This window comes from Pseudomonas sp. GW821-FHT01C01 (assembly GCF_059422645.1).
Window position 1 is genome coordinate 124925 of sequence record NZ_JBWKXF010000006.1, and the last position, 57264, is coordinate 182188.

Genomic DNA, 57264 nt, shown 5'->3' on the forward strand with positions numbered 1-57264 from the left:
AAGGACAACGACAAGGCGAAAGACAACGACAACGCGAAAGACAACGACAGGGCGAAGGATAACGACAAGGCGAAGGACAACGACAAGGCGAAGGACAACGACAAGGCGAAAGACAACGACAAGGCGAAAGACAACGACAAGGCGAAAGACAACGACGACGCGGATGACAATGACAACGATGCCGCACATGCAGCCAGGGACGCTGCCAGAAACGACGCAGATGCAGCCAGAGATGCTGCCCGGGCTGCTGCAGATGCAGCCAGGGACGCAGCCAAAGCTGACGCGAAAGCAGCCAGAGAGGCTGGCAAAGTTGAGGCGAAAGATGCCAGAGAGGCTGGCAAAGTCGAGGCGAAGGATGCCCGGGAGGATGTGGCGGACGCCCCGGATGTCGACGCAGTTGAGGTACACAACTAGGCCTGCATGCGCCGTAATGAACACGGCAGGGCTGGTCGTAAAAGACGTCCCGCAAGCTTGAGGGACATATCACCAATGAGTCGCAAGCCCTAATGCATCGCGGGGTTTGCGACTTTTTTTCGAAATCTGTCGCACAGTCCGAAACACTGACGAGGATGGCGGCAGTGGGGGCGGAGCTGGCCGGGTCAGCAATCAATCCCAGTCGTTCACAAAACCTGGAGCCCTCCCGTTTTTGTGGCGCAGGGTCGGGAAGTTGGACTCATCTTTCCACCAATCGCTTTTGGTGATTGCCGTCACTCCGGCGCCATCATCACCGCGAGCGTCATCTTTATGAACTCTTCATTCTTGTCAATGGCTTCCAGCGCGCCGCGCACGTTGTCGGCGACGTCGGCCGAGCCGCGCTCTGCTCGACCCAGTTAGAAAGCTCCAGGATGGCGGCTTCTAGGGCGAGCCGGTTTTCGTTGATTTTGAAGAGCAGGGAAGGGAGTAGATCTGAGTTTGGCATCGCGATTCCTCCGTGGAGATTTCAGCGTAGCAGTCGTCAAACGTGGGGGGAGAGAAGAAGGGCATGGTCGGCAGGACGCCGGGGAAGAGCCGAAAAGGTGTGGGGACTTTTTCGGGGATTCGCTATTTTTGGTTGAGCTCTGTAGGGCACCGTTTGCAGCGAGCGCCAGTAGAAGACTCAACAAATGTTGGGGAATGCGCCCATTTTCAAGCATGGGGTGCTAGGGGTCGAAAACTGCACAACGAAACGCTGATGGTATGCGGGATCAGCATATCTTCGGTATCAGCCGATTCGGAGCGAGAACATACTTTGACGCTGAAATGGGGGATTTTTCCGGTCCGCAATCTCTGAAACGTATGCGGAAACATTGGCTTGGATGGCAGCCAAAAAGGAGTGATTGCGACCCGGAAAATCTATTGAAAGGTGCGGCCTGATTGATTTTCACTTGGGACTTAAAATCCCCCCGCTCGTAAGGGCGTGCCGGTTCGATTCCGGCTTCGGGCACCATGAATATCAAGGGCTTGCGTGAGATACCTCATGCAAGCCCTTATTTTTTCTTGCCGCAATTCCTATTTTGTAGGCGTCACCTTCTTCCCTTTGCGGTTGCGGATGTATTGCTCGGTCATCACTACAGAGGTGTGACCAAGCTGGTTCATTGCCTCCCGGATGTTGCCGGTTGACTCAGAAACTGCCCCGTCCGCGGATCGAAGTGGCGCACAAAGTGAACGTGCCTGGAACCGAAGGGCTGATCGCTGACCCCGGGCCCTCTGATCACCTCGAAGCTGTTCATCCGGTGGATAGGTATGAAGTGCCGGTTATCGATTAGTACGAAATGCCGGTTATCGATTGGTACGAAATGCCGGTTATCGATTGGTACGAAATGCCGGTTATCGATTGGTACGAAATTCCGGTTATGGATTGGTACGAAATGCCGGTTATCCATTGGTACGAAATGTCGGTTGTTCATTGGCACGAAATGCCGGTTTTCCATATGAAACGGGCCCCTGTGGAATTGGTGGAATTGCCCGCATTGCTGTAGCTGCCCACTGACCAGAACGGCCGGGTGAGGATTTTGATCGAGGCCGCCACCGCTCATTGCCTCCAGGGAGAGGCTGCTTGCCAGTAGACCCGCAACCAAGAGCAGGAGCTGCTTGAAGATACGCATAGCGCCACCTCCGACGGTCCCCCTACACCAAATTATAGTGCGCCATGGACCCCGGCCTGGCCTTGGCGCTGAAGTAGACATCTAGTCAGACGGTGGAAGACCAGAAAGTAAGATCCGAAAAATCACCTTGTAATTCATCGTGTTACAGAACGTATGTCCTAATTTTTACCATATCTCGGCACGACCCCGAAAAGATGCCGAAAAAAATCTCAAACCACTGAGTATAAGGCTTGTGGCGGCGTGCCTCGGAAAGAATTGAGGCAGGAATATTCGTGTAAGCAATTGAATTATATGAGGATATCGAGTGGACTTAAAATCCCTCGCTCGTAAGGGCGTGCCGGTTCAATTCCGGCTTCGAGCACCATGAATATCAATGACTTGCGTGAGATACCTCATGCAAGCCCTTATTTTTTTGCACCGCAATCAAAAAATCTTTTTCGCAATTCGCTACCGTCAGTCTGAATCGCCAATGGGCAAAATTCCGTGCGTTTCTAACTGGTTTCGAAGGTCACTGAATTCGCGCCGCTTTCCGTTAGTGTCTCGAACGGCAAATTGCCGACTGCGCGCAAACGTCAAATTGAAGTGGCGACCCCGGATGAGGCCGCCATTTTTCGGCTGATTGATCAGTTGCCGGCCGGCATCGGCAGGTTGATGCCTTCTTTTTTCAGGACTTCACGCACGGATTGGAATTTCTGGTACTGCGACAGTTCGATCGGCCCGTCGTAGCCCATGCTTTGCAATTTGCGTGGTGGGTAATCGACGTAGGTCTTCATCAGTTTCATGATCGCGCCCGTGATCGGCACCATCGTCCATGTGCGCTCAGTAAAGTTGTTCATGAAGAGGTCATAGCGTTCTTGCGGGTCTTGCCACAAGTCAAAGACCTGCGGCACGGTGGCCACATATTTTTCTGCGCCTTTCCACCCCAGGTTAGAGTCCACGGCCAGACCACCGGTCTGCGCGCCATCATCGCCGCGCAGGTTGAACACGGCCTTATAGTTCCCGACACGGGCTGCACCCGGGGACAATTCGTTCTCGGTAAAATAGAACCACTCCTTGCGCGGCGAAGGGGCACTACCGGTGAGCACCGGCGTCATGTCGTAGCTGTCGAAGATGATCGGCTGACCTTCACGATCTTTCTCGGGCAGCTTCACGCCAGCCACAGAGGCGAACGTCGCCATCAAATCCAGACCACCGAGAATCTCGTGGTTTTTCGTGTCCGGCTTGATCTTGTCTGGCCAGACGGCAATGGCCGGTACCCGGTTACCGCCCTCACGCACCGTGCCCTTGGTTCCTCGGAACGGGGTGTAGCCGGCATCCGGATAAACGTCCTGCCAGGCGCCGTTGTCAGTGGTGTAAACCACCAGCGTATTCTTATCCAGGCCCAGCGCCTTGAGCTTGTCCATGATGCGGCCGATGTGGGTATCGAGTTCGACGATGGAGTCGGCGTATTTGGACTTGGACATGGACTTATGAACGAACTCCGGAGCCGGCATGTTCGGCTGGTGGACTTTCATGAAGTTGACGTTGATGAAAAACGGCTTGTCGGATTTGGCCGCCGTGTCGAGAAACTCAAGCGCAGCTTTTTCGACATAGTTATCAAAGAACGGAATGCCGACCACGCCGGGTTTGCCGTCCACGACAGGCGTGTCGACGTACTGGCCATTGACCTTGAATTCTTCGATCGGTTTTTCACCAGCCTTGCCGGACAACGCGCCCTTGGTCACCTTTTGAAACATCGCGCGGGTTTCCGGGTCCATGTCGGGGAACCATGTCGGGTCGGCATAGGTGTAGGCATTGAGGTGGTACAGGCCGACGTATTTCATCACGTCATAACCTTGTGCATTGGGCAGCGCATAGTCGGCTTCGCCCAAATGCCATTTGCCGGTGAAGTAGGTGTCGTAGCCACCGGTTTTGAGCACTGATGCCAGCGTCCACTCGGCTGCCGGCAAGCCACCGCCCTGGCCCTGGAAGGCCACGGTAGTCATGCCGCTACGATTGGGGATCCGCCCGGTTTGCATGGCCGCCCGGCCAGGTGTGCAGCTTGGCTGGGCATAAAAAGAGTAAAAAGTGACGCCTTCTGCCGCCAATTCATCGATTTTGGGCGTGGGCATGCCGCGCCCGATCCCACCTCCGTAGGGGCCCAGATCGCCGTAGCCCGTATCGTCGGAGACGATAAACAGGATATTGGTCTTTTCCGTTTGAGCCGCGTGGGCAAGTCCGCTCAATGACAAAAGCGCAGCAAACACGATAGATAGCCTGAAACGATCCGATAACTGTTCCATACCAGAATCCCTCGTTGTTTCATGATGTTGGCAACCGGGTGATGAGTGCACATCAACATTGACCCTTGGTGCATTAACCACCGAGTAAATAGCCTAGGTACTGCGTACAGAATCATTTCCCCCTTAGTTGCATGACCATGCACGGGTTAAGGCGCACGAAAGAGTCTAGTGCGGTTTTTCCAGTTGACGTGATAATTGCCCGGGCCGCACCACTGGGTCGACAGTCCGGAAAATGGCGCCGAAGGCAGGGGGTTTCGGGGAGCGTTTACGCTCTTGTTATCCAAATGAGTGGCGTGATGAAGCAGAACGTTTCAAGTGGCTGCTTTTGGCTGTGGCAACCTCTCGCTGAAGGGATGGGATTAGGAAAACAGCGGGACAATTTCTTGCAGCAACGTTGATTGAACTCTGGGCCAAAAAGTGGCCGGTGGTCGTTGCCTTTCGCTTGTCGCCGGCGTTTGGCTAAGCTTAATAAATCAGGGCGAACTGAAACCTGAGTAATAGCGATCATTAGCGGATCTGGATTGGCATCAAAACGCTACTCCCAAAGGAGACGACCATGTATGCGGTTATAAGAGTCTACCTGGGTGCTGGTGCAAAGCAGCTTTTCGAGCTTTTAGAGGAGCGCCAGGCCGACGTTGAAGCTGCCCTGCGGACAGTGCCTGGCCTCGTAAGCTACACACTGCTGAATACTGGTGATGGTGGTACGTCGGTGACTGTTTGCACGGACAAGGCCGGCAGCGATGCGAGCTTGAAAGTCGCGCGTGACTGGATTCAGAAAAATGCCTCGAATATCCACGCGAACCCGCCGATCGTAACGGAAGGTCCGGTCATTGTGCAGATCAAATAGCGCGCCCTTGTGATCGATCTCACGACACTGTCGTTGTCGAACATCTGGTTCCAACTCACGAACTTCGTGTCCAACTCCGTATAACGCAGCGATGTAGTGCAGCATCTGGGAGGATGTGATGCGGTGCGCTGAGATCATCCCGATTTCAGGACCCGTTTCGGGCTCGTCGGGTTAATTTGCTGATGCTGCTGCGATGCCGAAATCGCTGGAAGGGCACCAGGTCCAGATGCCACCCTTGGATCTTGAGATCGTCTGATCCACATTCTGGGGACTGCTATACTTTTTTCAGATTGCACGAAGTGTGCAACGTTCCCCTTGGTACAGATATCGACTGCGAATCTCAGTTAACGGCTGCCGGACAAAGGAGGTCTACAGCAAACACGGGATGGGAGGTGTGGCATGAATCGGCACTATTACATCAGTGACAATCTCAACGAGCTTGAAACCGTTGAAAATGAATTGGAAGCCAGTGGCATCAATTCCGAACAAATACATGTGCTCAGTGAAGAAGTTGCTGATGTTGAACAACATCATCTCCACGAGGTTAACTCGTTAATGAAACAAGATGCTGTTCACTCTGGGGAGATTGGTGCAGTGGTCGGTGTGCCGCTCGCGGCGGCGGTCCTTGTTGGCGCCTATTGGATGGGGTGGACCGAATCCGCCGCAGGCTGGGTGCCGTTTATCTTCCTTGCCATTGTTGTGTTTGGCTTCTGCATCTGGGAAGGCGGATTGTTTGGTATCCAGGTGCCGAATGCTCACTTCCGCAGCTTTAAACAGACAGTAGAAGAGGGCAAGCATATCTTCTTCGTGGATGTTGAACCGGATCAGGAATCGGTTTTGGACCGGGTAATGGAACATCATCCAATGCTGACGGTCGCTGGCACGGGTGCGGCAGCCCCTCACTGGACAATGGTCTGGCAGCACAAATGGCATCAGTTCAAGCGGGTGATATCGGGTTAGCTCCTGGAGACTCAAGGCCATCCGAAAGCGGCTTATTGACCAAAGAAAATGACCCGGCTGAGGAAAACATAGTCTGCCTCGGTGGCCATCAATCCGACGAGCACCAGTAAACACAAGGGTGGCACCAATATGGCGTAGACCATAGCCAACCGCTCCCAGGCCATATGCATGAAGATGGAGACGATTAAACCTGCCTTCAACAACATGAAAGTGATAATCAGGGACCATCTAAGGTAGCCATGGAAGTGGAAATAGTCGACAAGGTACGACAGCGTGCTGAGGACGAATAACAGCCCCCAGATTTTAAGGTACAAACTGATTGGATGTTGCTGACCCTGAGCATGTGCCATCACCCGTGCTCCTCTACCATAAATAGAAGAAAGCAAAAATAAACACCCACACCAAATCCACGAAGTGCCAGTAAAGACCGGCTATCTCGACGTTCTGGTAGTTTCCGGAGCGCTCATAATCTCCCCGCATTACTTTCATCGCCACAATGCTGAGGTAGATGGCGCCGATTGACACATGCAGTCCGTGAAAACCGGTAATCATGAAAAAGCTGGCACCAAATTGCGCCGCCCCCATGGGGTTCCCCCAGGGACGTACCCCTTCGGCTATGAGCTTGCTCCATTCAAATGCCTGCATGCTGACGAAGGTCACACCCAAGGCAGCGGTCGCCAGCATCAGGGCTGTGGTTTTCGCGCGATCACGGCGATAGGCGAAGTTGACGGCCATGGCCATGGTGCCGCTGCTGCTGATCAGCACAAAGGTCATGATGGCGATAAGAATAAGGGGGATTTCTCTGCCGCCGATCGTCAGGGCGAACACTTCGCTGGGGTTCGGCCAGGCGGTGGTGATGGTCATGCGTACCGACATGTAGCCGGTTAAAAAACAGGTGAATATAAACGTATCGCTGAGCAGGAATATCCACATCATCGCCTTGCCCCAGGGGACCTGCTTGAAAGCCTCCTTATCCGAGGCCCAGTCGCTGGCGATGCCCTGCCATCCCGGGGCAGGTGGCAAGCCTGGTGGATTGGATGAACTGGACTCGCTGGGGGCTTGTGGGTGCGATGCCATGGCTTTTCACCTCAGGCCGCAGAGTCTGGCGATGGATTCATAGGTTTGCGGCGTGCTGGTCAGCAGCGCGAACAGCACGAACCAAAGACCCAACAGGTAATGCCAATAGATGGCACAGAGTTCTACGCTGGCGCTGAGTTGCGGCAACGGCACATGGCGCAGGAGTTTGGCGACGGTTCTGCCCCAGGCAATCAACCCGCCCAGCAGGTGGAACCCGTGCACACCGGTCAACAGGTAGAAGAAACTGTTGGCCGGATTGCTGGCGACAAAGTAGCCCCAGGTGACAAACCGCTGCCAGACCCAGAGTTGCCCCGCCAGAAAGGCAATTGCGAATACGCCTCCCAATGCAAAACCAATGACCGTTGCGTCCAGTCGATCCTTTCGGGCAGCCATGCGTGACCACTGCAGTGCGATGCAACTGAACACCAGAAAAGCCGAATTCAGCCACAGGGGCCATGGATTGGCTAACGGCGCCAAGGGTTCTGTCAGGGGTAGCCAGTCGGCCATTTGTGAGCGGGCGATAAAGGCGAGCAGGAAGAGTAAGAATAACGAGCTCACCACAGCCAGAAACAGGCGCAGGCCTATTCTCGCAGTCTGGTTTCTATCAGCGGTGGCCTGAATGCCTTCAGGATCGCGATTCCAACTGCCGCCGGGGTCAGCGCCGTCGGCGTTTCTCAATAGCAGTCTGTTCATGTTTTAACGTCCGCTATCCTGGTTCCGGCACTGAGTTGCCGCATTTGCTCCAGTTCCTCGGCGGAGACCGTTTGCGGAACGAAATCCTGTTCTATCCCTGGCACGCTGTAGTCATAGGCCCAGCGATGCACCACCGGCAGCTTCGCTCCCCAGTTACCGTGTACCGGTGGGGTGTTCGGCGTTTGCCATTCCAGGCTGGCCGCGCCCCAGGGATTACTGCCTGCGGGTTTGCCTTTAAATGCACTCCAGGCCAGGTTGAACACAAACAGCAACTGAGAAACGCCGACGGTCAATGCGACCACCGTAATGAAGGCATTCAACTCTTGCGCCGACTGCGGGATGAACGCGTAGTTTTCATAGGCATAGTAGCGCCGTGGCATGCCCTGGAAACCCAGGTAGTGCATGGGGAAGAAGATGGCGTAGGTGCCCAGAAAGGTAATCCAGAAATGCAGCTTGCCCAGGATGTCGTTCGTCATGCGCCCGGTTACTTTTGGAAACCAGTGATAAATACCGCCGAATACCACCAGTACCGGTGCGACACCCATGACCATATGAAAATGGGCTACGACGAAATAGGTGTCCGACAGCGGAATATCCACGATCACATTGCCGAGAAACAGCCCGGTCAGACCACCGACCAGGAAGGTGACGATAAAGGCCAGGGCAAACAGCATAGGCACGGTCAGATGGATGTCACCCCGCCACAGGGTCAGCACCCAGTTGTAGACTTTCAGTGCGGTCGGCACCGCGATGATCAAGGTGCTGATGGCGAAAAAAAAGCCAAAATACGGGTTCATTCCGCTGACATACATATGGTGCGCCCAGACCACAAAACTGAGTACGCCAATCGCAATAATGGCCCACACCATCATTCGGTAACCGAAGATGTTTTTACGCGCATGGGTGCTGATCAAGTCGGAGACCAGACCAAACGCAGGAAGCGCAACGATGTAGACCTCCGGGTGGCCGAAGAACCAGAACAGGTGCTGGAACAATATCGGGCTGCCACCTTGGTGATCGAGCTGCTGCCCCAGCGAGATCATTGCCGGCATAAAGAAGCTGGTGCCCAAGAGCCTGTCAAACAGCATCATGACCGCGCTGACAAACAACGCAGGGAAGGCCAGCAAGGCCATGATCGAGGCCATGAAGATTCCCCATACCGAGAGCGGCATGCGAAACAATGTCATGCCGTGCGTACGCGCCTGCAACACCGTGGTGACGTAGTTCAACCCGCCCATGGTGGCGGCGACAATGAAAATCGCCAGTGAGACGAGCATCAGCACAATGCCCCACTCGACCCCCGGCGTGCCCCGGGCAATGGACTGTGGCGGGTAGAGCGTCCAGCCTGAACCCGTGGGGCCGCCAGGGACAAAGAAACTGGCAAGTAACACCACTACCGCCACCAGGTAGAACCAGTAGCTGAGCATGTTGACATAGGGGAAGACCATGTCGCGGGCGCCCACCATCAACGGGATCAGATAGTTGCCGAAGCCACCCAGAAACAAGGCCGTCAGCAAGTAAATGACCATGATCATGCCGTGCATGGTCATCGCCTGATAGTAAGTACTGGCATCCATGAACGCCAAACTGCCGGGGAAGCCTATCTGCATGCGCATCAAGTCGGACAACACCACCGCGATAAGCCCCACGAACAGAGCCGTCAAGGAATATTGAATGGCTATGACCTTGTGGTCCTGACTCCAGATATATTTGGTCAGGAAGCTTTTAGGCTCGTGCAGTGCTTCTGTTTCGGCTTGTTCCGCATAGGCCATCACGTCATCCTCGTTCCGAAGTTTCAGTGTGTTTCTGGCTGCTTTACGGCTACTTCCCTGGCTCCGCCTTGGTCGCATCAGCGTCAGTATTCGCTTTGGATTTGATAAAAGCGATCAGTGCATTCAAGTCCTTTTCATTTGGAGCAAGGGTCGGCATGACGGCTGCAAAGCCCTTGACGATTTTGGCATTGGGATTAAGAACCGACTCCTTTAAATAGTCCTCATCGACCTTTACGCTCGTATCGTCGGCAAGGGTTTCAGTCTTGCCATACAGGCCCTGCCAGCTGGGGCCGACGCCCTTGGTGCCATCGACACTGTGGCAGGCCAGACAGCCAAGCGACCCCGCCACCCGCTGTCCCTGCGCTACCAGATCTTCACCTGGGCCCGATGCTTCGCCAGTAGAAGCTTCATCGCCCTGCCGCGCAGCACCCAGTGATTTGATCAGCGCGACGAGCGCACCCAGTTCATCGTCAGTGAGAGTATAGGTCACCATGACCGGCGGGTAGCCCTGTACCAGGCGGGCCTTCGGATCGAGAATCGACTCTTTCAGGTAGGCCTCATCGACCAGCACACTGGTGCCATCGGCAAGCTGTTCATTACGGCCGTACAGCCCCTTCCATCCCGGGCCGAGACTGTTGCTGCCATCCTGGCTATGGCAGGCACCGCAACCGTATTTTTCGACCAGTTGGCGGCCTTTTTCCAACATGCGGTCCCGACTGGGTTTGGCCGCTGTCGTTAATGTCTGCGCAAAAGTCGGTTGGCCTTTTAGCCATTGATCGAAGACGTCCTGTTCTTCCACGATCATATGGCCGCGCATGTTGTAATGACCTACGCCACAATATTCAGCGCAAAGGGTTTCATAATTTCCGGTTTTAGTCGGCGTAAACCAAAAGTACGACACCATCCCTGGCACCATATCCATCTTGCTGCGAATTTGCGGTACATAGAAATCGTGCAGAACGTCTTTAGCGCGCAGTAAAACTTTCACCGGCCGATCGAGCGGCAGATGAACTTCATTATTGATAACAAGCACATCGTCCTGCCCTAAAGGATCCTTGGGATCAAGACCGAGGGGATTGGCGGAATCAACAAACTTGATATCCGACTTGCCCAGCTTTCCGTCTTGGCCGGGAAAACGAAAGGCCCACTGCCATTGCTGGGCGATCACTTCAAGTTCGTAAGCATTTTTCGGCACCCGGATGAAATCGTTGTAAACAACCAGACCTGGCGCCAACATCCCGGCAATACCGACCGAGGTAACGATAATTAACCATAATTCCAGCTTTTTGTTTTCTGGCTGGTAGGCTGCCCTGGCACCCTCTTTGTGACGGTACCGCATCACCGCTACCGCCATAAATACCGTGATGGCAATGAAAAATATTCCGCTAATGATCAGGGTGATGAACAGGGTGGTATCTATGGACCCCCAGTTGGAAGCGGCCGGTGCCGCATGCCAAGGCGCTAGTATGTGGAAGAGTACTGATGCAATAACGATTAGTATCAGGATAATTGCTATTGCCATTTGCTCTTCATCCTATTCCTGTTGTTCATTGGTTATGCAAAAGCATCGCCACTGACGTCCAAGCAGGGCAGACAACTACCACCCATCCCGGTGGCAAAGTCAGTAAGAAGTATAGAGCCATCGGGCTGTAACGTGAGGCAGGCAAGCGAGGTCCCGTTGCCAGCTATACTCAATTTCAGATTACGGACGGCAGAGATCGCCCAGAAGCGGCCCAAAAGACGAACCCTGCCTATGCTGAGTAGTCAGATAATTGATGGCATTGAGAAGGGACGATAGCTACAGAGTCCAGCAATCCAAATTGGAGGTTTCGTCATGAGTGCCCTGACGATCGAGGGCTGGTGCAAAACCGGCCGCGACCAAAAGTCCACCCCGATGGGGGAAATCCATTTTTACGTCGACGGCCCTCTGCATGTGCGTCTGGAGGAAGCTGAAGAACGCCTGCAGAAGACCCACGAGCGTGAAGCCATGGTCGATGTCGACATGAGCTCAATGGAATTGAGATTGCCGGAGGGATACGGCCCCTTGTCCGACTGCCAAATGCGCGTCTATTTGCATGACGAGCGCGGTCAGTTCCATCTGGTCGGCCACCGCGCGGCCGATGGTAGCTTGATCTATAGCAACGCGGTTTTGATTGATCAACTGCTTGAGTAGTGGCTGCGTGATTCTCGGCATCGCGATTCCTCCGTGGAGATTTCAGCGTTGCAGCCGGTGCAGCCAAAAAGGCGTGTTTGCGACCCGGAAAAACTATTGAAAGGTGCGGCCTGATTGATTGTTCCTTGAATTTTTGTACTTCACGGAATCCCGGGAAACACAGAAACAAAAACGCCGACTTGATTGATGATGCTTGCGCGAGCAAACCCATCTAACAAACCGGCGTTGTAATCCGCGAAGAACTTTTAATGGCGGACCGAAGATTACTCTTCGAGGCTGCCCATGGCCGTGGTGTTGAAGCCACCGTCCACGTACATGATTTCACCGCTGATGCCGGACGCCAGGTCCGAGCACAGGAAGGCGCCGGCGTTGCCGACTTCTTCGATGGTGACGTTGCGGCGCAGCGGAGTTTGCGCTTCGTTGGCGGCCAGCATCTTGCGGAAGTTCTTGATGCCGGAAGCGGCGAGGGTGCGGATCGGGCCTGCCGATACGCAGTTGACGCGAGTACCGTCCGGGCCCAGGGAGCCGGCCAGGTAACGTACGCCGGCTTCCAGGGACGCCTTGGCCATGCCCATTACGTTGTAGTTCGGCATGGTGCGCTCGGCGCCCAGGTACGACAGGGTCAGCAGGCTGCCGTTGCGGCCTTTCATCATTTCGCGGCCAGCCTTGGCCAGGGCCACGAAGCTGTAGGCGCTGATGTCGTGAGCGATGCGGAAACCTTCACGGGTGGTGGCTTCGGTGAAGTCGCCGTCCAGTTGGTCGCCAGGTGCGAAGCCTACGGAGTGCACGATGCAGTCCAGGCCGTCCCACTTCTTGCTCAGTTCTTCGAAGACCTTGGCGATTTCTTCATCGCTGACCACGTCGCACGGGAAGCACAGCTCAGGGCTAGAACCCCAGCCTTGTGCGAACTCTTCGACACGACCCTTGAGTTTGTCGTTCTGATAAGTGAAGGCAAGCTCAGCGCCCTCGCGATGCATGGCGGCAGCGATGCCGGATGCGATGGACAGCTTGCTGGCGACACCGACGATCAGTACGCGCTTACCGGCGAGAAAACCCATGTGTTGCTCCTCTTTCAGGTTATTGCGCAGTGGCCGGAGCCAAAAAGGCGGCTTCCAGCAACTGCTGTGTATACGGATGTTGGGGGGCGGCAAAAATGCTTTGCGCGTCTCCCTGTTCGACCACTTGGCCATGCTTGACCACCATCAACTGGTGGCTCAGCGCTTTCACCACAGCCAGGTCATGGCTGATAAACAGATACGTCAGGTTGTACTTGGTTTGCAGTGAACGCAAAAGCTCCACCACTTGGCGCTGCACGGTGCGGTCGAGGGCCGAAGTCGGCTCGTCCAGCAAAATCAGCGCTGGTTTTAACACCAATGCCCGGGCAATGGCGATTCTCTGCCGTTGCCCACCGGAAAATTCGTGGGGGTAGCGGTGCCGGGTTTCCGGATCCAGACCTACCTCCTTGAGTGCTGCAATGATCGCTTGTTCCTGTTCCGCCGCGGTGCCCATCTTGTGGATCCGCAGGCCTTCGCCAACGATCTGGCTGACACACATCCGTGGGCTCAGGCTGCCGAACGGGTCCTGAAACACCACTTGCATCTCCCGCCGCAGTGGCCTGACTTGTTGCTGCGTCAGGCAGTCTAGCTGCTGGCCTTCAAAACGGATGGCGCCTTTGCTGGCGATCAACCGCAAAATCGCCAGCCCCAGCGTCGATTTGCCGGAACCGCTTTCACCCACAATCCCCAATGTCTGACCCTGGGGCAGGCTGAAATTGATGCCGTCGACCGCCTTGACGTAATCCACCGTGCGCTTGAGCAGGCCTTTCTTGATCGGAAACCAGACTTTCAAGTCTTCGACCGCCAGCAATGGCGGGCCGATCACGTTGCTTGCAGGCTTGCCGTCGGGCTCCGCTGCCAGCAGTTCCCGAGTGTACGGATGCTGCGGCGCGCGGAACAACTCTTCGCACGATGCCTGTTCGACGATGCAACCTTGCTGCATGACACATACGCGGTGCGCAATTCTTCGCACAAGGTTCAAATCATGGCTGATCAACAGCAGCGCCATGCCCAGTCGGGCCTGAAGTTCCTTGAGCAATTCGAGGATTTTCAGCTGAACGGTCACGTCCAGGGCGGTAGTGGGCTCGTCGGCGATCAGCAGTTCCGGCTCGTTGGCCAGGGCCATGGCGATCATCACCCGTTGGCGCTGGCCACCGGACAATTCATGGGGCAGGGCCTTGAGTCGCTTGTGCGGTTCGGGGATACCGACCATCTCCAGCAACTCCAGCGTACGTTTGGTCGCGACCTTGCCGGTCAGGCCCTTGTGGATCCCCAGCACCTCATTGATTTGCTTCTCGATCGAATGCAGCGGATTGAGCGAGGTCATCGGCTCCTGGAAGATCATCGCAATCCGGTTGCCGCGAATGTGGCGGATGGTTTTTTCTTTCAGGTCCAGCAGGTTTTGCCCGGAGTACTCGATGGTGCCGGAAGGGTGCCGGGCGAGCGGGTAGGGCAGCAGGCGCAGGATCGAGTGCGCCGTTACCGATTTGCCGGAACCGCTCTCGCCGACCAAGGCCAGGGTTTCGCCGCGCTTGATGTCGAAGCTGATGCCTTCAACCGCCCGTTGGCAGCGATTACCGACGACAAAATCGACGGACAGGTCGCGCACTTCGATCAGATTGTTCTGATTCATCTCACTTCCTCGGGTCGAAGGCATCGCGAGCGGACTCGCCGATAAACACCAGCAAACTCAACATCAAGGCCAGCACCGCAAAGGCGCTGATGCCAAGCCAGGGCGCTTGCAGGTTGGATTTGCCCTGCGCCACCAGTTCACCCAGGGACGGGCTGCCTGCCGGCAAACCGAAGCCGAGGAAGTCCAGGGCGGTCAGGGTGCCGATGGCGCCGGTGAGGATGAACGGCATGAAGGTCATGGTCGAGACCATCGCGTTGGGCAGGATGTGGCGGAACATGATCGCGCCGTTTTGCATGCCCAGGGCGCGGGCTGCACGCACGTATTCCAGGTTGCGCCCGCGCAGGAACTCGGCGCGTACCACGTCCACCAGGGCCATCCATGAGAACAGCAGCATGATGCCCAGCAGCCACCAGAAGTTGGGCTGCACGAAACTGGCGAGGATGATCAGCAGGTACAGCACCGGTAATCCGGACCAGATCTCCAGAAACCGCTGGCCGGCCAAATCCACCCAGCCACCGTAGAAACCCTGCAACGCCCCGGCGATCACGCCGATGATTGAGCTCAGCACGGTCAGGGTCAGGGCGAACAACACTGAAATGCGGAAACCATAGATCACCCGGGCCAACACATCGCGGCCCTGGTCGTCGGTGCCCAGCAGGTTGTCCGCCGAGGGCGGTGCCGGTGCCGGGACTTTCAGGTCGTAGTTGATGCTCTGGTAGCTGTAGGGAATCGGCGCCCACAGCACCCAGGCGTCCTTGGCCTTGAGCAGTTCGCGGATGTACGGACTCTTGTAATTGGCTTCCAGCGGAAATTCGCCGCCGAAGGTGGTTTCCGGGTAGCGCTTGAGCGCCGGGAAGTACCAGGTGTTGTCGTAATGCACCGCCAGCGGCTTGTCGTTGGCAATCAACTCGGCGCCGAGGCTGACGCCGAACAGGATCAGGAACAGCCACAGCGACCACCAGCCACGCTTGTTGGTCTTGAACAGTTCGAAGCGCCGGCGATTGAGAGGGGACAGGTTCATCTCAATGCTCCCGGCTTTCGAAGTCGATGCGCGGATCGACAAAGGTGTAGGTCAGGTCGCCGATCAGTTTCACCACCAGCCCCAGCAAGGTGAAGATGAACAGCGTGCCGAACACCACCGGGTAATCGCGGTTGATCGCTGCTTCGAAACTCATCAGGCCGAGGCCGTCGAGGGAGAAAATCACCTCCACCAGCAACGAGCCGGTGAAGAAGATGCCGATGAGCGCTGAGGGGAAACCGGCGATCACCAGCAACATGGCGTTGCGGAACACATGACCGTACAGCACGCGGTGGTTGGTCAGGCCTTTGGCCTTGGCGGTGATCACGTACTGTTTGTTGATTTCGTCGAGGAAGCTGTTTTTGGTCAGCAGGGTCATGGTCGCGAAGTTGCCGATCACCAGTGCAGTCACCGGTAGCGCCAGGTGCCAGAAGTAATCGAGGATCTTGCCGCCCATGCTCAGTTCATCGAAATTGTTCGAGGTCAGGCCGCGCAAGGGGAACCAGTCGAGGTAACTGCCACCGGCGAACACCACGATCAACAGGATAGCGAACAGGAACGCCGGGATCGCGTAGCCGACGATGATCGCCGAACTGGTCCAGACGTCGAAGTGGCTGCCGTGCCGCTTGGCCTTGGCGATCCCCAGCGGGATCGACACCAGGTACATGATCAGCGTGCTCCACAGCCCAAGGGAGATCGAGACCGGCATCTTTTCCTTGATCAGGTCGATGACCTTGGCGTCGCGGAAGAAGCTGTCGCCGAAATCCAGGGACGCATAGTTCTTCACCATGATCCACAGGCGTTCCGGCGCCGACTTGTCGAAGCCGTACATGTGCTCGATTTCCTTGACCAGCGCCGGGTCCAGGCCCTGGGCGCCACGATAGGCCGAGCCTGCCACCGAGACTTCGGCACCGCCGCCAGCGATGCGGCTGGTGGCCCCTTCGAAGCCTTCGAGCTTGGCGATCATCTGTTCCACCGGCCCGCCCGGGGCGGCCTGGATGATCAGAAAGTTGATCAGCAAAATGCCGAACAAGGTCGGAATAATCAGCAGCAGTCGCCGAAAAATATACGCCAGCATCTGATTACTCCGTGCCCGCAGGACCGGCCTGCAGTGTGGTTTCGACTTCTATCGCCGGCTTGATGTCGGGCTTGATCCACCAGGTGGCCGTGCCGATGTCGTATTTAGGCGAGACCTTTGGATGGCCGATGTGGTTCCAGTACGCCACGCGCCAGGTCTTGATGTGCCAGTTGGGTATTACGTAATAGCCCCATTGCAGAACGCGGTCCAGTGCACGGGCGTGGGCCACCAGGCTGTTGCGCGAATCGGCGTTGATCAGTTGCTCGACCAGTTGATCGACCACCGGATCCTTCAGACCCATTGAATTGCGACTGCCGGGTTTGTCGGCAGCGGCCGACATCCAGAATTCACGTTGTTCGTTACCCGGCGAGTTGGACTGCGGGAAGCTGCCGACGATCATGTCGAAGTCCCGGGAACGCACGCGGTTGATGTATTGCGAGACGTCGACCCGGCGGATCACCAGATCGATGCCCAGGTCACTCAGGTTGCGCTTGAACGGCAGCAGCACGCGTTCGAATTCGGTCTGGGCCAACAGGAACTCGATGACGACCGGTTTGCCGGTGGCATCGACCATTTTGTCATCGACGATGCGCCAGCCGGCCTCCTGCAGCAACTGATAGGCTTCCCGTTGCTGGGCGCGGATCATGCCGCTGCCGTCGGTGGTCGGGTTCTGGAACGCTTCGCTGAACACCTGCGGCGGCAGCTTGCTGCGGAACGGCTCGAGGATTGCCACCTGATTGGCATCGGGCAGGCCGGTGGCGGCCATTTCCGAGTTCTCGAAGTAACTGCGGGTGCGCGCATAGGCACCGTTGAACAGTTGCTTGTTGGTCCATTCGAAGTCCAGCAACAGTGACAACGCCTGGCGCACGCGCACATCCTGGAACACCGGGCGACGCAAATTGAACACGAACCCTTGCATGCCGGTCGGATTGCCGTTGGGAATCTGTTCCTTGACCAGCCGACCTTCGGTAACCGCCGGAACATTGTAGGCGTTGGCCCAGTTCTTCGCGGTCATTTCCAGCCAGTAGTCGAACTGCCCGGCCTTGAGCGCTTCCAGGGCCACGGTGTTGTCGCGGTAGTAATCAGTAGTCATTACGTCGAAGTTATAGAAACCCCGATTGACCGGCAGGTCCTTGCCCCAGTAATCCTTGACCCGCTCGTAACGAACCGAGCGTCCGGCCTTCACTTCGCTGACCTTGTACGGGCCACTGCCCAGCGGGATTTCCAGGTTGCCCTTGTTGAAATCGCGGTCGGCCCACCAATGCTTGGGCAGCACCGGCAACTGGCCGAGAATCAGCGGCAGCTCGCGGTTGTTGGTGTGCTTGAACTTGAACAGTACGGTGAGCGGGTCTTCGGCGACCACTTCCGCCACGTCGTTGTAGTAGCCACGGTACATTGGCGCGCCGTCCTTGGTCAGCATCTGGAAGCTGAACACCACGTCCTCGGCGCGTACCGGATGGCCGTCATGGAAGCGTGCTTCCGGGCGCAGGTAGAAACGCACCCAAGCGTTGTCCGGGGCTTTTTCGATCAGCCGCGCGATCAAGCCGTATTCGGTGAACGGCTCATCGAGGCCTTGCTTGGCCAAGGTGTCGTAGATGTTGCCGATATCATCCGCTGGCACGCCTTTGCTGATGAACGGGTTAAGGCTGTCGAAGCCACCGAACCCGGCCTGGCGGAAGATCCCGCCCTTGGGCGCGTCCGGATTGACGTAGTCGAAGTGCTTGAAGTCGGCCGGGTATTTCGGCGGCTCGTTGTACAGGGTCACCGCATGTTGCGGGGCGGCACAGGCCAGCCCGGCAAACAGCAGACCGCTGGCCTGCAAGAGCAGGGCACGGATGGGTTTCATTGATCTTTCTCCGAAGATTTCAGCCACCACGCATTCAGGCCCAGGGTGTAGGGCGGCGTGGTGACGAAGGCGAGCCGGTTGCGGTACGCCAGACGGTGATAATTGAGGTACCAGTTGGGAATGATGTAGTGCTGCCATAGCAGCACGCGGTCGAGGGCCTTGCCGGCGGCGACTTGCTCATCGCGGGTCCGGGCGGCCAGCAACTGTTCGAGCAAATGGTCGACCACCGGGTTGGCAATGCCGGCGTAGTTCTTGCTGCCCTTGACCGCGGCCTGGCTGGAGTGAAAGTACTGCCATTGTTCCAGGCCCGGGCTGAGCGTCTGGTTGAGGGTCATCAGAATCACGTCGAAATCGAACTGGTCGAGGCGCTGCTTGTATTGTGCGCGATCGACCGTGCGCAGCCGCGCATCGATGCCGATGCTGGCAAGGTTCTCGACGTAAGGCTGGAGGATGCGCTCCAGGTTCGGGTTGACCAGCAGGAGTTCCAGTCGCAACGGCTGCCCGGCGGCGTTTTGCAGACGCTGGCCATTGAGTTTCCAGCCGGCTTCGGCGAGCAAGCCGAGGGCTTTGCGCAGGGTCTCACGGGGAATGCCGCGCCCATCGGTCTGCGGCAGGTTGAACGGCTCGGTAAAGAGCCTGGCCGGCAATTGCTCGCGGTAGGGCTTGAGCAACAGCCATTCATGCCCGACCGGCAAACCGGTGGCCGAGAATTCACTGTTGGGGTAATAGCTCATGGCGCGTTGGTAGGCGCCGCTGAACAGCGTGCGGTTGGTCCATTCGAAGTCGAACATCAGTCCCAGCGCTTCACGGACCTTGGCGTCCGAAAACGTCGGGCGACGGATGTTCATGAACAGGCCCTGACTCTGGGTCGGGATTTGATGGGGAATTTGCGCCTTGATCACGTCACCGCGACGTATGGCCGGGAAGTTGTAGCCGGTGTCCCAGTTCTTCGCCTGATGCTCGATATAGATGTCGAATTCACCGGCCTTGAAGGCCTCGAACGCCACGTCGCTGTCGCGGTAGAACTCCACTTCCATGCGATCGAAGTTGTACTTGCCGCGATTGACCGGCAGGTCCTTGCCCCAGTAATCCTTGACCCGCTCGAAGACGATCTGCCGTCCTGGCGTGACCGACGTGATGCGATACGGCCCGCTGCCCAGCGGCGGCTCGAAGGTGGTGGCCTTGAAGTCGCGACCTTTCCAGTAATGCTGCGCCAGCACCGGCATTTCGCCCAGGCGCAGGATCAGCAGCGGATTGCCGGCGCGCTTGAACACGAAACGGATGCGCTGCGGATTGAGGATGTCGACCCGCAGCACTTCCTGAAGGCTGGTGCGGTACAGCGGATGGCCTTCCTTGAGCAGCAGGCGGTAGGAGAACGCGACGTCGTAAGCGGTGATCGGCGTGCCGTCATGGAAGCGTGCTTCGGGACGCAGGTTGAACACCACCCAACTGCGGTCCTCGTTGTATTCCACCGACTGGGCGATCAGGCCATAACTGGACGCCGGCTCATCCCCGGACGGCGCGTACTGTCCGGTGCCGACCATCAGCGGCTCATTGAGCTCGTTGATGCCGTATTGCAGGAAGTTCGGTGTGGTGACCGGGCTGGTGCCCTTGAAAGTGTACGGGTTAAGCGTGTCGAAGGTGCCAAACGCCATGACCCGCAACGTACCGCCCTTGGGCGCTTGCGGGTTGACCCAGTCGAAGTGGGTAAATCGGGCCGGGTACTTGAGCGTGCCGAACTGCGCATAACCATGGCTTTCGCTGATCGTCGCGCTTGCGGTGGAGCTCAAGGCCAGGCTGATCAGGAGCAGGAGCAGGGGACGCTTCAAATAGGGGATCCGATCAAGGCGGCTTGGGCTTTGTGGATCGTACAGTAACAGCTTGTATGGACAGGAAAAAGACGGGGGGGGAATGCGCAATATCAACTGTTGCATTCCTGTAGGAGCTGGCTTGCCAGCGAAGGCGGCGTGACAGGCGAAATCGATGTTGACTGTGCCGACGTCTTCGCTGGCAAGCCAGCTCCTACAGGCAGGCATAAAAAAACCCCTGAAATCAGGGGCTCTTTTTTAGTGCGGGTTGGAAACCGTCAACATCTGGCCCGGCTTCAGCGCCTGACCGACACGTGGGTTCCAGCGCTTGAGGTGCTGCATTTCAACGTTGAAACGCTTGGCCACGATGTACAGCGAGTCGCCTTGCTGGACCTTGTACGTGGTCTGCTGCTTCTTGGTGTTCGCTGCAATCACGGTGTTGACGCGTCCGGAGCTGCGTTTGCTGTTGTCCTGCATGACCAGGGTCTGGCCGGGCTTGAGGTTTTTGCCGGTCAGTTTGTTCCAGCGTTGCAGGTCCTTCACGTCAACGTCGTTGGCCTTGGCGATGGAGCCGAGGTTGTCACCCCGTTTGACCCGGTAGGAACGCTTGACGCTGGCGACCTGGGTGTCGTCGGCACCTTCGAAGACCGGCTTGAGCGATTTCTTGCTGATCAACTCTTCAGGACGCATGGTCTGCAGGCTGCTGGTCAGCAGTTGCGCCTTGGAAGTCGGGACCAGTAGATGCTGCGGGCCGTCGATGGTGGTGCGCTGCTTGAAGGCCGGGTTGAGCTGGAACAGTTCGTCTTCGTCGATGTTGGCGACTTCAGCGACCTTGGACAGGTCCATGCGCTGGTTGATTTCGACGACCTGGAAGTACGGTTCGTTGGCGATCGGGTTGAGATTCACGCCGTAGGCTTCCGGTGCCATCACCACTTGCGAGAGAGCCAGCAGCTTTGGCACGTACGCTTGGGTTTCGGCGGGCAGCGGCAGGTTCCAGTAGTCGGTCGGCAGGCCGAGACGCTCGTTGCGCTCGATGGCCCGGCTGACGGTGCCTTCGCCGGCATTGTAGGCCGCCAGGGCCAGCAACCAGTCGCCGTTGAACATGTCGTGCAGGCGGGTCAGGTAATCCATTGCGGCGGTGGTCGATGCGGTGATGTCGCGACGGCCATCATAGAAGCGGGTTTGACGCAGGTTGAAGTAACGCCCGGTGGACGGGATGAATTGCCAAAGACCCACCGCGTCGGCCCGGGAATAGGCCATCGGGTTGTAGGCACTTTCAATCACTGGCAGCAGTGCCAGTTCCAGCGGCATGTTGCGTTCTTCAAGGCGTTCGACGATGTAGTGAATGTAGAGGCTGCCACGCTCGCCGGCGTTTTCGAGGAAGGATGGATTGCTGGCGAACCATAGGCGCTGTTGCTCGATGCGCGGGTTGACGCCCAGCCCGTCTTGCAACTGGAAGCCCTGGCGCATGCGCTCCCAGACGTCCTGTGGAATTTGCGGGCTGGGTTTTTCGCTGAGCCAGATCGGCTTCTGCTTGGCGCGCGCGGCGATGTTCGGCGTGTGCGCCGCATCGGTCTGCGGCGCATGACTGGAACAGCCCGCCAGGGTGGCGGACACAGCCACCGCAATGGCTTGAGCCAAGCGGGTCAATGCGTCTGAACTGATGGCTTTGCGAATAGGTGACGACATTGGCTGGAAGTAAGTTCCGGGCAAAAATGTCGGGCGATTCTAGAAAGCACACCCTGCGCGGTCAACCTTTCAGAATTGTTGCAACCTTGGGGGGGCCCTTTAGAACGTGTCTTTCCACGCTCGAAGCGCAGCAAAAACCATATCGGGCGCCGAGTTATCGGTGCCGGTCCGTTCGTCCGCTTTTTCTTTAACGGATGTTTCACCGGAACGCAAAAACGGGTTTGTGAGCTTTTCCAGCGCCAGTGTCGATGGCAGCGTCATGATTGCGGATTCGCGTTGCCGGGTGACTTTGGCCAGACGCTCGGCGGTGTGCGGATTGTTCGGTTCGACGGCCGCCGCAAACTTCAGGTTGCCGAGGGTGTATTCGTGGGTGCAGTAGACCAGCGTGTCTTCCGGCAATGCAGCGAGGCGTGTCAGCGAGGCATACATTTGCTGTGGCGTGCCTTCAAACAACCGTCCGCAGCCGGCGGCAAACAGTGTGTCACCGCAGAACAGCAACCCGTGGTGGTAATAAGCGATATGCCCCAGGGTGTGGCCAGGGACCGCAAGGATGTCGAAGTCCCAGCCGAGCACACTGACCTTGTCGTTGTCTTTGAGCGCAATGTCCCGCGCCGGGATCGATTCGCTGGCCGGGCCATAGACCTTTGCGTCCGTCGCTTTTTTCAGCTGTTCGACGCCGCCGACATGGTCATGATGGTGATGAGTGATCAAAATATCACTCAGTACCCAGCCCGGATTGACCGCGAGCCAGGCTTGTACGGGGGCGGCATCACCCGGGTCGACGACCGCGCAGCGCTTGCTGCCGTGGTCTTGTAACAACCAGATGTAGTTGTCGGTGAAGGCGGGCAGGGCAGTGATCTGTATCATCGTCGGATTCGCCAAGCGGAAAACAATGGCGCATCTTAGAACTTCCTGGCGCGTTGGAGAATGCAATGACTGATAAAGCGTTCGCACAGGCTGATCCCGACTGGCTGGCATTGATCAGCGCGGCCCGCGAGTGGCTCGCCGGTCCCCTCGGGCAATTATTGCTGGACGAAGAGCGGCGCATGCTCGAAGACGAGCTCGGGCGGTTCTTTGGCGGTTATCTGGTGCATTACGGTCCGTCGGCCCAGACACCACCGTCAGCGCCGCAGGTGCAGCGCAACGTGCGCCTCGGCGCGCCGCTGCCGGGGGTCGAGATCGTTTGTGAGGAACAGGCCTGGCCGTTGAGCGAGCATGCTGCCGATGTGGTGGTGCTGCAGCATGGCCTGGATTTCTGCCTGTCGCCCCACGGCTTGCTCCGTGAAGCGGCCAGCAGCGTTCGTCCCGGCGGGCATTTGCTGATCATCGGTATCAATCCCTGGAGCAGTTGGGGCCTGCGGCATGTGTTTGCCCAGGATGCGCTGCGCAAGGCGCGCTGTATTTCGCCGTCACGGGTCGCGGACTGGCTGAACCTGCTGGGCTTCGCGCTGGAGAAACGCCGCTTCGGATGCTATCGTCCGCCGCTCGCGTCACCGGCGTGGCAGACCCGCCTGGCCGGCTGGGAGCGCAAGGCCGGTGACTGGCAGTTGTCGGGCGGCGGCTTCTATTTATTGGTGGCGCGCAAGATCGTGGTGGGCTTGCGGCCGGTCCGTCAGGAGCGTCGCGAGCCGATGGGCAAGTTGATCCCTTTGCCGATGGCCAAGGTCAACCGTCGCAATATCGAACCGTAATACCCACTTTTTATTTGCGGCCGGGCCTGTCCCGGCTTCGGGCGTCGTCGATCAGCGATCGGCGGGCCAGCGCATTTTCTGGATAGATTGGCATGAGCGATAGCGTAGAACTGTTCACCGACGGCGCCTGCAAGGGCAACCCTGGCCCTGGCGGCTGGGGCGCATTGCTGGTGTGCAAGGGCGTCGAAAAGGAACTCTGGGGCGGCGAAGCCAATACCACTAACAACCGCATGGAGCTGATGGGCGCGATCCGTGGCCTGGAAGAGCTCAAGCGTCCCTGCGACGTGCTGCTGGTGACCGACTCCCAGTACGTGATGAAAGGCATCAATGAGTGGATGGACAACTGGAAGAAGCGCGGCTGGAAAACCGCAGCGAAAGAGCCGGTGAAAAACGCTGACCTGTGGAAATTGCTCGACGAGCAGGTCAACCGCCACAAGGTCACCTGGAAATGGGTGCGCGGGCACATTGGCCATCACGGCAATGAACGGGCCGACCAGTTGGCCAACCGTGGCGTCGATGAGGTGCGCGGGTACAAGCAAGGTTGATTCAGGTTCAACCGATGGACCGAGTCATGGCCTTCGCGAGCAAGCCCGCTCCCACAATGTTCTCCATATGCCACAGATCCCTTATGGGAGCGGGCTTGCTCGCGAAGGCGGCGACTCGGTGTATCTGAAAGACCCCGGCAAGCGTGATAACATCGCCGCTTTTGCACGATTGACCGATTGAGAGCTGAGCACTGATGGCCACCAGATCCGTTGTACTCGACACCGAAACCACCGGCATGCCGGTGACCGACGGCCACCGGATTATCGAAATCGGTTGTGTCGAGTTGATCGGCCGGCGCCTGACGGGCCGGCACTTTCACGTGTACCTGCAACCCGACCGCGAAAGTGACGAGGGCGCCATCGGCGTCCACGGCATCACCAACGAGTTCCTCGTGGGCAAGCCGCGTTTTGCCGAAGTGGCCGAAGAGTTCTTCGAGTTCATCAAGGGTGCGCAGCTGATCATCCATAACGCGGCGTTCGACGTTGGCTTCATCAACAACGAATTCGCCCTGATGGGGCAGCAGGACCGCGCGGACATCACGCAGCACTGCACGATCCTCGACACCCTGATGATGGCCCGGGAACGTCACCCGGGGCAGCGCAACAGCCTCGACGCCTTGTGCAAGCGCTATGGCGTCGACAACTCCGGCCGTGAACTGCACGGCGCCTTGCTCGACTCCGAGATTCTCGCCGACGTCTACCTGACCATGACCGGTGGCCAGACCAGTCTGTCCCTGGCCGGTAACGCCTCCGATGGCAATGGGTCCGGTGAAGGGGCGGACAATTCGGCCACCGAGATTCGCCGATTGCCGGCGGATCGCCAGCCGACGCGCATCATCCGCGCCAGCGAAGATGACCTGGCCCGTCACGCGGCGCGCCTGGAAATCATCGGCAAATCCGCTGGTGCCCCGGCGTTGTGGGTGCAGCTGGCCGAGGCTGAAGCGCAGGCGTAGATATTTCGAAAGGATCGCAAGGGAATGTGTAACCCTGTAGGAGCTGTCGAGTGAAACGAGGCTGCGATCTTTTGATCTTCGAGTAACCGCACCGCTGGCATGCATCTGATGACCCATTTCGGGGCGTGACACTCGCCACATCCGCTGCAACACTCTAACCTGAGGTGACTGGCAGGCTCTGGTCTGCCGCCTCAGGACACTGAGCTCATGTATAAAGATTTGAAATTCCCGGTCCTGATTGTCCATCGGGACATCAAGGCCGACAGCGTCGCCGGCGACCGAGTGCGGGGGATTGCCCGAGAGCTGGAACAGGAAGGATTCAGTGTCGTTTCGGCGGTGAACTACACCGAAGGGCGGCTGGTGGCGTCGACTTACCATGGCCTGTCCTGCATGTTGATTGCGTCTGAGGACGCCAGCACCCATTCCCATTTGTTGCAAAACATGGCCGAACTGATTGGTCTGGCGCGGGTGCGTGCGCCGGATCTGCCGATCTTCGCCCTGGGCGAAAAAGTGACCCTGGAAAACGCGCCCGCCGATGCCATGGCCGAGCTCAACCAGTTGCGCGGCATTCTTTACCTGTTTGAAGACACCGTACCGTTTCTCGCCCGACAGGTGGCCCGCGCCGCGCGCAAATACCTCGATGGCCTGCTGCCACCGTTTTTCAAGGCATTGGTGCAGCACACGGCGGACTCCAACTACTCCTGGCACACCCCCGGGCACGGCGGCGGTGTGGCTTATCACAAAAGTCCGGTCGGGCAGGCGTTTCACCAGTTTTTCGGGGAAAACACCCTGCGCTCGGATCTTTCAGTGTCGGTGCCGGAGCTCGGCTCATTGCTTGATCACACCGGCCCCCTGGCCGAAGCCGAGTCGCGCGCGGCGCGCAACTTTGGTGCCGATCACACCTTTTTTGTGATCAATGGCACCTCCACGGCCAACAAAATTGTCTGGCACTCGGTGGTCGCTCGCGATGACCTGGTGCTGGTGGACCGCAATTGCCACAAGTCGGTGTTGCATTCGATCATCATGACCGGCGCCATCCCGCTGTACTTGTGTCCGGAGCGTAATGAACTGGGGATCATCGGCCCGATTCCCCTGAGTGAGTTCAGCCGCGAATCAATCCAGGCCAAGATCGACGCCAGTCCGCTGACCAAGGGGCGTTCGCCGAAGGTCAAGCTCGCCGTAGTGACCAATTCGACGTATGACGGCCTCTGCTACAACGCCGAGCTGATCAGGCAGCAACTGGGCAACAGCGTTGAGGTATTGCACTTTGACGAGGCCTGGTACGCCTATGCGGCGTTTCATGAGTTTTTTGCCGGGCGCTACGGCATGGGCACATCCCGTGACGAAGACAGCCCGCTGGTATTCACCACCCATTCGACCCACAAGTTGCTGGCAGCTTTCAGTCAGGCGTCGATGATTCATGTGCGCGATGGCGGCGCGCGGCAACTGGATCGGGATCGCTTCAACGAAGCATTCATGATGCACATCTCGACCTCACCGCAGTACGGCATCATCGCCTCGCTGGATGTGGCTTCGGCGATGATGGAAGGTCCGGCCGGGCGTTCGCTGTTGCAGGAAATGTTCGATGAAGCCCTGAGTTTTCGCCGGGCGCTGGCCAATTTGCGACAACACATTGCCGCTGATGACTGGTGGTTTTCAATCTGGCAACCGCCGTCGGCAGAAGGCATCGAGCGGGTCGTCACCGAGGACTGGTTGCTGCAACCCGATGCCGACTGGCACGGCTTTGGTGGCGTGACCGACGACTATGTGTTGCTCGACCCGATCAAGGTCACGCTGGTGATGCCGGGGCTGACGGCCGGTGGCGCGCTCAGCGAGAGCGGGATTCCGGCGGCGGTGGTCAGCAAGTTCCTTTGGGAGCGTGGCCTGGTCGTCGAGAAGACCGGGTTGTATTCGTTCCTGGTGTTGTTCTCCATGGGCATCACCAAAGGCAAGTGGAGCACGCTGCTCACCGAATTGCTGGAGTTCAAGCGCAGTTATGACGCCAACGTCAGTCTGGCCAGTTGCCTGCCCTGCGTGGCGCAAGAGAATGTCGCGCGCTATCAGGGCATGGGCCTGCGTGATTTATGCGATCAGTTACATGCCTGCTATCGCAGCAATGCCACCGCCAGGCACCTCAAGCGCATGTACACCGTACTGCCGGAAGTCGCGATGAAACCGGCGGACGCCTATGATCAATTGGTGCGAGGTGAAGTCGAAGCCGTGTCGATCGATGCGCTGGACGGGCGAATCGCCGCGGTGATGCTGGTGCCGTATCCGCCCGGTATTCCGCTGATCATGCCTGGCGAGCGCTTTACCGAATCGACCCGCTCGATCATCGATTACCTGGCGTTTGCCCGCACGTTCGATAGCAGTTTCCCGGGGTTCGTTGCTGATGTGCACGGATTGCAACACGAAGAGCAGGGCAGTGGACGGTGCTACACCGTCGATTGCATCAAGGAGTGAGGACCTTTCCCAGTATGCAGCCGGTCATAAATCCGAATTATCCAGGGTTGTCGGTACGGGTTGCCGATGAAGGTTTTGCCGCCTACATCTGGGGCAGTGATTTCAGTTTTGAAGTCGCGGCCTACGGTGCGGCCGAAATCGGCAAACCGGTAGCGCAGTGGCCGGTCACCCCGATCACGCCTTATCGCAAGTGCTACGGCATCGATCCGGAGGAGTTCAGCAGTTTTCGCGATGCTGCCGACAGCGCGATTTTCATGGCTTATCTGGATGACCAGCCCGTGGGACACCTGGTGGTCAGTACCAACTGGAACGGTTTTGCCCATATCGACGAATTGGCGGTGCATGCACCGGCCCGACGGCATGGTGTGGCCAAGGCCCTGCTGGATGTGGCGCAATTCTGGAGCCGCAAGAAAAAACTCCCGGGCATCATGCTCGAAACCCAGAACAACAACCTGGGGGCCTGCAGGCTCTATGAACGCTGCGGTTACGTGATTGGCGGGATCGACCACCTGCGCTATCGCGGCATTGATCCGAACACCGCTGAAGTGGCGCTGTTCTGGTATCGGATGTTTGAAAATCCGCTGGAAAATCGGCTCAGTTCGTCATCATCGCCGCGGCTTGTTCCGTGATGATGGCCAACAAGGTCTGGACCGCCGGTGAAGGCTCGGTGTTTTTCAGGGACAAGGCGTAGAGACTGATCGGGACGGCTGGTGCCAGCGGGCAGGCGTCGAGTCCCGAGGCTTTGGCGCCGAGGGCGGTGAAGGGGTCGACGATGGCCAGGCCTTCGCCGGCCTCGACCATGCTGCGCATCATCTGATGCGTCTGGACCCGGGTCTGAATCACTGGGGCAGGGCGCAAGCCGTGCAGTTTGTTGTCCAGCGCCGGGCTCAGCGGGTCGTGCCCTTCCAGGCCGATCATCGATTGACCGGCCAGATCCTGCACTGAAATGTATTTCTGTTTCGGTTGCAGCCAGCCGTGGGGGGCGAGCAACTGAAGTTTGCCCTGGGCAATCACCTGGCAATCGAGGTCGGCGTGATCGGGGTCATGCAGGCTCAGGCCCAGGTCGCTTTCACGCAACAGCAGGCTTCTGACGATGTCGCGGGTGGGCTGGCTCAGGAGTGTGCAGGGTGCGTCGGGCAAGCGTCGGCGCAGGGCCGCGATGCTGTGTGGCAACAATTGGTTAGCCAGAGGCGGGGTGCAGATGATGCGCAGCGGCGGCGCCAGGTATTGCCTGAGGCTGTTGGCCAGGCGCTGTAGGGGTTCGAGCGCATCGTAGACCCGGACAATTTCCACCTGCAATTCCCGCGCTTCGCGGGTGGCCTGCAATCGTCCGCGCACGCTGGCGAACAACATGAAACCCAACTGATCCTCGGCGTCGCGCAGCAAACGCTCGACTTCGGCCACCGGCAACTGCAGCCATTCGGCGGCGGTGCCCAGGTGACCGGTCTGCAAGAGCGCCTGGATCACTTCGATATGGCGTAAGCGCATGCGTGAAGTCCATGTTCAGCAGGTGGAGGAGTCAGTGGCTGAATCCTACCCCAAGTCCGCGCATATGACTTCTGCTCATAACGACGAGTTATGAAACGCTGGTGGTTTGCGGTTCGCGGGTAATCGTAATGCCGGTTTGCACCAACAGAAATTCATTGTCGTCGACCTTATTGAGGCGGTCGCCAATGGCCAGCTTATAGCTGGTGACAGGCCCTGAGCCGTCTGCCGCCGGGGTGGAGTCCTGGAACTCGTGCACCGAATAAATACGGCCTTCCGCGTCTCTTGCATGGAACTGACCGACGAGTACTGCTGCCATCTGCTTAGAACCTCTGGAGATAAATCACTCAATTTGCGGCACTGTAGACCGTGCTTGGGCGAGGTAAGTTTTCCTACAGGAAAAAAATAGTCAGGGACGGTGTTTTCAGTCGCCCACTGCTGGAATCGTCATCTATAACTACAAGCTCTTCATATCGGACAGTCGAGAAACTCCCATGAGCAACGTCTATACGATCGCCGTGCTGGTCGGCAGCTTGAGAAAGGAATCGATCAACCGCAAGGTCGCACGGGCCCTGGTAGAACTGGCTCCGGCCAATCTCAAGCTCAACATCGTCGAAATTGGCGATCTGCCGCTCTATAACGAAGACATAGATGGCGCTTCACCGCCGGCAGCCTACAGCACTTTCCGACAACAAGTGAGCTCATCCGACGCGGTGTTGTTCGTGACCCCGGAATACAACCGTTCGGTGCCGGCGCCGTTGAAAAATGCGATTGACGTGGGCTCGCGTCCGTATGGCAAAAGTGCCTGGAACGGTAAACCGGGCGCCATTATCAGTGTTTCGCCGGGGGCCGTCGGCGGATTTGGTGCCAACCACAACCTGCGTCAATCCATGGTGTTTCTCAATGTGCCACTGATGCAGCAACCGGAAGCCTATCTGGGGAACGCCGGTTCGGCGTTCGACGAGGCGGGCAAGTTGTCCGAGTCGGTCAAGCCGTTCCTGCAAAACTTCATCAATGCCTATGGGCAATGGGTTGAACAGCACAAGAAAGTTTAATGTTTATTGGCCAGCGCTTCGTCCTGCGAAGCGCTGGCCAATCGGCTGCAAATCATCGATTCCATTTCCGACAGCCAGGCGGCAGTTTGCTCCGCCGCCGGTTGTGCCGTGACGCAATAGCGGCGACCGCCCCAGGCCATGATGACCCAGGCTTGAATAGTCGGTGCTGATGGCTGCATCGGCAAATCGCTGCAAGCAGCAAAGGCTTCACACCATTTTTGCGACAGTTCTTCGTACACCCTTCGATGATGTTTGGGTTCGGCGATCTGATGCTCGATGAGCGACACGGCATGGTTGAACAGGGGTTGCCGGGCATCGTCAGGGTCGCAGGTCAAGCACACAAGGCGCTTGATGCGCGTCGGCCAGTCCAGGTCGGTTGCCTGGATGACGTCTAGATCCAGTTGCGCCAGCAATACATCCAGGCGATGACGGATGTAACCCGACAGCAGGGCTTCCTTGCTCGGGAAATAGTCATACAGCGTGCCAATCGCCACGCCGGCTTCCAATGCCACTTCGCGGGTGGTCAGCCCGGACCAGCCGACACGCTGCCAAATCCGAACAAAAGCCTCGTAAATGGCCTCGACGGTGAAAATCGCCCGGGCCTGGCTCGGCCGTTTCAGCGGCTTGGCGCGGGAGTTGAGGGTAGGCGGGCTGCCCTTGGTATTTCCGAACCTGCTCTTCATCGGCTGTCATTACTCTTGAGTGACCCGCCAGCGTGTCGCAGCAGGAGACCGAACATGCAAGATTTCACCACGGTAACACGCCTGATTACCCGTAAAAATGCCCTGGACCAGAGCCGAATAGAGCAGGAGCAACGTAGCCTGATCCCGGAAGACGGCGAGGTCATTTTGAGGATTGATCGTTGCGCATTGACCACCAACAACATTACTTACGCTGCGTATGGCGATTCAATGAACTACTGGGGATTCTTTCCTACAGGCTTGGAGGATTGGGGCCACATTCCGGCCTGGGGATTTGCTGACGTCATTGCGTCAAAGGTGAAAGGCATCGCGGTGGGTGAGCGTTTCTACGGTTACTTTCCGCTTGCCAGCCACCTGTGGATGCGCCCGGAACGGGTCACCGAGCGTGGTTTTTACGATGCGGCCGAGCACCGGTTGGGGTTGATCTCGGCGTACAACCAATACACGCGTTGCAGTTGGGATTTGTACTACAGGCCTGAAACCGAAAATCTGCAGATTCTGCTCAAACCGTTGTTTCTGACCTCATCGATGCTGGCGGATTTCCTGCAGGACAATCGGTTTTTCGACGCGACCCGCCTGGTATTTTCCAGCGCTTCCAGCAAAACCGCCTACGGCACGGCCGTGTGTCTGGACAATCATTCGCAACTGGAGCGTGTGGCGCTGACATCCGCCGGCAACAAAGCATTTGTCGAAAACCTCGGCTGTTACGAACGCGTGGTGTCCTATGCCGAGTTGGCAAACCTCGCCGGTGACCGTCCTACGCTGTACGTGGATTTTTCCGGCGACCTGGATCTACGCGTTCAGGTCCACCAGCACTTTGCCGGGCAACTGGTCTACAGCTGCTTCGCCGGCTCTGCGCAAAGTACCGATGAGGCACGGCTGACGGCTATCGAGGGGCCGCAACCGGAGTTCTTTTTTGCGCCGATCCAGATCCGCAAGCGCAATGCCGAATGGGGGCCGGAAGGTGTCAGCCTGCATATTGGCGAAGGGTTGGTGCGGTTTTTCCAGCAAGTGACGGTGAGCGAAAAGCCATTGCTGGAAATCATCGAAAGCCGGGGTTACGAGGCGGCGCAAAGCGTGATTTCCCGTTTGTTCCATGGCCAGGTTCCACCCGTCGAGGGGCATGTGATTCGGTTGTAGGCGGGGCAGTCTTCGTGCATCCGGGGCTCCTCAGATAGACCGTGGTGACTTCTTCGCGAGCAAGCCCGCTCCCACATTTGATCCCGGTCGAGTACAGATTTTGTCTCCGCTGAGGATTACTGTGGGAGCGGGCTTGCTCGCGAAGTGGCCATGTCAGGCGATGCAAGGCTCAACTCTGCCCCGGCACATTCGGCCAAAGATCCGCCACCAGAAACAATCGCTCGGCTTCTTCCCAGTCGCCGTTGGCATTTTCCGTCAGGCGCACCAGCAATTGTGCCGGCGCCAGCGGGTCCAGGTCATTGAGCCACGCCTGCATCTGTTCAGGGTTCCAGGTGTGCTCCGCCGAATAATGCGCCGGCGCGAGCCAGGCGTGGCGGGGCAGGGGTTGCCAGCGACCGGGCGGGCTCTGGGCCAACAACGCCGGCCAATCCTTTTGATGCAACCAGCGACCTCGCAAATGCTGCGGATGGGCACCTGACGGCGGGTCGGCCTGTCCGGGCCACGGGTACAGCAAATATCCCCCCAGCCACAAATGGGCGCTGAAGGCCTGGATGTCCAGCGCCGCCAGCACCTCACGGCTTTCGGGACGTGCGGAAATCGGCAATTGATGCTGGCTCAAGTGTGCCAGTTTGCGGTCGAGCCGGTCGTGGCACCCCGGACCGAGCCACTGGGCGGTGTCGTGCCCGTCACCGGATTGCGGGCCGAGGTAGAGCTTGATCGCCAGTTCCAGGTGATGCACGCCGTCGCGGTCGCGCAGCAGCATGTCCAGTTCACCCAGGGTGTGCCCTTCGCGCCGAATCGGCATGTTGGCGGCAATCAGCTCAATGCCCGGCGCATGCTGCACGGCAAATTGCCAGAGGCGTTCGTAGTACAGGCCCAGACGCCGGGTCCGGGCCTGGGCCAGCCAGTGCAGCAAGCCATAACTGTCCCGGTCCAGCTGGCGCAGCCAATGTTCCAGCCTTTGCGGTGCCTGCACCCAGTCGCTGCCGGCCAACGGGTGACGTTGCGGCCACGGGGTATCGTCCAGCATGGGCGGCGCGAGGATGACCCACGCCAGGTCACGCACTTCGGGATGGCGTAACTGGTGGGGCAGGCGGAGCAAATCCGGAAATAGCATCATCTTGCGAGCATAGCCCGAAACCCGGGCACACCCTTGAAGCTGAAAGGATTTTGTCTACGGGCGCCTTTCGCCCATAATCGTGTTTTTCGCCGCCACGCAGATCCCCGCAGGAGCCCCATGGAGCAATTTCGCAATATCGGCATCATCGGTCGCCTGGGCAGTTCCCAGGTGCTGGATACCGTCCGCCGACTGAAACGGTTTCTGCTCGATCGTCACCTGCACGTGATCCTCGAAGATACCATCGCCGAAGTGCTGCCAGGGCACGGCCTGCAAACCTCGTCGCGCAAGATGCTCGGCGAAGTCTGCGACATGGTCATTGTGGTCGGTGGCGACGGCAGCCTGCTCGGTGCTGCCCGGGCGCTGGCCAAGCACAACATTCCGGTGCTCGGTATCAACCGCGGCAGCCTGGGTTTCCTCACCGACATCCGTCCCGATGAGCTGGAAATCAAGGTCGCCGAAGTACTGGATGGCCACTATCTGGTGGAAAACCGCTTCCTGCTGCAGGCCGAAGTCCGCCGCCACGCCGAGGCCATCGGCCAGGGCGATGCACTTAACGATGTGGTGCTGCATCCCGGCAAATCGACCCGGATGATCGAGTTCGAGCTGTACATCGATGGCCAGTTTGTCTGCAGCCAGAAGGCCGACGGCCTGATCGTCGCCACGCCGACCGGTTCCACCGCCTATGCGCTGTCCGCCGGCGGACCGATCATGCATCCCAAGCTCGACGCTATTGTGATTGTGCCGATGTACCCCCATACCTTGTCGGGTAGACCCATCGTGGTCGATGGCAACAGTGAGCTGAAAATCGTCGTGTCCAAGGATATGCAGATTTACCCGCAAGTCTCGTGTGACGGGCAGAACCATTTCACCTGCGCGCCGGGCGACACCATTACCGTCAGTAAAAAAGCCCAGAAGTTGCGGCTGATTCACCCACTCGACCACAACTACTATGAGGTCTGCCGGACCAAACTCGGCTGGGGCAGCAAGTTGGGGGGTGGAGGCGACTGATGCTCGATCCCGCGCGTAGCTACGACCTGATCGGTGACGTGCACGGTTGCGCTCTGACCCTGGAGCACTTGCTCGACCGACTCGGTTATCACAAGCAGGGTGGCGTCTGGCGGCACGCGTCGCGCATGGCGGTGTTCGTCGGCGATATCATCGACCGCGGCCCGCGGATTCGCGAGGCGCTGCACATTGTCCACGACATGGTCGAGGCCGGTCAGGCGCTGTGCATCATGGGCAACCACGAGTTCAATGCGCTGGGCTGGGCCACTCCGGCGCTGCCCGGCAGCGGCAAGCAGTTCGTGCGCGAACACACCCCGCGCCATGCCCGCCTGCTGCACGAAACCCTGACCCAGTTCGAAGACCATCCGGGTGACTGGCACGACTTCCAGCAATGGTTCTACCAGTTGCCATTGTTCGTCGATGCCGGGCGTTTTCGCGTGGTCCACGCCTGCTGGGATGCCGGGCTGATCGAGCCGTTGCGGGCGTTGTTCCCCAACGGTTGCGTCGACGAGCATTTTCTCCAGGCGTCGGCGGAGTCGGGTTCATTTGCCTGCACCGTGTTCGACCGACTGCTACGTGGTACGGACATGCGCTTGCCCCATGGCCTGACCATGACCAGCGGCGACGGCCTGGTGCGTTCGTTCTTCCGTACCAAGTTCTGGGAGGACGATCCGAAAACCTACGGCGACATCGTGTTCCAGCCCGATGCACTGCCGGAACCCGTGGCCCGGACTCCGCTGACGTCCACCGAAAAGAACAATTTGCTGCGCTATGGCATCGATGAGCCGCTGTTGTTCGTCGGCCACTACTGGCGCAGCGGCAAACCGGCGCCGATCCGGCCGAACCTGGCCTGCCTGGATTACAGCGCGGTGCTCTACGGCAAACTGGTTGCCTATCGACTGGATCAGGAAACCCGCCTGGATCCGCAAAAATTCGTCTGGGTCGATGTCGAGCGGCCGGAGGTGCTGCAATGAGTGCTGTAGCGGTATTGCGCCTGCCCCTGGCGGTGGACTTGAGCGGGTTCGTTACCCTGCTCAAGCGCATGCAAGTGCCCCATCGGGTCAGTGAAGAAGCAGGTGAGCAGGTGTTGTGGGTGCCGGACAATATCAGTGAAGACGTGCGTGCGCTGTACGAACGCTTTCCGGCGGGCGACCCCGATCAACAACTGGACATTCCAGTGGCGCAGACCCGGCATCGACCGGGCTTCGTCGAGCAGTTGAAATATGCCAGGGCCACCGCGCTGGTATTGCTGCTGAGCCTGATCGTCGGTGCGATCACGTTGCTGGGTGACAACCTTGAAACGATGCGCTGGCTGACCTTCCTCGAGTTCCGCGTGGTCGGCGAGTACCTCCACTTCACGCCTCTGGCCGACAGCCTGGCGGCGGGGCAGTGGTGGCGCCTGTTCACGCCGATGCTGATTCACTTCGGCATCCTGCACCTGGCGATGAACGGCATGTGGTACTGGGAACTGGGGCGGCGCATCGAGTCGCGCCAGGGCAGTATCAATTTGATCGGCCTGACCTTGCTGTTCAGCCTGGTGTCCAACTACGCCCAGTATTATTTCAGCGGTCCGACCTTGTTCGGCGGCTTGTCCGGCGTGCTGTACGGCCTGCTCGGGCATTGCTGGATCTTCCAGCTGCTGGCGCCGAACCCGGCTTATCGCCTGCCGCGTGGCGTGCTGGTGATGATGCTGGTGTGGTTGCTGCTGTGCCTGTCCGGGCTGGTCTCGATGATCGGCTTCGGCGAAATCGCCAACGCGGCCCACGTCAGCGGGTTACTCATCGGATGCTTCACCGGTTTGTTGGGCGGTTTGTATAACCGCCGTAAACTGGCCGCCTAATTCAAGAACATGCAATAAAGAGACGGAGACCCAATGTCCTCTTTCAATGAAATGATCAAGAACATCACCTCTGATATCTACGAGAGCCTGAAACTGGCCGTGGAAATCGGCAAATGGTCCGACGGTGGCAAACTCACCGCCGAACAACGCGAGCTGTCGCTGCAGGCGATGATCGCCTGGGAAATCCAGAACCTGCCCGAGGACCAGCGTACCGGCTACATGGGGCCGCAGGAATGCGCCTCGAAGTCGATCGAAGTGCCGAACATCCTGTTCAAGTCGGATGCCATCCATTGATCGAGATTGGCCGCGGTGCAATCAGCAAAATGTCGGCACGCCTTGACGGGTCGAATGTGCAGTACGCTTTGCGTCTGGGCGAAACCGAGGTGCCGGTCAATCCGTTGATCGGCACCTCGGTACGCCTGGAATACCTGGGTGCGATCCACTGCATCCATTGCGGACGCAAGACCAAAACCAGTTTCAGCCAGGGTTACTGCTACCCGTGCATGACCAAACTGGCCCAGTGCGACGTCTGCATCATGAGCCCGGAGCGTTGCCATTACGACGCTGGCACTTGCCGTGAACCGGAGTGGGGCGAGAAGTTCTGCATGACCGATCACGTGGTGTACCTGGCCAATTCGTCGGGGGTGAAAGTCGGGATTACCCGTGCCACCCAGTTGCCGACCCGCTGGCTCGACCAGGGTGCGAGCCAGGCCTTGCCGATCATGCGCGTATCGACCCGGCAACAGTCCGGTTTCGTCGAAGATCTGTTCCGTAGCCAGGTGGCCGACAAGACCAACTGGCGTGCTTTGCTCAAGGGCGATGCGGTGGCGGTGAACCTGGCCGAGGTTCGTGATCAACTGTTCGACAGCTGCGCTGAAGGCCTGCTGGGATTGCAGGAACGATTTGGCTTGCAGGCGATCCAGACGGTTACCGATGTCGAGCCGCTGGAAATCCGCTACCCGGTCGAGCAGTATCCGGCGAAGATTGTCAGCTTCAACCTGGACAAGAACCCGATTGCCGAAGGCACGCTGATGGGAGTCAAGGGCCAATACCTGATCTTCGACACCGGCGTGATCAATATTCGTAAATACACGGCTTACCAGCTCGCCGTGCATCAGTAAGGACTCCAGCATGCGCACCGAACAACCGAAGATGATTTACCTGAAGGACTATCAGGCGCCCGAGTACCTGATCGACGAAACACACCTGACCTTCGAGTTGTTCGAGGACCACAGCCTGGTCCATGCGCAACTGGTGATGCGCCGTAACCCCGAGCGTGGCCCGGGCCTGCCGCCGCTGGTGCTGGACGGCCAGCAACTGGAACTGCTATCGGTCACCCTGGCCGACCAGGAGCTTTCTGCAGCGCAGTATCAGCTGACCGAGAATCACCTGACCCTGCACCCGACCAGCGCTACCTTCACGGTCGATACCAGCGTCAGGATCCACCCGGAAACCAACACCGCGCTGGAAGGCCTGTACAAGTCCGGCACGATGTTCTGCACCCAGTGCGAGGCCGAAGGCTTCCGCAAGATCACCTATTACCTCGACCGCCCGGACGTGATGAGCACGTTCACCACCACGGTGGTCGCGGAACAACACAGCTACCCGGTGCTGCTGTCCAACGGCAACCCGATCGCTTCCGGTCCCGGCGAAGATGGCCGGCACTGGGCGACCTGGGAAGACCCGTTCAAGAAACCGGCGTACCTGTTTGCGCTGGTGGCCGGTGACCTGTGGTGCGTCGAAGACAGCTTCACCACCATGAGTGAGCGCAACGTCGCACTGCGCATTTACGTCGAGCCGGAAAACATCGACAAGTGCCAGCACGCCATGAACAGCCTGAAGAAGTCCATGCGCTGGGACGAAGAGGTCTACGGTCGCGAGTACGATCTGGACATCTTCATGATCGTCGCCGTGAATGACTTCAACATGGGCGCCATGGAGAACAAGGGCCTCAACATCTTCAACTCCAGCGCCGTGCTGGCCAAGGCTGAAACCGCCACCGACGCCGCGCACCAGCGGGTCGAAGCGATCGTCGCCCACGAATACTTCCACAACTGGTCGGGCAACCGCGTGACCTGCCGCGACTGGTTCCAGTTGTCGCTCAAGGAAGGCTTCACCGTGTTCCGCGACGCCGGTTTCTCCTCGGACATGAACTCGGCCACGGTCAAGCGCATCCAGGACGTGGCGTACCTGCGCACCCACCAGTTCGCCGAAGACGCCGGCCCGATGGCTCACGCCGTGCGCCCGGACAGCTTCATCGAGATTTCCAACTTCTACACCCTGACCGTGTACGAAAAGGGCTCGGAAGTTGTCGGCATGATCCACACCCTGCTCGGCGCCGAAGGCTTTCGCAAAGGCAGCGACCTGTACTTCGAACGCCATGACGGCCAGGCCGTGACCTGCGATGACTTCATCAAGGCCATGGAGGACGCCAACGCTGTCGACCTGACCCAGTTCAAGCGCTGGTACAGCCAGGCCGGTACACCGCGTCTGGCGGTGAGCGAATCCTTTGATGCGGCGGCGAAAACCTACAGCCTGACCTTCCGCCAGAGCTGCCCGGAAACCCCGGACAAGGTGCAAAAACTGCCGTTCGTGATCCCGGTCGAACTGGGGCTGCTGGACAGCAAGGGTGGCGAGATTGCCCTGCGTCTGGCTGGTGAAGCGGCGGCACAAGGTACTTCCCGGGTGATCTCGGTGACCGAAGCCGAGCAGACCTTCACCTTCGTCGACATCGCCGAACAACCGTTGCCATCGTTGCTGCGTGGCTTCTCGGCACCGGTGAAACTGAGCTTCCCGTACAACCGCGACCAGTTGATGTTCCTGATGCAGCACGACAGCGACGGCTTCAACCGTTGGGATGCCGGTCAGCAACTGTCGGTGCAGGTGCTGCAAGAGTTGATTGCCCAGCAGCAGAAGGGCGAAGCGCTGGTACTCGATCAGCGTCTGGTGTCCGCGCTGCGCACAGTGCTCTCGGATGACTCGCTGGATCAGGCGATGGTCGCCGAAATGCTCTCGCTGCCGAGCGAGGCGTACCTGACCGAAATCAGCGAAGTGGCGGATGTCGAAGCGATTCACACTGCTCGCGAGTTTGCCCGCAAGCAACTGGCCGATGCATTGTTCGATGGCCTGTGGCAGCGTTACGAGGCCAATCGCGATATGTCGAAGCAGACGCCGTACGTGGCCGAAGCCGAGCACTTTGCCCGTCGTGCCTTGCAAAACATTGCGTTGTCGTACCTGATGCTCAGCGGCAAGCCGCAAGTATTGGCGGCGACTCTGGAGCAGTTCGACGCGTGCGACAACATGACCGAGCGCCTGACTGCACTCGCCGTGTTGGTCAATTCACCGTTCGAAGCCGAGAAAGCCAAGGCACTGGCCAGTTTCGCCGAGCACTTCAAGGACAACCCGCTGGTCATGGATCAGTGGTTCAGTGTTCAGGCTGGCAGCGTGTTGCCGGGTGGACTGGCGCGGGTCAAGGCGTTGATGCAGCACCCGGCGTTCAACATCAAGAACCCGAACAAGGTGCGGGCACTGGTCGGTGCGTTTGCCGGGCAGAACCTGATCAATTTCCACGCTGCCGACGGTTCCGGGTATCGCTTCCTGGCGGATCTGGTGATCGAGTTGAACGGCTTTAATCCGCAGATTGCTTCGCGTCAATTGGCGCCTTTGACTCGCTGGCGCAAGTACGACAGCGCCCGTCAGGCTTTGATGAAGGGGGAGCTGGAGCGGATTCGTGCTTCGGGGCAGTTGTCCAGCGATGTGTTTGAAGTGGTTAGCAAGAGTTTGGCTTGATCTTGGCTTTTGAACTTGGCGGCCTTTGGGCCGACCAGGTTCTTGGTTGATTGAGTACATATCCGTTTCTTCGGTAACGGCGGCTTATGGTTTCGCCCTTACGGCGAGTCCCTTTTGGCAAACGCCCCAAAAGGAACCAAAAGGTCTCGCCCCTTACGTACGGCCCCTCGCTGGGGCTCGGCGTTCCTTCGCTCCGGCATTCATCCGGGGGCATCGCCTCCGGTCGGCTTCGCTTCGACCTCCTCTCGATGTGTTCGGCTTCGCCGAACGGCGCTGCGCGCCCACCCCCGGATGAACGCCTCCACTCAGCCTGCCGAGGGGGCGGGTGGATCAAGATCAAAAGCTGCAGGCGAGCTAACGCTCGGCCTGATGAGTGGTGAGGAGCGCGGGTGTACGCCGATCTGCTCCTGCTCTTCGTAGGAGCTGGCTTGCCAGCGAAGGCGACCTGCCAGCCGACCAGAATCTATCGGATGTACTGGGTCCCTGTGGGAGCGGGCTTGCTCGCGAAGGCGGTATGACAGCCAACCGAGTCCCATCTGGTTGCACCCGATTTTTCAGAACCCCTATCTGTTTTGGCTTTGGCTTTGGCTTTGGCTCTTGATCTTTTGCCCCTTCGGCAGGCCGAGCGTAGGTGTTCATCAGGGGGGGAGGCGCGTAGCGCCGTTCGACGAAGTCGAACACATCGAGAGGAGGTCGAAGCGAAGCCGACCGGAGGCGATGCCCCCTGATGGACACCGTAGCGAGGGAACACCGAGCTTTGGCGAGGTGCCGTACGTCGGGGCAAAGCCTTTTGCTTACTTTTCGGCGTTTGGAAAAGTGAGTCGCTGTAAGAGCGAAACCGTCAGCAGCCGTTACCGCAGCAATGGATATGTACACCGATTGAACAAGCAGCCGTTACCACAACAACGGATATGTACACCGACCACCGACCACCGACCCCAACCACCAAAACCGCAATCACCCCACCTGATAACCAACCATTCAGAACAAGCACGCATCCCCCCGGTTAACAAAAGATAACGTGGCGTCGATTGTCAGACATTAAAAAACACCGATAGGATAAGCCAGCTTCCGAAGGGGCTCTGGATTGCGGGTTTCAGGACTATGCTCTGAAACAGCCGGTCCAGACACACACCCTTGCGGCGCCCTGAAAGGTTGAACGGCCTAACAATAATAATGGGGGAAGGTCTATGAGTGAGCCTGTCATGGGTGTGGGTATCTGCCGCCCGCCGGCATTACGCAAATTCGCGTTGCTGGCTACAGCGCTCTCGCTGTTGGGCTCTGCCATGCTGTCGGCACCTGTGCTGGCCGCGGCGGCGCCAGCATCCGACGTTGTTTATTCCATTGAATCTGCCAAGGCTTCCAAAAGCCTGATGCTCGATATCGCCCACGCCGGCAAACGCCTGGTGGCGGTCGGGGATCGTGGGCACATCCTGTATTCCGATGACCAGGGCGCCACCTGGACCCAGGCCAAGGTCCCGACCCGGGCGTTGCTGACGTCGGTGTTCTTTGTCGATGACAAGCACGGCTGGGCCGTCGGCCATGACGCGCAGATCCTCGCCAGCGAGGACGGTGGCGTCACCTGGACCAAGCAATTCGAAGATCTGAAACGCGAATCGCCGCTGCTCGATGTCTGGTTCAAGGACGTCGACAGCGGCTTTGCCGTGGGCGCTTATGGCTCGCTGATGGAAACCACTGACGGTGGCAAGCATTGGGAAGACGCCAGCGACCGCCTGGACAACGAAGACCAGTACCACCTGAACGCGATCGCCGCAGTCAAGGACGCCGGGCTGTTCATCGTGGGCGAGCAGGGCAGCATGTTCCGTTCCGCCGATTGGGGCCAGACCTGGGAAAAACTCGAAGGTCCGTACGAAGGCTCGCTGTTTGGCGTGATCGGTACGGCGCAGCCCAATACGCTGCTGGCTTACGGCTTGCGCGGCAACCTCTACCGCTCCACGGATTTCGGCAGCACCTGGGAGCAAGTCGAGCTCAAGGCTGAACGCGGTGCTCTGGAGTTCGGGCTGTCCGGCGGCACGCTGCTCGACGATGGTTCCATCGTGATCGTCGGCAACGGCGGTTCGGTGATTCGCAGCAGCGACAATGGCGAAACCTTCAAGGTGGTCAACCGTCCGGACCGTATATCCGTCTCGGCAGTGACTGCGGCAGGCAATGGCAATCTGGTTCTGGCTGGGCAGGGTGGCGTTCGCGTCACTTCGCCAAACGGCACCGAGTCGGGCAAATGAGCCGGGTTAATAATAAGAAGGCGGAGCTATGACTTCCTTGAGCACTCATCACCAGGACAAGGCGACGTTTCTTGAGCGCCTGATTTTCAATAACCGTCCGGCAGTGATCTTCATCTGCCTGATGGTCAGCGTTTTCCTGTTCTGGCAGGCCACGCTGATCCGTCCATCCACCAGTTTCGAAAAAATGATCCCGCTGGAGCATCCCTTCATCCAGAAGATGATGGAGCACCGCAACGATCTGGCGAACCTGGGCAACACGGTGCGGATTTCGGTGGAAGCCACCGATGGCGACATCTTCTCCAAGGAGTACATGGAGACCCTGCGTCAGATCAACGACGAAGTGTTCTACATCTCCGGTGTTGACCGTTCCGGCCTCAAGTCGCTGTGGAGCCCGAGCGTACGCTGGACCGAAGTGACGGAAGAGGGTTTCGCCGGTGGTGAGGTGATCCCGCAAAGCTACAACGGCTCCCAGGCCAGCCTCGATTTACTGCGCAACAACGTGCTCAAGTCCGGCCAGGTCGGGCGGCTGGTGTCCAACGATTTCAAGTCGAGCATCGTCGACATTCCGTTGCTGGAGTCCTACCCGGACCCGCAGGACCAGGGCAAGCTGCTGGCACTGGACTACCGCCAGTTCTCCCACGAACTTGAAGACAAGATCCGCAACAAGTTCGAAGCGCAGAACCCGAACGTGAAGATCCACATCGTCGGTTTCGCCAAGAAAGTCGGCGATCTGATCGATGGCCTGGTGATGGTGGTGATGTTCTTCGGTGTCGCCTTCGTCATCACCCTGATCCTGCTGTACTGGTTCACCAACTGCATGCGCAGCACCGTGGCGGTATTGAGCACGACGCTGGTGGCGGTGGTCTGGCAACTGGGGTTGATGCATTTCTTCGGTTTCGGGCTCGATCCTTATTCGATGCTGGTGCCGTTCCTGATCTTCGCCATCGGTATTTCCCACGGCGTGCAGAAGATCAACGGGATCGCCCTGCAATCCAGTGAAGCGGACAACGCCCTGACGGCGGCGCGCCGCACATTCCGTCAATTGTTCCTGCCGGGGATGATCGCGATCCTCGCGGATGCGGTGGGTTTCATCACACTGCTGATCATCGATATCGGTGTGATCCGCGAACTGGCCATCGGCGCATCCATTGGTGTGGCGGTGATTGTGTTCACCAACCTGATCCTGTTGCCGGTGGCGATTTCCTACGTCGGCATCAGCAAGCGCGCCGTCGAACGCAGCAAAAAGGACGCGCATCGCGAACATCCGTTCTGGCGTCTGCTGGCGAATTTCGCCAGCCCGAAAGTCGCGCCGGTTTCCATCCTGCTGGCGCTGATCGCCTTTGGCGGCGGCCTCTGGTACAGCCAGAACCTGAAAATCGGTGACCTCGACCAGGGTGCTCCGGAGCTGCGTCCGGACTCGCGCTACAACAAGGACAACAACTTCATCATCAACAACTACTCGACCAGTTCCGATGTGCTGGTGGTGATGGTCAAGACCAAGTCTGAAGGCTGCTCGCGCTACGAAGCCATGGCGCCGATCGACGAGCTGATGTGGAAGATGCAGAACACCGAGGGCGTGCAGTCGGCGATTTCCCTGGTGACCGTATCCAAGCAAATGATCAAGGGCATGAACGAAGGCAACCTGAAATGGGAAACCCTGTCGCGTAACCCTGATGTGCTGAACAACTCCATCGCTCGCGCTGACGGCCTGTACAACAACAGCTGTTCCCTGGCGCCGGTGCTGGTGTTCCTCAACGATCACAAGGCCGAGACCCTGGATCGTGCGGTGCATGCGGTGCAGGAGTTCGCCAGGGAAAACAACAAGGAAGGCCTGGAGTTCATCCTCGCGGCCGGTAACGCCGGGATCGAGGCGGCCACCAACGAGGTGATCAAGAAGTCCGAGCTGACCATCCTGATCCTGGTGTACATCTGTGTGGCGGTCATGTGCATGATCACCTTCCGTTCGTGGGCAGCGACCTTGTGCATCGTGCTGCCGCTGGTGCTGACCTCGGTACTCGGCAACGCCCTGATGGCCTTCATGGGCATCGGTGTGAAAGTGGCGACCCTGCCGGTCGTGGCGCTTGGGGTGGGGATTGGCGTGGACTACGGCATCTACATCTACAGTCGCCTGGAAAGCTTCCTGCGTGCCGGTCTGCCGCTGCAAGAAGCCTACTACCAGACGCTGAAGTCCACCGGTAAGGCCGTGCTGTTCACTGGTCTGTGCCTGGCCATCGGTGTGTGCACCTGGATCTTCTCGGCGATCAAGTTCCAGGCCGACATGGGGCTGATGCTGACCTTCATGCTGCTGTGGAACATGTTCGGTGCGCTGTGGCTGTTGCCGGCACTGGCGCGGTTCCTGATCAAGCCTGAGAAACTGGCGGGACAGAAGGGCAATTCGTTGTTCGCCCACTGATCCATGCTGAAATGAAAAAGCCGCAACCTCAGGTTGCGGCTTTTTTATATCTGAATCCCACAAAACCCCTGTAGGAGCTGGCTTGCCAGCGATAGCGGTTTTACAGTCGGCGATGTTGTGGCTGACAGTCCGCCTTCACTGGCAAGCCAGCTCCTACAGGGCGTCAGGGTGGTCAGGCAGGATCGCTGCCCAGCACCAGATTCAACGCACTGCGCGCATCATCGAGTTGCACCAGGGCCGCATGCCGTGCGCCGAGGGCGTCGCGGTTTTCGATGGCGGTCAAAATCGCCTTGTGCAGGGGCAGCGCCAGTTCATGCGGGTTCGGCCGCTGGTTCGAATGCTTCAAGGCTTCGGCAATGGCCACCGAGAGCATGTTGCACAGGTTGGCCAGCAAGTCGTTGTGCGTGGCGTCGGCGATGCGACTGTGGAAATCCAGGTCCGGCTGCAACAGAGCCTGCGGTGTCGGTGCGGCCTCCATGCGTTGGTAAGCCTCACCGATGGACGCGATTTCGGCATCGGTCGCGAACTGCGCGGCGAGGGCGGCAGCGGCCGGTTCGATGATGCTGCGCACACTGGTCAGCAGGTCAAAAAACTGATTCTGCGGACTGCTTTGCATCAACCAGTGCAGCACGTCCGGATCGAGCATGTGCCAGTCCTTGCGCGGCTTGACCACGGTGCCGACCCGTGGACGGGAGTACACCAATCCCTTGGCGACCAGCACCCGGGTGGCTTCGCGCAAAACCGGGCGACTGACCGCATATTCTTCGCACAACAGCGCTTCGGCGGGCAGTTTGTCGTCCGGCAGGAAACGTCCCGAGACGATCTGCGTGCCCAGTTCCTGGACGATGCGCGAGTGCATGCTTTTGCGCTCGGAGGGTTTGCGGTAATCCATGGGGAACCACGCGATCCTGTGCTTTGAGGTGTCGCGCATGATAGCAGGCACGGCGCGAACTTGAGGCGGGCGTAGATCAAATGTGGGAGCGGGCTTGCTCGCGAAAGCGGAGTGTCAGCCAACAGAGATGTTGAATGATAAACGGCATTCGCGAGCAAGCCCGCTCCCACAGGTTGGTCATTCCAACCGAGGGAAATGGGGTGCTATGAGCTATCATTGGGTCTTTCTCATTCAAAGACTGATTGCCATGACTGCCCCAACCGACACCTTGCTCAATGCCCTCGAACACTGCGGAATGGTCGAAATCGACGGGCTGCATGCCTTCGAATTCGCCCTCGACGAGTTTGATAACCTGCACATTGAATGCATGGATGGCCGTGCGGCCAAACACTGGGAGTTCACCCCGGCACAGATCCAGGCCGCGACCTTCGACACCACGCTGCAAAGCTGGTTGATCACCGGTGACTCGGGTGAACACCGTTTGGTGTGCCTGGGCGATGTCGTCAGCGGTGACAACGAAGATGACGACCAAGACGATGCGTAACCTCTGGCCACTGTTGATGGCCGGCAGCATTGGCGCGATGGGCGTACAAACGGCGATGGCCGAGAGTGTCGAATTGCTGGTGGGCTCCTACACCGCCGGTCAAAGCCAGGGCATTTATCGCCTGGCTTTCGACAGCGCCACCGGGCAGATTGATGCCAAGCCCCTGCAAGTGATCAAAAGCGAAAACCCGTCGTGGCTGACCCTGTCGAAAGACCGGCGACACCTGTTTGTGGTCAACGAAAACGGCCCCGGTCAGACCGATCCGGTCGGGCGCGTCAGCAGTTACGCGATCGATCCCAAGACCCATGCGCTGAGCCTGATCAATCAGGTACAAAGCCTGGGCAACGAGCCGACCCATTCCAGCCTCAGTGCCGATGGCAGCCATTTGTTTGTCAGCAATTACTCGGTGGCCGAAGACCCGGGCGGCACCCTCGCGGTGGTGCCGGTGGCGGCCGATGGCAAGCTCAAACCGGTGGTGCAGCTGAGCAGCCACCCGGCGAGCCGGGTCAATCCCGAGCGCCAGGCCTCGGCCCACGTGCATTCGACGATCCCGTCTCCAGATGGCAAGTACGTGTTCGCCAACGACCTGGGGGCGGACAAGGTGTTTGCCTACCGTTTCGACCCCAAGGCAAACCCGGATCTGCCGTTGACCCCGGCCACCCCGGCATTCGTGCAGCTGCCGCCCGGCAGCGGGCCGCGCCACTTGCTGTTCAGCGCTGATGGCAAACACGCCTGGCTGACCATGGAGATGAGCGCTCAGGTGGCGGTGTTCGATTACCACGATGGCACGCTTGAGCAGACGCAGATGGTCGATCTGGCTGCCGGGCAACCGGTTTCAGACAAGGCTGCCGCGGCGTTGCATGCCTCTGCCGACGGCAAGTTCCTCTACGTCAGCAACCGTGGCACGGCCAATCAACTGCTGGTGTTTGCCATCGATCCGGCGACCGGCCACCTCAGTGAGCAGCAGCGTCGGGCGGTGGAGGGCGATCATCCACGGGAGTTCAGCCTCGACCCGAGTGGCAAATTCCTGTTGATTGCCAACCAGAAGAGCAACCAGATTGTCGTCGTCGAACGCGATGCCAAGAGCGGTCTGTTGGGTAAAACCGTGCAAAAACTGCCGATGGACGCCCCGAGCGACCTCAGGTTTCTGCTGCGTCAATAAGCCGCAGGCCCCGGTTGATGGGGCCTGCCTGCTTTTATTAATGACGCTGATATCTGGTACTGCTACAAAGCATTTCAAGGCATGAACCCTCGAGGGTTAAGTTTGCTTCACGGCCCTACCGGGCAAGCAAGCCAACTGAATCCGAGGAATACCGCCATGAACTTCAACATCTTCTCTGTCATCGCCGCCTCCGCCATTTCTGCCACCGTTGCGCTGCCAGCCAGTGCCAACATTGAAATCAGCGACAAAAAAACCCACACCCAGAGCTACACCCAGAAATACCTGCAACAGAGCGCCAACTTCTACGCCGCGCTGGATCACAAAACCCAAGCCTGAAAGTTCATCCCTGCCTTTATGCAGGAGCGAAGTCACTGATGATCGAAGACCGTGGTGTTGAAAGCCAAGTGTCGAAAACGATCAGAGTGATGTCGCTCCTGCATAACGCATTTGCGACAGTATCACTTTGATATCAATGCCGCGCTTGATATCACATGGCCATACGTTTAAATTGACGCTGATTTTTTGACTCCTCCTCACGGCAAGGATCGGCAGCATGGTGACGCGTCTGGCATTGGTTCTTCTATTTCTCTATTCAACCCCCATTTTGTCGGCAGCCGAGGCTGTTCCGGGTGAGCCGGATGCTGCCCGCGAACGCTTGATTAGTTTTATTGAAGACTGAAATAGTCTGGCTTAATGATCAATGAAGTTGATGGTCACTATGGATAACCCTGAGTGGTTACCCAGGCTTTTTTGATCGATTCTGTGGGCATTGAAACATGCCTGCGGAGAACATCATGGCCAGCGCAATTCTCACTTCTGCCAAACACGGCGCCTATGTGGCGATCGGTCTTTACCTTGCCATGGTGTTGATGGTCAGCCTTTGCGCCCAGTCGCAATCTACCTTCGAAGCACCGATCCAGGTCGCTCATCCCGGCATCCAGTTTGAACACCGTGCGCAAAACGCGAGCGTTGATCAGGCTGAACTCGCAGGAGTCGTCGGCGCATGAAAGGGCACAGACTTTGGGTCATCGCCTTCCTCGCGTTGATGACCAACGGATCCTCCTTGTTGGGGATCGGGCAGGGCTCGGCGGGCTCGGTGGCACGGGCTATCGAAGCCAATCACAACATCGCCCGCAACATTGAAAATGCCAAGGCCCAGGGGATGCTGGCCGGCAATCCACCGATCAGGACAGAACGGGTGGTTTTCGGGCCGTTCCAGGTTGATTGCTCGGTGATCGGGATGTGTGAGGTGTTCGCGTGATCCCAGCTGGCAACTGAATCTTTTGTGGCGAGGGAGCTTGCTCCCGCTGGGCTGCGAAGCGGCCCCAAATCCTGTGCACTCATTTCTTCAGGTAAACCGCATCAACCGGTTGACGACTGCTGCGCAGCCGAGCGGGAGCAAGCTCCCTCGCCACAGAAATACAGAGCCACAGAGCCACAGAGCTACAGAGCTACAGAGCCACAGAGCTACAGAGCTACAGAGCTACAGAGCCATAGTGTCGGTGTTCTTATTTTCGCATCACACCGGTAAACAATTCCGACTCCAGAAACCGCTGCAACCAATCCTGCAAACGCCGATACGGCGTCTGCGCAAACCATTCGCGGTCGACGTGGGCGAACTGCCGTACGAATGGCATCAGCGCCACATCGGCCAGGCTTGGATGGTCGGCCAGCAAGTAGTCGTGTCCCTCCAGCAACTCATCCAGCCTTTGCAAAAACACCTCGCCTTCGGCGCGATAAACCTCCATCGGCTGCTCCGGATAACGCTCGGCGTATTTGTAGCGATTCAAGTGCACCTTGAACACCTGATCGTTCTGTTCGATCAGGCTGGCGATTTGCGTCGCTGCGGCAGGATCGTTCTTGAGCAACCAGTCTTGCGGATCGTTCTGCGCCAGGGCCCAGCGCATGATGTCGAGGCTTTCGTCGATCACCCGACCATCGGCGTTCAGTACCGGCACCGTGCCTTTGCCCGACAGCGCGAGCATTTCGGCGGGCTTGGCCTTCAGGCTGACTTCGACGATGTCCACCGCCACTGCCGAATAACGCAGGGCCATACGCGCGCGCATGGCATACGGGCAGCGGCGGAAGGAATACAGCGTATTCATTTCACCTCCAGGGTGCTCAGGCCGTTGCCCTGGCGGCGGACCTGAATCTGTACCGGAATCCGTTCATGCATTTCCTGTACGTGGGAAATCACCGCGACCTTGCGGCCCTGGGCTTGCAAGCCGTCGAGGGCGTCCATGGCCAGTTGCAGGGATTCCGGATCGAGGCTGCCGAAACCTTCGTCGATGAACAGCGATTCGATTTTCAACGTGCTCGACGCCATCGACGCCAAACCGAGGGCCAGCGCGAGCGACACGAGGAATGTCTCACCACCGGACAGCGAATGCACCGAGCGCAGTTCGTCGCCCATCTCGGTGTCCATCACCAGCAACCCGAGCATGCTGCCGCCACGCTTGAGGCGATAGCGGCGCACCAGTTGGCGCAACTGGACGTTGGCGTGGTGCACCAGCAGGTCGAGGTTGTAGGCCTGGGCGATCTTGCGGAAGGTGTCGCCGGTGGCCGAGCCAATCAGCGCATTCAGGCGTGCCCAGCGTTGATACTCGTTGTAGGCGTCGGCAATCTGCCGGGCCAGGGCCTGATTGGCGTTCTGCCGGCGCTGGTCCTCGACTTGCTCGGCACGCAGTTCGGCGCAGTGCTGCTCGCTGACGGCGAACTGATGTTGCAGGTCGGTGAGGGCAGTGGCGAGTTGCTCGGCATCGAGATAGCCGTTGTGCTGGGCTTGATGGTCGAGCAAGCGCTGATCACGCTCTTGCAGCAGCACCTTGGCCTGTTCGATGGCTTTTTCGTTGTGTTGCAAGCGTTGGCGCAGTTCGCTGACTTGCGTGTCGTCGACCCGCAGCAGATCTTCGAGGCCACCGTCATCCAGCTCAGGATGTCGGCCGCGCCAGTCGGCGATTTTGTCGGTGAGATCGCGATCTTCGTTTTCCAGCGCTAGCAAACGCTCCTGCTGCGCCTTGAGTTCGGCGGCGATCTGCACGAGTTGCGTACGTACGTGCTGCAGCTCCTGCGCCGTTGTTGCCTGGGCACTGCGTGCTTGCTCTACGGCGTTTTCCAGCCCTTGCTGCCACTGCTCGGCGCTGCTGTGCTCGCCCAGCAGTTGTGCAAGTTGGTGCTGGCAAGCCCGTTGCTGTTCGGCCAATGCACTGAATTGCTGCTCGGCGATTTGCAGTTGTTGCACGCGGGTTTGCTGGCGATCCTGTTCTTTCTCAAGGGTCTGTTGACGCTGTTGCTGCTCGGCAAGTTCTTCCTTCTGCTGATCGAGCTGTGTGAGGCGTTCGGCGATCTGTCGATCCAGCTGCATGAACGTCGCAGCAGGCTCCATCCGTAGCGCTTCGAGGGTTTCGGCCGGCAGAAGACTGCCGAATGCGGCGAGTTCCTCGTCGAGCCGTTGACGGTCGCTGCCCAGTTCGCGCTGCTGGTTGCTCAGGTGCTGGGCCGCTTGCTGATGCGCGGTTTCGGCGTGGCGCAATTGCTGGGTCAAGCGTGCGGCGTCCTGCTGCAGGGTGAGCAGGGCGCGCTGACGTTGTTCGTCCTGAGCGATGCTCTGGTTCAACTGATCGTTCTGCCGGGTCAGCCAGGCGTCGCGCTTTTCGGTGTCCTGATCCAGAAGTTGTGCGGCCAGTGGGTGAGCGTCGAGGCTCGGTGCCAAGGCTTGTTGTTGGGCGTCCAGTTGCTCCTGTTGTTGCAGCAGCTCCTTTTGCTGAGCGATGACGCCCATCACCTCGGCGCGCAATTCGGTGACCTTTTCCTTGAGCTGGTCGACCGCTTGCTGCGCACGGGCCTGCTCGTTTTCGTCGTGGCGACCGAGGCTTTGCAGCAGCGCTTCGGGCTGATGGTAAGGATGCTCGTGACTGCCGCAGACCGGGCACGGCTGGTCGTCCTGCAACTGCGTGCGCAACTCTTCGACACTGGCGCTGCGGGCCAGACGTTGGCGTTCCAGCAGTTCCCGGGTGACGTTGAAGGTTTGTTCGGCGACCGTCAGTTCGGCTTTGGTTTTCACCCCGTCCTGAGTCAGGCGCTCACGTTCCCGTTGCGCGGCGAGCTGACGTTGTTGCAGTTCGGCGCCGCGCTTGTCCAGTTCCTGCTGGCTGGCCCACAGCCGCGTCAGGTCTTCGATGGCGCGCAACTGTTTACGGTTGTCCTGCAACAGGTTGCCGAGGATGCCGATCTGCTCGGCCACGGCGTCCGGCTCCGCGCCGGCCTCTTTGAACAGCACTTCAAGTTGCTGCTTTTGCAAGGCGAGTTCTTCGCCGTAGCGGGTGGCGTTTTGTTCGAGGGTCGCCAGCTCGGCCTGGCCTTTGTTCAAGCGGTTGCCGATCAACATCAACTGTTGCAGGCGATCCCGATAGGCATTCCACGCGTCGCTGAGCGGCGCCAGATGGCCGCTTTGCTCAAGCTCGGTGGCGATACGCTGCAAACGTTCGGCAACCTGATTCTGCTTTTCCAGCAAGGCTTGAATGGCGCTTTGGCCCTGGATGCAGGCTTGTTCTGCGTTGCGCTTCGCGTCGGCGCTGAGGGCGGCGTCCCTGGCCAGGCGGGCGAGGGTGCTTTGCTCCTCGAAGGCCTGACGCAGTAGCGGAGTACATTCGGTTTGTCGTTGTTGTGCTTCGCTGAGGGCGATTTGAGTTGCAGCGAGGTTTTGCTCCAGCAATGTCTGGCGTTCAGTCAGCTCGTGCTGTTGTCGGGTATGGTCAGCCATCTGCGCGGCCAGGGGCGTCAGCAGTGCATCGAGTTCGGATTTGCGGGCGAACTGGTGCCGTTGCGGGCCGAGTTGTTCCAGCCGTGTCAGCTTCAAGCGTTCGCCGGCCAAACCTTCCCACTGCTGTTGGGCACTGTGAAGTTGCTCGGTCGCGGCGTGTTGAGCGTCCTGCAACTGACGCAAATCCTTGAGCCAGGTGTGCTGCTGCTCAAGCTGTTTGAGTTGCGCCTGCTGCAACTTCAGCTGTTGCTGCGCGGCATTGAAGCGCTCATCCAGTGCCACACGGGCTTCGGGCGACAGCGGCGTCACTCCGCTGGCCTGATCCTGCAGCCCTTTGTGAGCCTCGCGAGCCTCTTTGGTCTTGTCGAAGGCCCGACGACCGAGGCGGGTGTAGAGTGCCGTGTCGGTGAGTTTTTCCAGCAGTTCGCTGCGGTCGTTGTCATCGGCCTTGAGGAAGGCACTGAACTCGCTTTGCGCCAACAGCACGGCGCGGGTGAATTGTTCGAAATTCAGGCCCAGCGCGGCTTCGAGTTGAGTTTTGTATTCGCCTTTCTGGCTGGCCAGCAATTGATCCTGATCGATGTCGCGCAGGCTCTGGCGACTGGCTTGCAGTTTGCCGCCGGCCTTTTCCCGGGCGCGATTGGCTTCCCAGCGGGCGCGATAGCGGCGGCCATCGACGCCGACGAAATCCACCTCGGCATAGCCTTCGCCGGTGCCGCGGCGCAGCAACGTCCGTGGGTCGCCGGTAGCGATTTCGCCGTCGGCGTCCGGCACTTTCGCGTCGCGGCCGGTGTTGTTCAGGCGTGGTACGGCGCCAAACAGCGCGAGGCACAAAGCGTCGAGCAGGGTACTTTTACCGGCGCCAGTGGGGCCGGTGATGGCGAACAGCCCGGCGCTGGCCAGGGGTTCGGCGGTGAAGTCGATTTCAAAAGGCCCGGCCAGGGAGGCGAGGTTTTTCAGGCGGATCGCGAGAATCTTCATGGTTGTTCGCTCTCCAACTGCACGTCTTGCAACAGCTCGGCAAAGTCCTTGAGGGTCTGCTCGTCGACCTCGCTGCCGTAGTTGTCCTGCCAGGCGCGGCTGAACAGTTCCTGGGGCGTGAGCTGATCCAGTTCGATCAGCGCGTTGCCATCCTCGATGCCATCACGGCCGCCGTTCCCGGCGTACTCAGCGGCAATACGCACCAGGCGCACGGCCTTGCCTTGCAGGGCGCTTTCCACTTGATTGCGCAGGTCGGGCTGCGGTTCATCGAGGCGCACCCGCACCTCCAGCCACGGTTGGCGCTGGATGTCGGCCAACAGGTCGATGTTTGGCAGATCCTTCAGTTGCAGCAGGATCTCGCTCAATGGCGCCGGGCCGATGCGTTGCAGGTTGACCGCACGGGGGATCAGTTTCGGCTCGACGCTGACCAGGGTTTCGCCGTCGAGCTTGATGTCGAGAATCTGGTGCTGATAGCTGATCTCGGAGAACGACAGTGGAATTGGCGAGCCGCTGTAGCGAATGCGCTCCTCGCCGTTGACCTTCTGCGGCTTGTGCAAATGACCGAGGGCAACGTAGCTGATGCTCGGCCCGAACAGGCTGGCGGGCAGGGCTTCGGCGTTGCCGATGATCAGGCTGCGCTCGGAGTCTTCCGACACCGAGCCGCCGGCCATGTGCGCGTGGCTGATGGCGATCAGTGCCTGCCCCGGCTGACGTTTGGCGTTGGCCGCTTCGATCAGCCACTCGTGCACCTGACCGATCCCGCGCAAATAGTTGTCGCCCAAGTGTGCGCCAGTGACTTCCGCCGGGCGCAGGAATGGCAGTGCCAGGCACCAGGCGGTGACTTCACCACTGGCATCCGGCAAGGGCAGCAACAGGCGTTCGGCGTCCAGTTGACCGTCGTCGAGCCACAGCACGCGGCCGAGCGCGTGGGTGCGCAAGCGCCGCATCAAGGGCGCGGGCAGTTCGATCCGTGAGCCGGAATCGTGGTTGCCGGCAATCATCACGATGGTCAGCGACGGCTGCTGTTCATGGGCGCTGACGATGAAGTCGTAGAGACGCTCCTGAGCTTTGACCGGCGGGTTGACCGTGTCGAAGATATCGCCGGCGATCAACAGCACATCCGGTTGATCCAGCTTCAGCTGGCGTAACAGCCAGTCAAGAAAGCAGCCATGTTCGAAATCGCGATCCTGGCCGTGCAGGTTTTGCCCCAGGTGCCAGTCGGAGGTGTGAAACAAGCGCAAGGCGAACTCCGCTACAAAATAGGTAATGGCCGCGTGAAAAATGAAGGCGGCGAAAGGGGAGAGAGTTTACTGGTAAAAACGCCCGGTCGCGCGATGGAGTGTTTTGTGGCGAGGGAGCTTGCTCCCGTTGGGCCGCGAAGCGGACCCAGGTTTTTTCTGGCACACCGGGTTGCCGGGATTTACGGCCGCTTCGCGACCGAGCGGGAGCAAGCTCCCTCGCCACTAGGATCGGAGTTTATTTGGGATAAAGCGGCGGCAATCCACTGTCACCGACCGGGTCCTGGACCCGTTCGGCCATCGGAATCGCCTTGATCGCCCGCCACAGCTCGTCACCTTGCCAGTATTGGCCGGTTTCGCTGTACAGCGCGCCATTCAAGCCGTCTAGGGCGTTGGACAGTGGCACGAAGCGGGCGGCCATGTCGGCCAGGGTTTCCGGTTGTTGCCGGGCCCAGGCGTCGAGGGCCTGGCGGGTGGCGTGGGAATCGTTGGCCTGGCAGGCGCGCTTGAGGTCATCAAGCACGGTGCGCGGGCTCGGGCCGGTTTGAGCGACACGCGCCACCGCCGGTTGCCAGCGGCCACGCCACCAGAGGCCGAAGCCGAGCAGGGTGGTGCAGGCCAGAATCAAGGTGCTGAGCTTCCAGCGCCAGAGCGCTTCGCTGTCGGCACCGGCATCGACCGCTGAGATGCCAGCCTGGGTGTCGATCACCAGGCTCGGGTTGGCCGCCACATGCAGTGTGCGCGCCGGCAGGCTGCTGTGTTCCAGATGGTCTTCGAAGGTGTTCCACCAGACCACGTCGACGGTGGGCAATTCGATGGCGCCGGTCCGTGTCGGCACCAATGCTTCCCGGTCTTCACGACTGCCGACCAGGCCGCGTTCGCTGTTCTGGTTGCCGAGCACCGGTTGATCCGGGTAGCGGCGCAGGCCGCCGACATCGGTGCCGGGCAGTGGCGGCAGTTGGGTGCTGGACAGGCCTTCGGCCGTCACTGTCAGGCTGCGGGTCAGCGAATCGCCGACCTGTGTGTGATCCGGCTCCGGGCTCCAGCTTTCGCTCAGGCTCAGGCTGCGGGCAGGCAACCAGGGCGCGTCGGCCGGATAGGTGATGGGTTTGGCCTTGACCGTCAACAGCAGTTCGGTCGAGGTGACGCGCATCTGCTTGCCGGTTTTCGGCCCCTGGGCTGTGTCCTGTGTCGGTTGCGCATCGACCAGCGCGGCGTTGAAGATCTGCGCCGGAATAATCAGTTCGCCGCTGTGCTGAGGGTAGATCGCATAGCGCATTTCGATCACGCCATGGCGCTGGCCATCGATGTCTTTTTCGTAGGTGCGTGAGTCGCCCAATTGTTCGATGCGTGTATCGGGTATCTGCAAGGGCGGCAGGCTGCTGTCGTCGTATAGCGACACTGAATGGTAGATGCGCAGGGTCAGGATCGCCTGGGCCTGGACGTACACGCTGGTTTGATCGAGGCTGGCATCGATGAACACCGGGGCCCGTTTGTTCGGGTTGTCCGGCGTGTCGCTTTCGACCACTTGCAGGGTGATCGGCTGGCTCTGTAGTTCACCCAGTTGCAGTGGCGGAATCACCACGCTGCCGTTTTGCCGGGGCAGGAGGGTGACGATCCAGCGGGTGGTGGCGCGGTTTTCACCGCTGAGGGTGTTCAACTGGTTGACCTGGCGTGTGCCGCGCACGTCGAACAGCGGCTCCAGCGGCGCCAGGTCGGGTTTGCCGAACTGCGTTACATCGGTGGATTCCAGGGTCAGCTCGACCGTCTCGCCTGAGCTCAGGCGACTGCGATCAACACTGGCGACCAGCTCCGCAGCCTGTGCCTGAAAAGTGCAGAACAACAGGCCATGCAGCAGCGCGAGCAATAAAACGGTGAAGCGGGTCATCGAGTTTCTTCCTGATCCTGATGTTGTTGCTGTTCGTACCAGAATTTGCGCCTGAGCAGTTCACCGGGGTCATCCGGGATCTGCCGCAGCCACTGTTCCAGCGCCTGGCGCTGTTCACCTTCGATGCTGTCGGTGGCCGGGCGCAAGGGCGGCGTGGTGTGTTGTTCGTCACCCAACTCGCTGCCCGGCACTTCGTTGGTTCCGGGTCTGGGCGGCGACTTTGGCGATTGCTCGGTGTCGACGCTGGACTGCGGTTCTTGCATTTGCGGCTGGCCGCTGTCCGAAGGTTGCGACGTGGCACCGGGTGGCGTCTGTTGTTCATTGGGCTGGGGTTCGTCGCTCGCGGATTTGTCCGGTTGCGCTGCGGGCGGGTTGTTTTTCTGCTTGAGCAGCTCTTCCACCAGCGCCTTGTTGGTCAGCGCCGGACGCAAATCCGGTTGACGTTCCAGTGCCTGTTCGTAAGCGTCCAGGGCGGCCTCCAGCTCACCACCTTTGGCCAGGGCATTGCCTCGATTGTAGTGGGCGTGGGCATCGTTGCCTTCAGCGAACCGCTCGGCGGCGCCCGCGTAGTCACCGGCCTCATAAAGCGCCACGCCTTGCCACTGATGGTCGTCGAAACGCCGGGCGGCTTCGGTCGGGCGCTTCTGTTTGAGTAAATGCGCGCCTTGTTGATCAGGCCGCAGCCACACGTCTGCGAGGTCGAAGGCGTAACTCGGTTGAGGCAGTGCGAATAACAGCGGCAGACAGAGCAGCCAACCGCGACGTCCCGCGCAGGCCGCGAGCAACAACAGCGGTAGCAACAGCCAGTAGCCTTGATCGGCCCAGGCGTCCAGGCGCAAGGTCTGACCGTCGTTACGCAAGTTGCGTGGACCGTCGAGCAGGCCAAGGGCGTGCAGGTCGCTATCGTCCAGACGCGCCTGGCGATAGCGTCCATCCAGGTCGTTGGTAAAATTTTTCAAACCAGGCTCGTCGAGGCGCGGCACGAGAATGGCGCCTTGTTCATCCTTGAGGAAACTGCCGTCCTCCTGGGTGATGGGCGAGCCTTCGGCGGTGCCGATGCCGAGCATCAGGAAGCGGGTCGAATTGCCGTTCAGCGCGCGACGAATGCCCAGCCGCTCTTGTTCGGACAGGGACGAACCAATCAGCAGAATCCGGCCGTCGCCCAGAGCCGCCTGTTCGAGCAGCGCCAGGGCCTTGAGCACCGCCAGATCGGCGCGATGGCCGGCCTCTGGCATCAACGACGGTTTTAGAGCATCCAACAGATTGCGGCTGGTGGAAAGATCATCCGACAGCGGTACCAGCGTGTGGGCACTGCCGGCGTAGACAACGATGGCGGTTT

General features: G+C 59.1%; 49 protein-coding genes, 1 tRNA gene and 2 pseudogenes (1 of these 52 running past the window's edge). 27 read left to right on the forward strand and 25 right to left on the reverse strand.

Translation table 11 applies throughout. The features are described 5' to 3' along the window. Positions 1 to 414: pseudogene (locus AC07XF_RS06360) on the forward strand (hypothetical protein); the annotation flags it as partial. A gap of 293 nt (positions 415 to 707) precedes the next feature. Here AC07XF_RS06360 and AC07XF_RS06365 read toward each other — a convergent pair. Next, positions 708 to 919 (reverse strand): annotated as a pseudogene (locus tag AC07XF_RS06365) (hypothetical protein). Positions 920 to 1751: 832 nt separating this feature from the next. Between AC07XF_RS06365 and AC07XF_RS06370 the strand changes: the two are divergent. Together AC07XF_RS06370 and AC07XF_RS06375 are read left to right on the forward strand one after the other, a co-directional pair. Next, positions 1752 to 1958, forward strand: a complete 207-nt coding sequence (locus tag AC07XF_RS06370; RefSeq protein ID WP_495025829.1) for a hypothetical protein — start codon at positions 1752 to 1754, stop codon at positions 1956 to 1958. A gap of 368 nt (positions 1959 to 2326) precedes the next feature. After that, positions 2327 to 2448 (forward strand) — tRNA-Leu (locus AC07XF_RS06375). A gap of 259 nt (positions 2449 to 2707) precedes the next feature. On the opposite strand, the gene AC07XF_RS06380 is transcribed toward AC07XF_RS06375, so the two are convergent. After that, positions 2708 to 4366, reverse strand: a complete 1659-nt coding sequence (locus AC07XF_RS06380) for an arylsulfatase (RefSeq protein ID WP_495025830.1) — start codon at positions 4364 to 4366, stop codon at positions 2708 to 2710. Positions 4367 to 4922: 556 nt separating this feature from the next. Here AC07XF_RS06380 and AC07XF_RS06385 point away from each other — a divergent pair. Beyond that, the gene (locus AC07XF_RS06385; protein ID WP_495025831.1) at positions 4923 to 5213 is read left to right on the forward strand and encodes a hypothetical protein; all 291 of its coding nucleotides are present in this window, start codon (positions 4923 to 4925) and stop codon (positions 5211 to 5213) included. A gap of 399 nt (positions 5214 to 5612) precedes the next feature. Continuing rightward, positions 5613 to 6173 (forward strand): magnesium transporter, encoded by a 561-nt coding sequence (locus AC07XF_RS06390; protein ID WP_495025832.1) that lies wholly within the window; start codon positions 5613 to 5615, stop codon positions 6171 to 6173. A gap of 32 nt (positions 6174 to 6205) precedes the next feature. Here the strand turns inward: AC07XF_RS06390 and AC07XF_RS06395 are convergent, their stop codons facing one another. Genes AC07XF_RS06395 through AC07XF_RS06415 form a run of 5 tightly spaced genes read right to left on the reverse strand, consistent with a single transcriptional unit; the run spans position 6206 to position 11237 of the window. Next, on the reverse strand, positions 6206 to 6523 hold the full coding sequence (locus AC07XF_RS06395; RefSeq protein WP_223521360.1) for a cytochrome C oxidase subunit IV family protein: 318 nt from the start codon (positions 6521 to 6523) through the stop codon (positions 6206 to 6208). A 13-nt stretch (positions 6524 to 6536) separates the two neighbouring features. Further along, complete coding sequence (locus AC07XF_RS06400) at positions 6537 to 7250, reverse strand: heme-copper oxidase subunit III family protein (protein WP_007993729.1); 714 nt, start codon at positions 7248 to 7250, stop codon at positions 6537 to 6539. A 6-nt stretch (positions 7251 to 7256) separates the two neighbouring features. Then, the gene (locus AC07XF_RS06405; protein WP_495025833.1) at positions 7257 to 7943 is read right to left on the reverse strand and encodes a cytochrome c oxidase subunit 3; all 687 of its coding nucleotides are present in this window, start codon (positions 7941 to 7943) and stop codon (positions 7257 to 7259) included. Beyond that, positions 7940 to 9715: a cytochrome c oxidase subunit I gene (gene ctaD, locus AC07XF_RS06410; RefSeq protein ID WP_495025834.1), complete on the reverse strand. Its 1776-nt coding sequence runs from the start codon at positions 9713 to 9715 to the stop codon at positions 7940 to 7942. The genes AC07XF_RS06405 and ctaD overlap by 4 nt, the downstream gene beginning before the upstream one ends. A 49-nt stretch (positions 9716 to 9764) precedes the next feature. Beyond that, entirely contained in the window at positions 9765 to 11237 is a 1473-nt protein-coding gene (locus AC07XF_RS06415) for a cytochrome c oxidase subunit II (RefSeq protein ID WP_495025835.1), read from the reverse strand. A gap of 312 nt (positions 11238 to 11549) precedes the next feature. On the opposite strand from AC07XF_RS06415, the gene AC07XF_RS06420 reads away from it, so the two are divergent. Further along, positions 11550 to 11888: a hypothetical protein gene (locus tag AC07XF_RS06420; protein ID WP_495025836.1), complete on the forward strand. Its 339-nt coding sequence runs from the start codon at positions 11550 to 11552 to the stop codon at positions 11886 to 11888. 263 nt (positions 11889 to 12151) lie between these two features. Here AC07XF_RS06420 and fabI read toward each other — a convergent pair whose 3' ends face one another. The 8 genes from fabI to gloB form a co-directional block, all read right to left on the reverse strand. After that, positions 12152 to 12946 (reverse strand): enoyl-ACP reductase FabI, encoded by a 795-nt coding sequence (fabI, locus tag AC07XF_RS06425; RefSeq protein WP_495025837.1) that lies wholly within the window; start codon positions 12944 to 12946, stop codon positions 12152 to 12154. A 19-nt stretch (positions 12947 to 12965) separates the two neighbouring features. Further along, positions 12966 to 14576, reverse strand: coding sequence for an ABC transporter ATP-binding protein (locus AC07XF_RS06430; protein ID WP_495025838.1), 1611 nt, complete (start codon positions 14574 to 14576; stop codon positions 12966 to 12968). 1 nt (position 14577) lies between these two features. Beyond that, positions 14578 to 15597: an ABC transporter permease gene (locus AC07XF_RS06435; protein ID WP_495025839.1), complete on the reverse strand. Its 1020-nt coding sequence runs from the start codon at positions 15595 to 15597 to the stop codon at positions 14578 to 14580. A gap of 1 nt (position 15598) precedes the next feature. Further along, the gene (locus tag AC07XF_RS06440) at positions 15599 to 16672 is read right to left on the reverse strand and encodes a microcin C ABC transporter permease YejB (protein ID WP_495025840.1); all 1074 of its coding nucleotides are present in this window, start codon (positions 16670 to 16672) and stop codon (positions 15599 to 15601) included. A 4-nt stretch (positions 16673 to 16676) separates the two neighbouring features. Then, on the reverse strand, positions 16677 to 18518 hold the full coding sequence (locus tag AC07XF_RS06445) for an extracellular solute-binding protein (RefSeq protein ID WP_495025841.1): 1842 nt from the start codon (positions 18516 to 18518) through the stop codon (positions 16677 to 16679). Further along, entirely contained in the window at positions 18515 to 20335 is a 1821-nt protein-coding gene (locus tag AC07XF_RS06450; RefSeq protein ID WP_495025888.1) for an extracellular solute-binding protein, read from the reverse strand. The genes AC07XF_RS06445 and AC07XF_RS06450 overlap by 4 nt, the downstream gene beginning before the upstream one ends. 249 nt (positions 20336 to 20584) lie before the next feature. Beyond that, positions 20585 to 22015, reverse strand: a complete 1431-nt coding sequence (locus tag AC07XF_RS06455) for a transglycosylase SLT domain-containing protein (protein ID WP_495025842.1) — start codon at positions 22013 to 22015, stop codon at positions 20585 to 20587. Between the two features lie 99 nt (positions 22016 to 22114). Continuing rightward, the gene (gene gloB, locus AC07XF_RS06460; protein ID WP_495025843.1) at positions 22115 to 22882 is read right to left on the reverse strand and encodes a hydroxyacylglutathione hydrolase; all 768 of its coding nucleotides are present in this window, start codon (positions 22880 to 22882) and stop codon (positions 22115 to 22117) included. Positions 22883 to 22947: 65 nt separating this feature from the next. On the opposite strand from gloB, the gene AC07XF_RS06465 reads away from it, so the two are divergent. From AC07XF_RS06465 to AC07XF_RS06485, 5 genes are all read left to right on the forward strand, one after another. Further along, the gene (locus AC07XF_RS06465; RefSeq protein WP_495025844.1) at positions 22948 to 23706 is read left to right on the forward strand and encodes a class I SAM-dependent methyltransferase; all 759 of its coding nucleotides are present in this window, start codon (positions 22948 to 22950) and stop codon (positions 23704 to 23706) included. A gap of 92 nt (positions 23707 to 23798) precedes the next feature. Continuing rightward, positions 23799 to 24251, forward strand: a complete 453-nt coding sequence (gene rnhA, locus AC07XF_RS06470) for a ribonuclease HI (protein ID WP_108215886.1) — start codon at positions 23799 to 23801, stop codon at positions 24249 to 24251. Between the two features lie 194 nt (positions 24252 to 24445). Next, positions 24446 to 25204: a DNA polymerase III subunit epsilon gene (gene dnaQ, locus AC07XF_RS06475; RefSeq protein WP_007979124.1), complete on the forward strand. Its 759-nt coding sequence runs from the start codon at positions 24446 to 24448 to the stop codon at positions 25202 to 25204. Positions 25205 to 25411: 207 nt separating this feature from the next. After that, the gene (locus AC07XF_RS06480; protein WP_495025845.1) at positions 25412 to 27667 is read left to right on the forward strand and encodes an Orn/Lys/Arg family decarboxylase; all 2256 of its coding nucleotides are present in this window, start codon (positions 25412 to 25414) and stop codon (positions 27665 to 27667) included. A 14-nt stretch (positions 27668 to 27681) separates the two neighbouring features. Beyond that, on the forward strand, positions 27682 to 28296 hold the full coding sequence (locus AC07XF_RS06485) for a GNAT family N-acetyltransferase (RefSeq protein WP_495025846.1): 615 nt from the start codon (positions 27682 to 27684) through the stop codon (positions 28294 to 28296). Here the strand turns inward: AC07XF_RS06485 and AC07XF_RS06490 are convergent. Together AC07XF_RS06490 and AC07XF_RS06495 are read right to left on the reverse strand one after the other, a co-directional pair. Then, positions 28262 to 29155 (reverse strand): LysR substrate-binding domain-containing protein, encoded by an 894-nt coding sequence (locus AC07XF_RS06490; RefSeq protein ID WP_495025847.1) that lies wholly within the window; start codon positions 29153 to 29155, stop codon positions 28262 to 28264. The two genes, AC07XF_RS06485 and AC07XF_RS06490, sit on opposite strands and share 35 nt — an antisense overlap. An 88-nt stretch (positions 29156 to 29243) precedes the next feature. After that, positions 29244 to 29471: a hypothetical protein gene (locus AC07XF_RS06495; protein ID WP_495025848.1), complete on the reverse strand. Its 228-nt coding sequence runs from the start codon at positions 29469 to 29471 to the stop codon at positions 29244 to 29246. Positions 29472 to 29646: 175 nt separating this feature from the next. On the opposite strand from AC07XF_RS06495, the gene AC07XF_RS06500 reads away from it, so the two are divergent. Continuing rightward, positions 29647 to 30207: an NADPH-dependent FMN reductase gene (locus AC07XF_RS06500; RefSeq protein ID WP_495025849.1), complete on the forward strand. Its 561-nt coding sequence runs from the start codon at positions 29647 to 29649 to the stop codon at positions 30205 to 30207. Here the strand turns inward: AC07XF_RS06500 and AC07XF_RS06505 are convergent. Continuing rightward, positions 30204 to 30890, reverse strand: a complete 687-nt coding sequence (locus AC07XF_RS06505) for a TetR/AcrR family transcriptional regulator (protein WP_495025850.1) — start codon at positions 30888 to 30890, stop codon at positions 30204 to 30206. The two genes, AC07XF_RS06500 and AC07XF_RS06505, sit on opposite strands and share 4 nt — an antisense overlap. A 54-nt stretch (positions 30891 to 30944) precedes the next feature. On the opposite strand from AC07XF_RS06505, the gene AC07XF_RS06510 reads away from it, so the two are divergent. After that, a complete protein-coding gene (locus AC07XF_RS06510; protein WP_495025851.1) occupies positions 30945 to 32048 on the forward strand; it encodes a DUF2855 family protein in 1104 nt (367 codons plus the stop codon). Between the two features lie 169 nt (positions 32049 to 32217). On the opposite strand, the gene AC07XF_RS06515 is transcribed toward AC07XF_RS06510, so the two are convergent. Further along, the gene (locus AC07XF_RS06515; protein ID WP_495025852.1) at positions 32218 to 33168 is read right to left on the reverse strand and encodes a DUF1853 family protein; all 951 of its coding nucleotides are present in this window, start codon (positions 33166 to 33168) and stop codon (positions 32218 to 32220) included. A gap of 117 nt (positions 33169 to 33285) precedes the next feature. On the opposite strand from AC07XF_RS06515, the gene AC07XF_RS06520 reads away from it, so the two are divergent. The 8 genes from AC07XF_RS06520 to AC07XF_RS06555 all read left to right on the forward strand — a co-directional run bounded on the left by AC07XF_RS06520 (position 33286) and on the right by AC07XF_RS06555 (position 44458). Next, positions 33286 to 34176: an NAD(+) kinase gene (locus tag AC07XF_RS06520; protein ID WP_011333623.1), complete on the forward strand. Its 891-nt coding sequence runs from the start codon at positions 33286 to 33288 to the stop codon at positions 34174 to 34176. Then, positions 34176 to 35147, forward strand: coding sequence for a metallophosphoesterase (locus tag AC07XF_RS06525; protein WP_495025853.1), 972 nt, complete (start codon positions 34176 to 34178; stop codon positions 35145 to 35147). The genes AC07XF_RS06520 and AC07XF_RS06525 overlap by 1 nt, the downstream gene beginning before the upstream one ends. Continuing rightward, on the forward strand, positions 35144 to 36013 hold the full coding sequence (locus AC07XF_RS06530; RefSeq protein ID WP_495025854.1) for a rhomboid family intramembrane serine protease: 870 nt from the start codon (positions 35144 to 35146) through the stop codon (positions 36011 to 36013). The genes AC07XF_RS06525 and AC07XF_RS06530 overlap by 4 nt, the downstream gene beginning before the upstream one ends. A gap of 33 nt (positions 36014 to 36046) precedes the next feature. Beyond that, positions 36047 to 36307: a YeaC family protein gene (locus tag AC07XF_RS06535; RefSeq protein WP_007988613.1), complete on the forward strand. Its 261-nt coding sequence runs from the start codon at positions 36047 to 36049 to the stop codon at positions 36305 to 36307. Next, positions 36304 to 37134: a DUF2797 domain-containing protein gene (locus tag AC07XF_RS06540; RefSeq protein WP_495025889.1), complete on the forward strand. Its 831-nt coding sequence runs from the start codon at positions 36304 to 36306 to the stop codon at positions 37132 to 37134. The genes AC07XF_RS06535 and AC07XF_RS06540 overlap by 4 nt, the downstream gene beginning before the upstream one ends. Before the next feature lie 10 nt (positions 37135 to 37144). Next, complete coding sequence (gene pepN / locus AC07XF_RS06545) at positions 37145 to 39802, forward strand: aminopeptidase N (protein WP_495025855.1); 2658 nt, start codon at positions 37145 to 37147, stop codon at positions 39800 to 39802. A gap of 1190 nt (positions 39803 to 40992) precedes the next feature. Next, positions 40993 to 42045, forward strand: coding sequence for a WD40/YVTN/BNR-like repeat-containing protein (locus AC07XF_RS06550; RefSeq protein ID WP_495025856.1), 1053 nt, complete (start codon positions 40993 to 40995; stop codon positions 42043 to 42045). A gap of 28 nt (positions 42046 to 42073) precedes the next feature. Continuing rightward, positions 42074 to 44458: an efflux RND transporter permease subunit gene (locus AC07XF_RS06555; protein WP_495025857.1), complete on the forward strand. Its 2385-nt coding sequence runs from the start codon at positions 42074 to 42076 to the stop codon at positions 44456 to 44458. A gap of 172 nt (positions 44459 to 44630) precedes the next feature. Here the strand turns inward: AC07XF_RS06555 and AC07XF_RS06560 are convergent, their stop codons facing one another. Beyond that, entirely contained in the window at positions 44631 to 45350 is a 720-nt protein-coding gene (locus tag AC07XF_RS06560; RefSeq protein ID WP_495025858.1) for a FadR/GntR family transcriptional regulator, read from the reverse strand. A gap of 205 nt (positions 45351 to 45555) precedes the next feature. On the opposite strand from AC07XF_RS06560, the gene AC07XF_RS06565 reads away from it, so the two are divergent. The 6 genes from AC07XF_RS06565 to AC07XF_RS06590 all read left to right on the forward strand — a co-directional run bounded on the left by AC07XF_RS06565 (position 45556) and on the right by AC07XF_RS06590 (position 48317). Further along, the gene (locus AC07XF_RS06565; protein ID WP_495025859.1) at positions 45556 to 45894 is read left to right on the forward strand and encodes a DUF5629 family protein; all 339 of its coding nucleotides are present in this window, start codon (positions 45556 to 45558) and stop codon (positions 45892 to 45894) included. Continuing rightward, positions 45887 to 47056 carry a lactonase family protein gene (locus AC07XF_RS06570; protein WP_495025890.1) on the forward strand — a complete coding sequence of 390 codons (1170 nt, stop codon included), beginning with the start codon at positions 45887 to 45889 and terminating at the stop codon, positions 47054 to 47056. The genes AC07XF_RS06565 and AC07XF_RS06570 overlap by 8 nt, the downstream gene beginning before the upstream one ends. A 156-nt stretch (positions 47057 to 47212) precedes the next feature. Continuing rightward, positions 47213 to 47392 carry a hypothetical protein gene (locus AC07XF_RS06575; protein ID WP_495025860.1) on the forward strand — a complete coding sequence of 60 codons (180 nt, stop codon included), beginning with the start codon at positions 47213 to 47215 and terminating at the stop codon, positions 47390 to 47392. Positions 47393 to 47609: 217 nt separating this feature from the next. Further along, the gene (locus AC07XF_RS06580; RefSeq protein ID WP_495025861.1) at positions 47610 to 47735 is read left to right on the forward strand and encodes a hypothetical protein; all 126 of its coding nucleotides are present in this window, start codon (positions 47610 to 47612) and stop codon (positions 47733 to 47735) included. 115 nt (positions 47736 to 47850) lie between these two features. Continuing rightward, entirely contained in the window at positions 47851 to 48063 is a 213-nt protein-coding gene (locus AC07XF_RS06585) for a hypothetical protein (RefSeq protein WP_495025862.1), read from the forward strand. After that, on the forward strand, positions 48060 to 48317 hold the full coding sequence (locus AC07XF_RS06590; protein ID WP_495025863.1) for a hypothetical protein: 258 nt from the start codon (positions 48060 to 48062) through the stop codon (positions 48315 to 48317). The genes AC07XF_RS06585 and AC07XF_RS06590 overlap by 4 nt, the downstream gene beginning before the upstream one ends. A gap of 247 nt (positions 48318 to 48564) precedes the next feature. On the opposite strand, the gene AC07XF_RS06595 is transcribed toward AC07XF_RS06590, so the two are convergent. The 5 genes from AC07XF_RS06595 to AC07XF_RS06615 all read right to left on the reverse strand — a co-directional run. Then, on the reverse strand, positions 48565 to 49161 hold the full coding sequence (locus AC07XF_RS06595; RefSeq protein WP_495025864.1) for a glutathione S-transferase: 597 nt from the start codon (positions 49159 to 49161) through the stop codon (positions 48565 to 48567). Next, entirely contained in the window at positions 49158 to 52799 is a 3642-nt protein-coding gene (locus tag AC07XF_RS06600; protein ID WP_495025865.1) for an AAA family ATPase, read from the reverse strand. The genes AC07XF_RS06595 and AC07XF_RS06600 overlap by 4 nt, the downstream gene beginning before the upstream one ends. Beyond that, positions 52796 to 54040 carry an exonuclease SbcCD subunit D C-terminal domain-containing protein gene (locus AC07XF_RS06605; protein WP_495025866.1) on the reverse strand — a complete coding sequence of 415 codons (1245 nt, stop codon included), beginning with the start codon at positions 54038 to 54040 and terminating at the stop codon, positions 52796 to 52798. Before AC07XF_RS06605 ends, AC07XF_RS06600 begins: the two co-directional genes overlap by 4 nt. Positions 54041 to 54275: 235 nt before the next feature. Continuing rightward, positions 54276 to 55925 (reverse strand): BatD family protein, encoded by a 1650-nt coding sequence (locus AC07XF_RS06610; protein ID WP_495025867.1) that lies wholly within the window; start codon positions 55923 to 55925, stop codon positions 54276 to 54278. Then, positions 55922 to 57264: the 3' portion of a VWA domain-containing protein gene (locus tag AC07XF_RS06615; RefSeq protein ID WP_495025868.1), read on the reverse strand. The gene runs 397 nt beyond the window's last position; 1343 of the gene's 1740 nt are visible here — the last part of the coding sequence; its start codon lies beyond the right edge, outside the window; its stop codon occupies positions 55922 to 55924. The genes AC07XF_RS06610 and AC07XF_RS06615 overlap by 4 nt, the downstream gene beginning before the upstream one ends.

Bases quoted from the DNA above. Each gene is read 5' to 3' on its own strand.
- AC07XF_RS06560 (WP_495025858.1), bottom strand. From the start codon at position 45,350: ATGGATTACCGCAAACCCTCCGAGCGCAAAAGCATGCACTCGCGCATC.
- AC07XF_RS06500 (WP_495025849.1), top strand. From the start codon at position 29,647: ATGAGCAACGTCTATACGATCGCCGTGCTGGTCGGCAGCTTGAGAAAG.
- rnhA (WP_108215886.1), top strand. From the start codon at position 23,799: ATGAGCGATAGCGTAGAACTGTTCACCGACGGCGCCTGCAAGGGCAAC.
- AC07XF_RS06520 (WP_011333623.1), top strand. From the start codon at position 33,286: ATGGAGCAATTTCGCAATATCGGCATCATCGGTCGCCTGGGCAGTTCC.
- AC07XF_RS06580 (WP_495025861.1), top strand. From the start codon at position 47,610: ATGGTGACGCGTCTGGCATTGGTTCTTCTATTTCTCTATTCAACCCCC.
- AC07XF_RS06385 (WP_495025831.1), top strand. From the start codon at position 4,923: ATGTATGCGGTTATAAGAGTCTACCTGGGTGCTGGTGCAAAGCAGCTT.
- AC07XF_RS06380 (WP_495025830.1), bottom strand. From the start codon at position 4,366: ATGGAACAGTTATCGGATCGTTTCAGGCTATCTATCGTGTTTGCTGCG.
- AC07XF_RS06575 (WP_495025860.1), top strand. From the start codon at position 47,213: ATGAACTTCAACATCTTCTCTGTCATCGCCGCCTCCGCCATTTCTGCC.
- AC07XF_RS06610 (WP_495025867.1), bottom strand. From the start codon at position 55,925: ATGACCCGCTTCACCGTTTTATTGCTCGCGCTGCTGCATGGCCTGTTG.
- AC07XF_RS06555 (WP_495025857.1), top strand. From the start codon at position 42,074: ATGACTTCCTTGAGCACTCATCACCAGGACAAGGCGACGTTTCTTGAG.
- AC07XF_RS06535 (WP_007988613.1), top strand. From the start codon at position 36,047: ATGTCCTCTTTCAATGAAATGATCAAGAACATCACCTCTGATATCTAC.
- AC07XF_RS06570 (WP_495025890.1), top strand. From the start codon at position 45,887: ATGCGTAACCTCTGGCCACTGTTGATGGCCGGCAGCATTGGCGCGATG.
- AC07XF_RS06480 (WP_495025845.1), top strand. From the start codon at position 25,412: ATGTATAAAGATTTGAAATTCCCGGTCCTGATTGTCCATCGGGACATC.
- AC07XF_RS06445 (WP_495025841.1), bottom strand. From the start codon at position 18,518: ATGAAACCCATCCGTGCCCTGCTCTTGCAGGCCAGCGGTCTGCTGTTT.
- AC07XF_RS06400 (WP_007993729.1), bottom strand. From the start codon at position 7,250: ATGGCATCGCACCCACAAGCCCCCAGCGAGTCCAGTTCATCCAATCCA.
- AC07XF_RS06395 (WP_223521360.1), bottom strand. From the start codon at position 6,523: ATGGCACATGCTCAGGGTCAGCAACATCCAATCAGTTTGTACCTTAAA.
- AC07XF_RS06600 (WP_495025865.1), bottom strand. From the start codon at position 52,799: ATGAAGATTCTCGCGATCCGCCTGAAAAACCTCGCCTCCCTGGCCGGG.
- AC07XF_RS06405 (WP_495025833.1), bottom strand. From the start codon at position 7,943: ATGAACAGACTGCTATTGAGAAACGCCGACGGCGCTGACCCCGGCGGC.
- AC07XF_RS06505 (WP_495025850.1), bottom strand. From the start codon at position 30,890: ATGAAGAGCAGGTTCGGAAATACCAAGGGCAGCCCGCCTACCCTCAAC.
- AC07XF_RS06490 (WP_495025847.1), bottom strand. From the start codon at position 29,155: ATGCGCTTACGCCATATCGAAGTGATCCAGGCGCTCTTGCAGACCGGT.
- fabI (WP_495025837.1), bottom strand. From the start codon at position 12,946: ATGGGTTTTCTCGCCGGTAAGCGCGTACTGATCGTCGGTGTCGCCAGC.
- AC07XF_RS06525 (WP_495025853.1), top strand. From the start codon at position 34,176: ATGCTCGATCCCGCGCGTAGCTACGACCTGATCGGTGACGTGCACGGT.
- AC07XF_RS06465 (WP_495025844.1), top strand. From the start codon at position 22,948: ATGACTGATAAAGCGTTCGCACAGGCTGATCCCGACTGGCTGGCATTG.
- AC07XF_RS06530 (WP_495025854.1), top strand. From the start codon at position 35,144: ATGAGTGCTGTAGCGGTATTGCGCCTGCCCCTGGCGGTGGACTTGAGC.
- AC07XF_RS06390 (WP_495025832.1), top strand. From the start codon at position 5,613: ATGAATCGGCACTATTACATCAGTGACAATCTCAACGAGCTTGAAACC.
- AC07XF_RS06565 (WP_495025859.1), top strand. From the start codon at position 45,556: ATGAGCTATCATTGGGTCTTTCTCATTCAAAGACTGATTGCCATGACT.
- pepN (WP_495025855.1), top strand. From the start codon at position 37,145: ATGCGCACCGAACAACCGAAGATGATTTACCTGAAGGACTATCAGGCG.
- AC07XF_RS06590 (WP_495025863.1), top strand. From the start codon at position 48,060: ATGAAAGGGCACAGACTTTGGGTCATCGCCTTCCTCGCGTTGATGACC.
- dnaQ (WP_007979124.1), top strand. From the start codon at position 24,446: ATGGCCACCAGATCCGTTGTACTCGACACCGAAACCACCGGCATGCCG.
- AC07XF_RS06435 (WP_495025839.1), bottom strand. From the start codon at position 15,597: ATGAACCTGTCCCCTCTCAATCGCCGGCGCTTCGAACTGTTCAAGACC.
- AC07XF_RS06510 (WP_495025851.1), top strand. From the start codon at position 30,945: ATGCAAGATTTCACCACGGTAACACGCCTGATTACCCGTAAAAATGCC.
- AC07XF_RS06485 (WP_495025846.1), top strand. From the start codon at position 27,682: ATGCAGCCGGTCATAAATCCGAATTATCCAGGGTTGTCGGTACGGGTT.
- gloB (WP_495025843.1), bottom strand. From the start codon at position 22,882: ATGATACAGATCACTGCCCTGCCCGCCTTCACCGACAACTACATCTGG.
- AC07XF_RS06595 (WP_495025864.1), bottom strand. From the start codon at position 49,161: ATGAATACGCTGTATTCCTTCCGCCGCTGCCCGTATGCCATGCGCGCG.
- AC07XF_RS06420 (WP_495025836.1), top strand. From the start codon at position 11,550: ATGAGTGCCCTGACGATCGAGGGCTGGTGCAAAACCGGCCGCGACCAA.
- AC07XF_RS06515 (WP_495025852.1), bottom strand. From the start codon at position 33,168: ATGATGCTATTTCCGGATTTGCTCCGCCTGCCCCACCAGTTACGCCAT.
- AC07XF_RS06430 (WP_495025838.1), bottom strand. From the start codon at position 14,576: ATGAATCAGAACAATCTGATCGAAGTGCGCGACCTGTCCGTCGATTTT.
- AC07XF_RS06495 (WP_495025848.1), bottom strand. From the start codon at position 29,471: ATGGCAGCAGTACTCGTCGGTCAGTTCCATGCAAGAGACGCGGAAGGC.
- AC07XF_RS06370 (WP_495025829.1), top strand. From the start codon at position 1,752: ATGCCGGTTATCGATTGGTACGAAATGCCGGTTATCGATTGGTACGAA.
- AC07XF_RS06585 (WP_495025862.1), top strand. From the start codon at position 47,851: ATGGCCAGCGCAATTCTCACTTCTGCCAAACACGGCGCCTATGTGGCG.
- AC07XF_RS06550 (WP_495025856.1), top strand. From the start codon at position 40,993: ATGAGTGAGCCTGTCATGGGTGTGGGTATCTGCCGCCCGCCGGCATTA.
- AC07XF_RS06415 (WP_495025835.1), bottom strand. From the start codon at position 11,237: ATGGCAATAGCAATTATCCTGATACTAATCGTTATTGCATCAGTACTC.
- AC07XF_RS06440 (WP_495025840.1), bottom strand. From the start codon at position 16,672: ATGCTGGCGTATATTTTTCGGCGACTGCTGCTGATTATTCCGACCTTG.
- ctaD (WP_495025834.1), bottom strand. From the start codon at position 9,715: ATGGCCTATGCGGAACAAGCCGAAACAGAAGCACTGCACGAGCCTAAA.
- AC07XF_RS06455 (WP_495025842.1), bottom strand. From the start codon at position 22,015: ATGTCGTCACCTATTCGCAAAGCCATCAGTTCAGACGCATTGACCCGC.